Origin of the sequence: Actinomyces stomatis (assembly GCF_031292835.1) — a bacterium.
Classification (GTDB): domain Bacteria; phylum Actinomycetota; class Actinomycetes; order Actinomycetales; family Actinomycetaceae; genus Actinomyces; species Actinomyces stomatis.
Window position 1 is genome coordinate 57672 of record NZ_JASPEP010000006.1, and the last position, 57373, is coordinate 115044.

Here is a 57373-nt window from a genome sequence, read left to right on the forward strand (position 1 = left end):
ATTCAGGTCTTCGCCCGCCAGTGGCGGCCCCAGGGGGTCGTCCTGGTGCTGGCCAATCTTGTCTACGCTCTGACGGATCCGCCTCTGCGAGTGATCCGTCAGAGGGTTCCCATGGCGCGCCTGGGAGGGGTCGGTATCGACCTGAGCTTCCTGGTCCTGGTCTTCGGGATCTGGGTGCTTCAGTGGTTCCTCCGACTTCTCATCTGAACAGGTGTGAAGTTGTGAGCGAACCGCTAGAGTGCTGTTCTCACGTCAGCGTGAGATAGCGCGCTTGATGTGGCCTGAACCTCGAGTTCAGGTACTCTGTCCGCATGAGTGACCGGATGCCCGGTGCTCGTGACCTTATCCGTAACGACACCGAGGTGACGACCCATGACGCTGCTGACAGCAGACGACGTCCTCAACAAGAAGTTCCAGGCGACCAAGTTCCGTGAGGGCTACGAGCAGGACGAGGTCGACGAGTTCCTCGACGAGGTAGTCGAGGCTATGCGTCAGCTGGAGGCTGAGAACGCCGACCTCAAGGCCAAGCTCGAGGCCGCCAACCGCCGAGTGGCTCAGCTCGGCGAGGGGGCCGCCATCCCCTCTGCCCCCGCTTCCCCCGTATCTCCGGTTCAGGCAGAGCCTGCCATGTCCATGCCGGCCGTCTCTGCCGGCGAGTCCGGCGGTCAGGGCCCGGCCGCCGCATCCGGCATGCTCGAGCTGGCCCAGCGCCTCCACGATGAGCACGTCGCCAACGGTAAGGCCGAGGGTGAGCGCATCGTCACCGAGGCCCGCTCCACAGGTGAGCAGATCGTGCGTGAGGCAGAGGACCAGCGCAACCGCACCCTCGCCCAGCTGGAGAAGGAGCGTTCCGCCCTCGAGCAGAAGATCGACGAGCTGCGGCGCTTCGAGTCCGACTACCGCACCCGCCTCAAGAGCTACCTGCAGAACCTGCTGGCCAACGTCGAGGACGGCGGCGAGAGCACCATCTCCGGTCTGTGATCCTTCAGGCCGTGATCGCCTCCCGGCTCACCCCCGTGAACACCTCAGGGACTGGCCAACGGAGCCCCATCACAGTGGTCCCCATCCGCTCAGGATGGTCCAGCTCCTCCAGTCGTCAGTGACACGGCCTCCCACGAAGGGCGGCGACCCACGCGGGTCGCCGCCCTTCGCTGGGTACACAGCCCATTCGTCACCCGTTCTCCTCTGAGCACAATGCGAGAAAGCCCTATGCCTGACCACGTCGATCCTGCCTCCTCCGTGGAGGAAGCCTCCGGCAGCACCGGTAACACTGACAACGTTGTCTCACTGCCCACAGACAATCCCTTCAGCGCCATGGAGAGATCCATGAAGTCGCAGGAGGATGGGGAGACGGGCAGGAGATGGTCCCAACGCCTCCCGGTGATCGTGCTGTGGCTGGTGGCGGTTGTCATCATCGTCGTGGATCAGGCCACCAAGCAATGGGCGCTCTCGGCCTTGGCCGACGGCCAGCACACAGCGCTGCTCGGTCGCGTGCTGGGGCTGGTCCTGGTGCGCAACCCGGGTGCCGCCTTCTCCTTCGCTACGGGGCAGACGTGGATCTTCGCGCTTATCGCCTCCTTGGTCGTGGTCATCATCATCCGTGTCTCCCGGAACCTGGCGTCCCGCTCCTGGGCGGTAGCTCTCGGCCTGGTGCTCGGCGGGGCGGTCGGCAACCTCATCGATCGTCTCCTGCGGGAGCCCGGTTTCCTGCGTGGTCACGTCATCGACTTCATCGACTACGGCGGCTACTTCGTGGGCAACGTGGCAGACATCGCGATCGTACTGGCCGCCGCGGGCATCATCGTCCTGTCCCTGGGAGGCTGGGAGATCGACGGCACACGCGCCGGATCTCAAGACGAACGGGAGACCGGAGGGCGCGGCGCAACGGCTTCCTCAACCCGCCGAGGAGCCCGATCCCGCCGGAAGGACAATGGTGAGACCCCCTCGAACTCATCGGGGTCCTCCGGGGTGTCAGCGCAGTCGACCTCAGCGGAGCCGCAATGAGCATGCGTCTGCTGCCCGTGCCCGACGGCTTCGACGGCGAGCGGGTCGATGCCGCGCTGGCCCGGATGACGGGTCTGTCCCGCAGTCGGGTCGAGGACCTGTGCGAAGCCGGTGACGTGTGCAGGAACGGTGAGAGCCTGGGCAAGTCCGCCCGTCTGCGTGCGGGCGAGCTTCTTGAGGTCGACCTGCCCGAGCCTCGACCCGTCGAACCGGTCGCCACTCCCGTGGAGGGCATGGAGCTGCTCTATGAGGACGAGGACATCGTCGTCGTCGACAAGCCGGCAGGTGTGGCCGCACACCCCTCCATGGGCTGGGACGGCCCCGACGTCCTCGGCGCTCTCAAAGCCATGCACGTCCGAGTGGCCACCTCAGGCGCCGCCGAGCGCCAGGGCATTGTCTCGCGCCTGGACGTGGGCACCTCGGGCGTCATGATCGTGGCCAAGGGGGAGCGGGCCTACTCGGTGCTCAAACGCGCCTTCCGGGAGCACACGGTGGACAAGGTCTACCACGCCCTGGTTCAGGGCCACCTCGATCCCTCCAGCGGCACGATCGACGCACCCATCGGCCGCCACCCCAGCCGGGAGTGGAAGATGGCCATCATCGAGGGCGGGCGCGAGTCCATCACCCACTACGACGTCATCGAGGCGATGCCCGGGGCCTGCCTTGCCGAGATCCACCTCGAGACCGGACGCACTCACCAGATCCGCGTCCACATGGCCGCCGTCGGCCACCCCTGCGTCGGAGACGTCACCTACGGCGCCGATCCGGCCATGACAGCGCGCACCGGTCTCATCCGCCAGTGGCTCCACGCCCGTGAACTCGGCATCGCCCACCCCATCACCGGTGAGCACATGGTCTTCACCTCCGACTACTCCGACGACCTCGTCCACGCCCTCGATGTCCTGCGCCTGCCGTGAACGGGATCGCCGTGGAGGTGAGTGAGCACAGTGACTGATCACGTCCATCGCCCGGCCATGGGCCCGACGGCGAGGTCGAGCGCTGGCGAGGCGGTCTCAGGAGCCCCCGTCCTCGAGATCCGTCCCGCCATGTCGGTCCAGGAGCCCGTTGTCTTCGCCACCGCACGCGGTGACCAGACCGGGGTTGCGGCCGAGCGGTTGCGGAAGGCCCTGGCCGACGTTCGCCTGGAGGTCTTCGTGGGGGAGCAGTCGGTCCCCCTCGTCCAGGAGATGGATGCCCGCGACGACGAGCCCACCACGATCCACCTGCTTGCCAGCGGAGCCGATGGCACGCCCCTGGGTGCCGGGCGCATTCTGCTGGAGCCCGAGCACCCCGGGCGGGTCCATCTGGGACGCCTGGCCGTCCGTAGCATCGCTCGCGGTACGGGGCTCGGGGCCCGCGTCGTCGCGGCCCTCGAGCAGACCGCGCTGAGCCACTCCGGTCGCTCCAGCGTGGAGGTGGTCCTCTCCGCCCAGGAGCGAGCGATGGGATTCTACGAGCGTTGCGGGTACCGGGTCCTCAGCGGCCACCGCTACCTCGACGCCGGCATCTGGCACCAGGACATGGCCCGCACCGTCAGCACCGTTATCGCCACGGACAGTGACGGCGGCACCGTCTAGGGCCGGCTGCTGACACCCGCGCACGCGTGCACATGCGAAAGACACCAGGACCGAGAGGAGACACGTATGCGTATCGTCATCATCGGTGCCGGTGGCATCGGAGGATGGCTCGGCGCCCACCTGTCTGCCAGTGGCCAGCAGGTCGGGTTCCTCGTTCACGGCCGCACCCTGGCGGCCCTGCGCTCGGGCGGGCTGATGCTGCGCGACTGCTCCGGAGGAGAGCCCGGTACCGTGACCGGCCGCATCGAGACACCACTGGCCAGTGATGACCCGGTGGCTCTCACCGGCACCCTGGGCGGTGACCCGGACCTGGTCTTCGTGACCACGAAAGTCGATGCGCTGCCGCAGCTGGCTCCTGCTCTCAGGCGCCTGACCGGCTCCACCACCGGCGTCGTCTCCACCCAGAACGGGATCAGCGCGCCCGAGCTGCTCGCCGACGCCGTCGGGAAGGAGCACGTCCTGCCCGGAGTCGCCCGCGTGTACTCCGCCATCATCTCGCCCGGCACCGTGGGTACTGTCGGCAACACCGGCTCCCTGGCCCTGGGGGAGTGGGACGGCGGTGCCACTGCTCGCAGCAGCGCCGCCGTCGAGGCCCTGCAGGCGGCAGGCATCCGCGCCTGGATCCCCGACTCCATCTGGGCGGAGCTGTGGCGCAAGGTGTCCTTCGTCGTCGTTCAGGGAGCACTCGGTGCCGCCACGAACGCTCCTATCGGCGTCCTGCGCAGTGATCTGAGAGACACCTTCACCCAGGCTGTGCGCGAGGTCGTCGCCGTCGCCGCGGCACTGGGACACGACCTGGCCACCGACGACGCCCCCGACCCGGTCGCTGCGGCCCTGCGCATGGCCGACGCCCAGCCGGCCGGCGCCACCACATCGATGCAGCGGGACATCGCCTCAGGTCTGCCCAGCGAGTTCGACGCCCAGCTCGGTGCCGTGTGCCGCGCCGGCGACGAGGCGGGCGTGCCCACCCCCGTACTCGACCTTGCGCACTGCGTCCTGGCTCCGCGAGAGGCTGCCGCCCGGGCGCGCGGCTGACTCCGGAGCGCCTCTTCGGACCAGGAGGGGAGCAGGCCGCCCGCCGGCGGCGGATTTCTCACCCGGCTTACCCGCCACGCCGGCAGTGGCCCGTCATGGCCGGGAAACTCCGCCTTCCCACCGGACGGCGCGCTCTGCCCCTCCAGGAGACACGACACCGGGCGGGCCTAGGATGGGGGCATGGCGGAGATGAGCACTCAGGAAGATGCAGCCCCCAAGGACGACTTCGTCCACCTCCACGTCCACACCGACTACTCCATGCTGGACGGCGCCGGGAAGATCAAGGACTACGTGGCCGAGGCCAAGCGGCTGGGACAGCCCGCTCTGGCGATCACCGACCACGGCTACATGTTCGGAGCCTACGAGTTCTACGCGGCAGCCAAGGCCGCCGGCATCAAGCCCATCATCGGGGTGGAGGCCTACATGACGCCGGGCACCTCCCGCTTCGACAAGACCCGTGTCTTCTGGGGCGACGAGTCACAGAGGAGCGACGACGTCTCGGCCCGCGGCTCCTACACGCACATGACGCTGCTCTCTCGCAACAACGAGGGCCTGCACAACCTCATGCGCATGGACTCCTTCGCCTCCCTGGAGGGCCAGTGGGGCAAGGCACCGCGTATCGACCGCGAGCTGCTCTCGCGCTACGCGGACGGTCTCATCGGCTCTACGGGCTGCCCCTCGTCGGAAGTCCAGACCCGTCTGCGGCTGGGCCAGTGGGATGAGGCCCTGCGCACTGCCGGGGAACTTCAGGACATCTTCGGCAAGGAGTTCTTCTACGTCGAGCTCATGGACCACGGCCTGGAGATCGAGCAGCGTGTCACCAAGGATCTGCTGCGTATCGCCAAGGAGCTCGGAGCCCCGCTTCTGGCCACCAACGACTCCCACTATGTGCGCCCCGAGGACCGCACCATCCAGGACGCGATGCTGTGCATCAACTCCGGCTCCGTGCTCTCCGATCCCGACCGCTTCAAGTTCGACGGCGACACCTACTATCTGCGCCCCGGCTCCGAGATGCGCCGCCTCTTCTCCGAGATGCCTCAGGCCTGCGACAACACCCTGCTCGTGGCCGAGCAGTGCGAGGTGCACTTCCGCACTGTGGACGAGGGGGCCTCATACATGCCGGCCTTCCCCGTCCCCGAGGGGGAGACCGACGAGTCCTGGTTCATCAAGGAGTGCTGGCGTGGCATGGACCGCCGGTTCAACGGTGACATCCCCGAGGACTGCCGCAAGCAGGCCGAGTACGAGATCAGCGTCATCACCCAGATGGGATTCCCCGGCTACTTCCTCGTCGTGGCCGATTACATCAACTGGGCCAAGGCCCACGGCATCCGGGTCGGACCGGGACGCGGGTCGGGAGCCGGGTCCATGGTCGCCTACGCCATGGGCATCACCGAGCTCAACCCGCTGCGCCACGGACTCATCTTCGAGCGATTCCTCAATCCTGAGCGCATCTCCATGCCTGATATCGATGTCGACTTCGACGAGCGCCGGCGCGACGAGGTCATCGAGTACGTGCGCGAGAAGTACGGCGCCGACCGCATCAGCCAGGTGGTTACCTACGGTGTCATCAAGGCCAAGCAGTCCTTGAAGGACTCCAGCCGCGTCATGGGCTACCCCTACGCGGTCGGCGACAGGCTCACCAAGGCCATGCCCCCCTCGGTCCAGGGCAAGGACATCTCCATCAAGGGCATCTTCAACCCCGACGACGAGCGCTACGGCGAGGCCGAGGAGTTCCGCAGGCTCCACGCCGAGGACCCCGACGCCCAGAAGATCGTCGAGCTGGCCAAGGGGCTGGAGGGCATGACCCGTCAGTGGGGCGTCCACGCCTGCGCCGTCATCATGTCCTCGGCCACCCTGACCGACATCATCCCCATGATGCAGCGTCTGCAGGACGGCGCCGTCATCACCCAGTTCGACTACCCCACCTGCGAGCACCTGGGCCTGCTCAAGATGGACTTCCTGGGACTGCGCAACCTCACGGTCATCTCCGACGCCCTGGAGAACATCGTCGCCAACGGCAAACCCGCCCTGGACATCGACCACGTCGAGCTCGATGACCGCGCCACCTACGAGCTGCTCTCACGCGGTGAGACCCTGGGTGTCTTCCAGCTCGACGGCGGGGGGATGCGCACACTGCTGCGCCTGATGAAGCCCGACAACTTCGAGGACATCTCCGCCGTCGGTGCCCTCTACCGGCCCGGCCCCATGGGGGCGGAGTCTCACACCAACTACGCACTGCGCAAGAACGGCCTGCAGGAGGTCGTCCCGATCCACCCCGAGCTCAAGGATGCCCTCGACCCGATCCTGGGGACCACCCACGGTCTCATCGTGTACCAGGAGCAGGTCATGAAGATCGCCACCGACCTGGCGGGATTCTCCATGGGCAAGGCCGACGCGTTGCGCAAGGCGATGGGTAAGAAGAAGATGGACATCCTGGCCAAGATGTTCGTCGAGTTCGAGGCCGGCATGGTCCAGGCCGGTTTCTCCAAGGAGAGCGTCAAGACCCTGTGGGACGTCGTCGTCCCCTTCGCCAAGTACGCCTTCAACAAGGCCCACTCGGCCGCCTACGGCGTCGTGTCCTACTGGACGGCCTACCTCAAGGCGCACTATCCCACCGAGTACATGGCCGCCCTGCTCACCAGCCAGAAGGACAACAAGGACAAGCTGGCCGTCTACCTGGGGGAGTGCCGCCACATGGGCATCACCGTGCTGCCCCCGGACGTCAACGCCTCACGGGCACAGTTCTCCGCTGTCGACGAGGACGTGCGCTTCGGGCTGTCCGCGGTGCGCAACGTCGGCATCAACGTCGTCGACGCGATCGTCGCCGCCAGGGAGGAGAAGGGCGAGTTCACCTCCTTCGAGGACTTCCTCGACAAGGTTCCCGCAGTCGTGTGCAACAAGCGCACCATCGACTCACTCATCAAGGCCGGAGCCTTCGACTCCCTGGGACACACCCGGCGTTCCCTGCAGGCCTGTCACGAGGACTTCGTCGACGAGGTCATCGGTGTCAAGCGCAACGAGGCCGCCGGCCAGTTCGACCTGTTCGCCTCCCTCATGGGCGGTCCCGACGACGCCGACGACTCGCCCTTCGGCAACGGCCCGGTCTTCTCCTCCGACGTTCCCAACCTGCCCGAGTGGGATAAGAAGGACAAGCTCGCCTACGAGCGCGACATGCTGGGACTCTACGTCTCCGACCACCCCCTCATGGGGCTGGAGGGACTGCTCGGCAAGCTCGCGGACAAGGAGATCTCCGAGCTCCACGAGAACGATGAGCTGCCCGACGGCGCCATGGTCACCATCGCCGGACTCATCACCTCGCTGACCCGTAAGACCACCAAGCAGGGCAACCTGTGGGCCATCGCCCAGGTCGAGGACCTGGCCGGAAGCGTTGAGGTGCTCTTCTTCCCCCAGACCTACCAGACCGTCTCCACCATGCTGGCCCCGGACACGGTGGTGACGGTGCGCGGACGTCTCAACCGGCGTGACGGGCAGGTCGCCCTGTACGCCCAGGAGATGACGATCCCGGACATCTCCAGCGCCGCCCACGAGGCGGTCCTCATCACCCTGCCCACCAACCGGTGCACTGGGCCGCTGGTGGAGCAGTTCAAGGACGTGCTCACCAAGCACCCCGGCGGATCGACGGTGCGCCTGACGCTCACCAGCCCAGGGCGTGAGGTGCGCACCCAGCTGGACGCCTCGCTGCGGGTGGAGGCCTCTCCTGCCTTCTACTCCGACATTAAGGCCCTGCTCGGGCCGGGTTGCCTGCGCCACTAGCGGTCCTCTCCGGACGAGCGGTCATCGCCTGCCCAGGTGAAGCCGCCGAAGCGACACCGGCCTGCTCGGGCATCGTTGCGGAACGTCTGCTCGTGATCTCGCCGTATCCTGATCAATATGCGACGCTTAGCGGCTCGTTCCTGGTGCGGACCCGTGTCCAGGAAAGAGGATCCGGGTTCTGAAGCGGCATTCCAGGAATCGTGCAAACTCCGTGACGGCCCGCTCTCAGGTGTCGTCCCGTCTTCATCTTGATACTCTCGTGATGTCCACAAGCAGTCGGTGACTGTATTGTCTATGAGGTTATTTGATGAGTGACGAGGATCTGAACCCTCCAACGATGACACAGCAAGAGGAGCGGGACGCCGGCCCGCAGACAGAACAGGCAGGGGAGAACATCCAGGCCGCGGCGGCCGCCACGCCGGCCTTCCAGACCTCCCCGGCAACCGTGAAACGGCGGCAGCGCCACCTGCTCGAACGCCTGAGGAGATCGGTCTCCCGCCAGCCTCATGACATCGGTGAGGGAATGGACAAGGTGGTCTTCGGCGTCGCCGCGACCGCGACCATCGCGTTCGTGGTGTGGGGTTTCGTCGATCCGCACGGGCTGGGGCGAGTCTCCAAGTGGGCCCTGGGGGGAACGATCAGCAACTTCGGCTGGCTGTTCGTCCTGTCATCAACCCTGTTCGTCGTGTTCATCGTCTTCGTCGCGGCCTCCCGGTTCGGCAAGATTCCACTGGGTGGGGACGCCGAGGAGCCCGAGTACTCCACTGGCTCCTGGGTCTCCATGATGTTCGCCACCGGAATGGGGATCGGCCTGATTTTTTACGGAGTCGGTGAGCCGCTCTACTTCTACATGTCGCCCCCGCCGGACACCGTCGATCCTCAGACGGCCAAGGCCGCCAGCACGGCTATGGGCACCGCGCTGTTCCACTGGACCATCTACCCGTGGGCGATGTACGCCTTGGTGGGGCTCGGAATGGCCTATGGGACCTACCGCCTGGGACGCTCTCAGCTCTTCTCCGCGATGTTCACCTCCCTGTTCGGGCGGCAGGCCATTGACGGGGTCGGTGGGCGCATCATCAATATTTTGGCGATCGTCGCCACCCTGTTCGGATCCGCATGCTCCCTGGGGCTGGGGGCCCTGCAGATCGGGGGAGGCATGGTGTCGACCAATCTCGTCGACAAGGTGAGTTCGGGGATGCTCGTCGCCATTATCGCGGTCCTGACCGCCTGCTTCGTCGCCTCGGCCATCTCCGGTATCGAGAAGGGCATCCAGTGGCTGTCGAACATCAACATGGTACTGGCGGTGCTTCTGGCAATCATCGTCTTCGTCGGAGGGCCCACGCTGTTCATCCTCAACATCATCCCCTCGGCAATCGGCGACTTCATCGATGAGCTGCCTGCCATGGCCTCACGCACCACGGCAGTCGGGAATAAGGACATGTCCGAGTGGCTGTCCTCCTGGACGATCTTCTACTGGGCCTGGTGGATCTCCTGGACGCCCTTCGTGGGCATGTTCATCGCCCGCATCTCGCGCGGCCGCACCATCCGGCAATTCGTTACCGGGGTCATGTTCGTCCCCTCGGTCGTCTCTCTCATCTGGTTCGCCATCTTTGGCGGCGGTGCCATTGGCCTCCAGGAGCGGGCCGAGCGCGCCGGGAGGACGGCAGACGCCCTCGTCCATCTCAAGGCTGACGGCACACCTGACGTGAACTTCGACACCATCCTGTTCGACCTGCTCAACGCCATGCCGGTGCACAGGGCGGTCCTCATCGTGCTCATGGTGCTAGCGGTCGTCCTGGTGGCGATCTTCTTCGTCACCGGTGCGGACTCGGCCTCCATCGTCATGGGAGGGCTCTCGGAGAAGGGTGCGATCGAGCCGAGCCGTTTCACGGTCGTCTTCTGGGGCGTGGCCACCGGTGGTGTGGCCTCGGCCATGTTGCTCGCCGGAGGAGACGATCCTGCGGAGGTGCTCACTGGTCTGCGGGACATCACGATCGTCTCGGCTCTGCCCTTCGTCTTCGTCATGCTGCTGCTATGCGTCTCGCTCTACAGGGACCTCAACAATGACCCCATGCTGCTGCGGCACTCGCTGGCCAACCAGGTCCTGGTCGACTCGGTGACCACTGCGGTCACGGCCGCCGACGAGCCTCATGAGGTCGAGACCATCGAGCTGCATACCACCTTGTCCTCCACTGCTGCCAGCGAGGACAAGCAGGGCGGTTGTGGCGACGTCGGGCGGGAACCGGCTTCCGACGTCGACGCCAGTGCTGACGGTGGTACTGCCGACTTCGACGGGGAGCAGAGCAGGTAAGCCGTCGCCGTAGATGGGGTCCGGGGTCAGTCCTCGGGCCCCATCTGTTCGACAATGGCGCCGACCTGGCCGGCGGGGTGGTCGACGACGACCACATCGCCGCCGGAAAGATGGTGCCCACGACGCATCTCTGTGGCGCCATTGACCATGACGTCCCCGGACTGGATGGCGATACGTGCCTCGGCGCCGTCCTCCACCAGGCCGGCCAGCTTGAGGAACTGGCCGAGCTTGATGCTTCCAGACACTGAGACATTCGGATACCGCGATGTGTTCGGGGGTGTTGCGTGCGTCATAGGTTGATCCTTCCAGAAAGGGGGTGTGGAGCGCACGTCGGGCCAGGTGGCACCTGAGACAGGCCCGTGACTGTGACGTCGGTGAGAGAAGCCTCTCTCGGAAGTAAGCGGATATAACGGATGCTAAACAAAATTTATCACGGTAGGGTAACGGCGTTCTGATCACACTACGGAGACGGAGACACCATGAAGCGTCGAATCGTCGCCCAGATGGCGATACTCGCTCTATCGCTGTCGGCGCCTGTTCTGGCCGTCACGCACGCGCCAGAAGCCGCTGCTGCGGACGGCAGCACCATCCATGTCTCAGCCGAAGGAGGCTCGGACGCGGGAGACGGATCCGCTGCGAAGCCCTTCCAGACCATCAAGGCGGCCCTCAAGAAGGTCGGCAACGGTGACACCATTGAGCTGGCCAACGGCACCTACCGCGAGGGTGAGCTTGCCGTGGACAAGGGCGTGACCATCAAGGCGGCCGAGGGGGCCAAGCCGGTCCTCACCGGCGCCGAGGTCCCCACCAACTGGAGTGCGGGGGGTGACGGAAAGTGGTCCACAGGTAAGGACATGGTCCGTTTCTGCACGGTCTGCACCATCAACGCCGACCCTGCCAAGGAAGGTATCGCCGCTCACCCCGAGCAGGTGTTCGTCGACGGCAAGCCCCTGACCCAGGTGCTCAGCCGTGATGAGGTCACCGCGTCCACCTTCTTCGTCGATGACCCCGATCCGGTCACCTTGAACAACCCGAACAACAACCAGGCCGGCTACAAGGTCAAGCCGCACCGGGGCACCTCCTACGTCATCGGCGTCGACCCCAACCAGCACCAGGTCGAGGTGGTTCAGCACTCTCGCGCGCTGTCCTTCAACGCCGACAACATCGCCCTGTCCGGGCTGACGGTGGAGAAGTACTCCGCGGTGCAGCGTTGGGACTACAACGACCCTGAGATCGGCACCATCTCCGGTGGAGGAATGATCGTGGCTGCGCACGGTGCTCCTCGTATCGAGAACTCCACCTTCCGCTACTCCTCGACCGCGGGAGCGCTGCAGGTCATCGACTCGACCAACGCGGTTGTCTCGAAAAACCTGTTCGAGAACAACGGCTCCAACGCCTTCGGCATCAATGACTCCAGCGGAGCCAAGGTGGAGAACAACCTGTGGAGGAACAACAACACCTCCGGCTTCATCACGAAGGACTGCGGTGCCTACTGCACCCTGGCCGACACCAAGATCACCCACTCCAAGAACATCCGCTTCGCCAACAACACCGTGGACTACTCGGCCACCGGCGTGGACATCTCCGACCCCACGGCCTATGACCAGAACCGGGCTGCGGGTGTCTGGTTCGACGAGGGCGTGATGGACTCTGAGATCGTTGGCAACTACTTCGTCAACGTCCCGGTGGCGATCTTCAACGAGGTCTCCTCCAACAACCTCATCGCCTCCAACATCGTGGCCGGGGCGGGTGTCGGCATCCACATCTCCGGGTCCAATGACACCCGCGTGTGGAACAACACCGTCTCCCACGCTCTCACCAGCCTGTGGGTCCAGGAGGACACCCGCTCCGACGGTTGCAACGCCCGCAACGCCCAGGGTGTGTGCACTCAGGTGCAGAAGTGGAGCGCCGAGCACGGACTGAGCTGGGACACCACCAACACCACGGTGATGAACAACATCTTCTCCTCCGAGCAGACCACCCCCATGCCCGGGGACCCGTGGCGCTACTCGGCCATGGTCCAGGTCCTCGGCGGGGCCAACCAGGACGGCTCCGGCGCGGTCTACGCCAACGAGATGGTTTCCACCATCGACTACGACGCCTACTACCGCCACGAGAACCCCCAGACCCTGTCCACCACGGTCCTGTGGAACTACGGCGCCGACCGCAAGACTCAGTCGGTCAACGCCGAGAAGCTCTCCGACTTCACGGCCAGCTCGAACGTCAAGGCCGCCGGTAAGGAGTCCAACGGTCTGGACCTGCACGGCTCCCCGGAGAACAACCCGTTCTTCGTCAAGGAGTCGGCCAACCCGATGGACAAGACCTCGGACTTCCACCTCAAGGAGGGCAGCCCCGCTTCCGGCAACGGCCACGCTCTGCCTGAGGACGTCGCCAAGACCCTCGGCGTCAACGCCAACGTCGCCGTGAACCGCGGTGCGCTGGTCAACGTAGCCTGGGGCGGCGGCGCCGTCCCCGGTGCCGGGGACGCCCCCGCTGATAACGCCAACAACGGTGGCAAGGCTGACAACGCTGGTAACGGTGGCAAGGCTGACAACGCTGGTAACGGTGGCAAGGCTGACAACGCTGGTAACGGTGGCAAGGCTGACAACGCTGGTAACGGTGGCAAGGCTGACAACGCTGGTAACGGTGGCAAGGCTGACAACGCTGGTAACAACGGCGGTAAGGCTGACAACGGCGGTAACCAGCCCTCCGCCGCTGCCTCCCCGAACAACAACGGCTCCACCGCTGCTGATGGTGCCACCGGCACCGCCGGCCAGGACGCACAGGGGGCCAACACCCCCGACTCCAAGGCGGGTGCTGGACAGAAGAACTCCAGCATCGCCAAACCCGGCGGCAACGCTCAGGCCGGTCAGGGCCAGGCCGCTGCTGCTGCAGCAGCTACCGGTGGCGGCCGTCTTCCGCTCACCGGCGCCAGCATGACCGCCATCGTCCTGGCGGTGGCCGCCATCGCCCTGGGAGGTGGATTCATCCTGGTGCGTCGTCGCATGGCCAGCTGATCATGCGGGCCTCGGGGTGAGGGCCCAGCGGGAACGAGCTTGTGAAGAGCTCGGACAAGCCGGATCATCGCACTGTGTCTCAACTGCTCGCCATCACCGTCGGTGACTACTTCCCAGTGGGGGAGAGGATGCGCCGGCTCACCCCGAGGCTGGCCCAGGCCACCAACGCAGCACGCTCCGTTCTGATAGAAATCGCTCAGCACCGTGAGGTCATCACCTACGGCGAGCTCAGTGATTCGATCGGACGGAGCGTGCTGCCGCGTCATATGGGACCGTTACTCTCCATGGTCAGTCACGACTGCGCCGCTCGAGGAGAGCCGAACCTGGCCTCCCTAGTGGTCTCGTCCGCCACCGGAGAGGTCGGCACCAGGGACTCGAGCTGGGCTCCGCCGGAACGGCTCGCCTGCTGGGTGACATGGGGCGAGGACCGGACCGGCGACTGAGCGGAGTCATTCTCGCTATGTGGGACGCCGGCGAGGGTGGGAAACAGCCGTGGTTTGATACGCTCAACCATCCAGAGCGGCCGAGAGACCTGGTTCCATGACGCCGCAGCAACCCGGTACGCGGGTGCTTCAGCCAGGATCGATGGAGACGATGTGCGAGACAATGAGCCCACCGAGCCCACAGCCACGGCCGGGAGCCGCGGCGACGGCTTGAGTAACGCTGAGACCGGAGCCGTCCGGCCATTGCCCACCGTCAGCCTGGAGCTCTTCCCCCCGCGTCCGGGTAAGGCCGCCTCCGCCACCTGGGGCCGCATCGACCGGCTCCTCGCCACCGGGCCCGACTTCGTCTCGGTGACCTACCGGCCCACCTTCGTGACCGACCCCGCAGGAGGGATCAGCGGTGCGGGGCATGAGGAGAGTCCTTCCGAGCCTGCGGCGGGTCAGCGTGAGGCCGTGCCCCGCGTGCGCGTGGTCCAGGAGCAGACCAATCCGTCCGAGAGTGTGCTCGCTCACGTGCTGGAGTGCAGCACCATTCCCCTCATGGCGCATCTGACCTGTATCGGTTACCGCAAGCAGGAGGCCGTCGACATCGTCACCCGCTTCCTTCGCATGGGAGTGCGGCGCTTCCTCGCCCTGCGCGGTGACCCCCCAGCCGGTACCCGGGCCGACGACGTCGCCGGGGAACTGCGCCACGCCGACGACCTCGTCCGGGTCATCCGGGAGGTCGAGGCCGACTTCTTCGGTGACGGCAGGCGTCACGTCACTATCGCCGTGGCCGCCTACCCGGCCACCAGTGACCATATCGAGGCCATTGAGGTCCTGGCCGCCAAGCAGGCCGCCGGAGCGGACATGGCGATCACCCAGGTGTTCTACGACGCGGCCGACTACGTGGCGCTGACCAACGCGGCCTCCTACGCGGGGGTGAGCATCCCGATCCTTCCCGGGGTGATCCCTCTGACCGACCTGCGTCGGCTCACCCGCCTTGAGGCGCTCACCGGGGTGCGTGTGCCCGAGAGCCTGCGATCCTCACTGGGATCAGCCAGTGGCGCAACCCTCGTGGAACGCGGTATTGGTGCGACGCTCGACCTGGCCACCGCGCTGCTGCGTGCCGGGGCCCCCGGACTGCACCTGTACACCTTCAACCGCACTCGGCCGGCCCTCGATGTCATCAGCCACCTGCGTCTGGGCGGCATCCTGGCCGGAGCCGCGCCCGATCGGGAGGTGCGCGACGCCGTCGATCGCGGATACCTCCAGGCCACGCCCGGCCGAGGCCCCTCCTTCCTGCGCTGCGGCTCTCCCGGTGCAGCACTCTCTTCCCGCCACCCCGTCCAGCCCCACACCACCATCACCAAGGAGAACGCATGAGCGCCACCCCTGAGTCGGTCGCCCCCGCCTCACCGGCTGAGATCGCCGTGACCGAGTCACAGGTCCCCTCCGCCCCCCTGCCGGGGGCCACCATTCTGGGATACCCCCGCATCGGCAGGGACCGCGAGCTCAAACGCGCCGTGGAGTCCTTCTGGAAGGGGAACCTGAGCGTCGATGAGCTCAGGCACGCCGCTGCCGAGCTGCGCGGGGCGACTCGCTCGCGCCTGACGGACCTGGGGCTGACTCAGCCCGCCTCGGTCCCGGCGGACTTCACCCTCTACGACCAGGTTCTTCAGGTGACGGCCACCCTGGGGGCCGCACCCGCCCGTTTCCGTGACCTGCTGGACGCCGACGGCGCCCTCGACATCGAGGGCTACTTCACGCTGGCTCGCGGTGAGGGCTCCCGCCCGGCCATGGAGATGACCAAGTGGCTGGACTCCAACTACCACTACCTGGTCCCCGAGATCGACGCCTCCACACCCATCGGCTACGTCGACACCGCCATCGCCGATCAGGTCCGCGAGGCCCAGACCGCTGGGATCGAGGTGCGCCCCGTCGTCGTGGGGCCGGTGAGCTACCTGCTCATGGCCAAGCCCTCCGATGAGGCCGCCGAGGGCTTCCACCCCCTGGACCGGCTCAGCGACGTCCTGCACGCCTACGGTCATCTCCTCATGGACCTGCACGAGGCCGGTGCCACCTGGGTCCAGCTCGACGAGCCCGCCCTGGTCTCCGACTCCTGGAACGTCGAGCGTCAGCGCGTCCTCGACGCCGTGCGTGACGCCTACACCTGGCTGGGCGCCATCGTGGAGCGCCCCCAGATCCTGGTGGCCGGGACCTACGGCTCCCTGGGTGACGCCCTGCCCGTGCTCGGGCAGGCCCCGATCGAGGCCGTGGGTCTCGACCTCGTGGCCGGTTCCCTGCCGGAGGCCGGAGACCTGGCCGCCCTGGAGGGCAAGGCCGTCGTTGCCGGCGTCGTCTCAGGACGCAACATCTGGCGCACCGACCTGAACCGGGCCATGGAGACGCTCGAGCAGCTGCGCGAGCGCCTTCCCGAGGGCACTCCCATCACGGTGGCGACCTCCACCTCTTTGCAGCACGTGCCGCACGATGTCGAGCGCGAGACCGCCATCGACCCGGAGATCCGCTCCTGGCTCGCCTTCGCCGATCAGAAGGTCGGCGAGGTGATCACCCTGGCCAAGGGCCTGGGGACGGGCCGTGACGCCATCGCCGCAGAGCTCGCCCAGGACGCCGACCTGCGCAAGCAGCGCGCCGCCCACCCGGGCGTGCACCGCGACGAGGTCCGCGCCGCCGTCGACGCCGTCACGGACGCCGACCGCACTCGCGCCCCCTACGCCGAGCGCAAGGCGGCCCAGGACGAGCGCCTCGGTCTTCCCGAGCTTCCCACCACCACCATCGGATCCTTCCCTCAGACCGCTGAGATCCGTAAGGCCCGCGCCGCTTGGCGCAAGGGTGAGCTCGACGATGCCGCCTACGACACAGCCATGCGCGCAGAGATCGCCAGCGTCGTCGCCCTTCAGGAACGCCTGGGCCTGGATGTCCTGGTCCATGGCGAGGCCGAGCGCAACGACATGGTCCAGTACTTCGCCGAGCTGCTCGACGGCTTCGTGACCACGGAGCACGGATGGGTCCAGTCCTACGGGTCGCGCTGCACCCGCCCCTCCATCCTGTGGGGCGACGTCGCCCGCCCCGAGCCCATGACGGTTGCCTGGTCGGCCTACGCCCAGTCCCTGACCGACAAGCCCCTCAAGGGTATGCTCACCGGCCCGGTGACGATCATGGCCTGGTCCTTCGTCCGCGACGACATCCCGCGCGCTCAGGTCGCCGACCAGCTGGGGCTGGCCCTGCGTGCGGAGGTGGCGGACCTTGAGGCCGCCGGCATCGGCGTCATCCAGGTCGATGAGCCCGCCATCCGTGAGACTCTGCCGCTGCGGCGCGCCGACCGCCCCGCCTACCTGGAGTGGTCCGTCGGCTCCTTCCGCCTGGCCACCGGAGGGGCGGCTCCCGCCACCCAGATCCACACCCACCTGTGCTACTCGGAGTTCGACGTCGTCATCGACGCGGTCGACCACCTCGACGCGGACGTGACCTCCATCGAGGCCTCCCGCTCGCGCATGGACATCCTGCCCGCGGTGGCTGAGCACGGCTTCGAGCGCCAGCTCGGCCCGGGCGTGTGGGACATCCACTCTCCGCGCGTGCCCAGCCAGGCCGAGTGCACCGACCTGCTCCAGCGGGCCGTCGACGCTCTGGGGGCCGAGAAGGTCTGGGTCAACCCCGACTGCGGCCTCAAGACCCGCGCCTACGCCGAGACCGAGGCGAGCCTGACCAGCCTGGTAGGCGCCGCCCGCGCCGTGCGCGGGGCCTGATGAGCCTCTGACTCAACCGCAGATGTTGTGAGACGGCCCGGGAGACAACGTGCTCTCCCGGGCCGCCTTGTGCGTGACCGGTAGGCTTACGGGCATGCTCACCCGCACTGATCTGCGCAGCACCCGACTCTCTGCACGCCAGCTGGCACAGGCCCTGCCCAGGGCCACCCTTGACGTCACCGCGGCCCAGGCCGCAGTGGCTCCACTGATCGAGGACGTCCGGTCCCGTGGAGCGGCCGCACTGCGTGATGCCGCCGAGCGCTTCGACGGCGTGCGCCCCGTTCACCTGCGTGTGCCTGCTGCGGCCATCGCCCAGGCGCTCAACGACCTGGACCCGGCGGTGCGCGAGGCCCTCGAGCTGTCCATCGCCCACAACCGGGCCGGGCACACCGCTCAGGTGCCCGTCGAGCGAACCACGGAGGTGGTCCCCGGAGGCACCGTCACCCAGCGCTGGATCCCCGTCGAGCGCGTCGGGCTCTACGTTCCCGGAGGACTGGCCGTCTATCCCTCCAGCGTGGTGATGAACGCGGTGGCCGCCCAGGTCGCCGGCGTCGAGCAGATCGCCCTGGCCAGCCCGCCCCAGGCCGAGTTCGCAGGTCTGCCTCACCCCACGATCCTGGCGGCGTGCGCGCTGCTCGGGATCACTGAGGTCTACGCTGTCGGTGGCGCCCAGGCCATCGCGATGCTTGCTTACGGCGCTGACGCCCAGGACGACACCGACCGCGCAGACGCCGGGGGAGAGGTCCTTTGCCGGGGCGTCGACGTCATCACCGGTCCCGGCAACGTCTACGTGGCGGCCGCCAAGCGAGCCGTTATGGGAGTGGTCGGCATCGACGCCGAGGCGGGCCCTACCGAGATCGCCGTCCTGGCCGACGCCGGGGCTAACCCAGAGTACGTGGCCGCCGACCTGCTCTCCCAGGCGGAGCATGATCCCAACGCCGGTAGCGTCCTCATCACAGAATCCCCGGAACTGGCCGACGCCGTTGACGCGGCGCTCGAGCGCCGGCTCAGTGCGACCCGGCACCGGGAGCGGGCATCGACCGCCCTGAAGGGGCCGCAATCGGGAACCGTCCTGGTGCGTGACCTTGCGCAGGCCGTTGAGGTCGCCGACGCCTACGCGGCCGAGCACCTGGAGATCCACACGTCCGACGCCCCCGAGGTCGCACGTCGTATCCGCAACGCCGGCGCCATCTTCATCGGCCCCTACAGTCCTGTGCCCCTGGGGGACTACCTGGCCGGCTCCAACCACGTCCTGCCCACCGGTGGTACCGCCCGCTTCGCGGCCGGGCTGAGCGTGATGGCCTTCCTCAAGCCGGTCCAGCTCATCGAGTACAGCGCGAGTGCTCTGGAGGTCATGACACCTGCACTGGAGGTCCTGGCGAGCTGTGAGGATCTGCCGGCCCACGGTGAGGCGGCCCGCGCCCGGAGACTGTGAAAAAGGCTGCCGAACAGGCCTTTCGAGATCGTTCTGTGACCTACTCGTGACCATCCACTGCCGCATTTGGGAGTGGGGGTGATGGCGGCGCCTGCTGTCCTTGATGCTTCAATCGTTGAGATGCCGCCATCTCCTGCTCTTGTGAGCCACCTCCAAGAGGCCGCTTATCGCATGGTCGAATAGCACAGTGTTGCAAAGCGTTACTCTATTGTTATATTTGGTTACGACGCACGGTGCGCCGTGCCCGACGGGCTGAGTTCCCACATCCCGTCACCCCCGGGCGCGCCGCACCGAGGCGTCGGTGCCGACTGAATCTGCTTGCCGCATGCGGTGGTGCCGGTCGGCGCCGGCCCTACCCCTTGGATCCAGATGGATGGCCTCATGCACTACTCCCCATTCGCCGCCGGAACCGGACTGTTCGTCGTGTGGTATGTCGCTCCGGCAGGTTCCCCTCCCGCTCTCGTCGCCCGTTTCCTCATCGACTGTGCCGGCCTGGTGTTCGTCGCCATCCTGGCCTTCTTCCTGATGACCAACCTCTATGGCGCGGCCCGCGCGCTGCTCCCGCACCCCGGGCGCACCGCCGGGCGTCACGTCCAGCAGCGCAGCGGCCTGATGAGTCTGCGAGCGTGATGAGGACGCAGACCCCGTTCATGTCCATGAGCTTCGATTCCTCGAGCCTCCTGGGAATCCTCGACCGCATCGGTTGGTGGGGCGCCCTGGGGATGATCGCAGTCGCTCTCGCCTACACCTTCTTCATGCTCATTGCCTCCCGTGGGGCCCCGAGGCACAGCGGGCCCTCGCATCCGGATGCGCGGCTGCTCATCGTCATCCTCATGCCCTGCCTCAACGAGGCGGAGGTCATCGGTGCCAGCGTCAGGCGGCTCACCTCGATTCCGGACCCCGGCCTGCGCATCATGGTCATCGACGACGGCTCCGACGACGACACCGCTCAGGTGGCCGCCCAGGCCGGCGACGAGCGTGTCGAGGTGGTCCGCCGTCGTCCTCCCCACGCCCGTCTGGGCAAGGGGGAGGCCCTCAATGACGCGCTGTCGATCGTGCGCTCCCGATGCACCGCGGTGTCCTCCTCGCGAGTCGTCGTGGGAGTCATGGACGCCGACGGCAGGCTTGATCCCCACGCCATCGGGGAGGTCCGCAAGGCCTTCGCCCCGCAGGATGTCGGTGCCGTCCAGATGGGGGTGCGCATCAACAACCGTTTCGGTTCTCTGCTCGCCCGCATGCAGGACATGGAGTTCGTGATCTTCACCGAGGTCTTCCAGCGAGGACGGCGCCGAGTCCACAGCGTCGGCATGGGTGGTAACGCCCAGTTCGTCCGCCTCAGCGCACTCGACGCCCTGGGACCCCGGCCCTGGACCCGCTCGCTGACCGAGGACTTCGACCTGGGGATCCGGCTCAACGCCACCAGCTGGACCAACGAGTTCTGGCCCGCGGCCTCCGTTCACCAGCAGGGCGTGACGAACATGCGCCGCCTCATGCGCCAACGTACCCGCTGGTTCCAGGGAAACCTCCAGGCGCTGCACCTGCTGCGTTCCGTCGCCCGCGAGCAGCGTGGCCTGGGGCGCGCCGACACGCTCTGGCAGATCCTCACGCCCTACCTGCTCCTGACCGGGTCCCTGCTGACCCTGTCCTTCCTCATTACCATGGTGACCGCCGCTGTGGCCGCGGTCCTCAGATGGGAGCAGTCATGGATATGGCTCGTCGGGGCCTACGTCATCGCCTTCGGGCCCGCACTCATATACGCCTGGATCTACTGGCGCATCGAGCGCAGTGAGGGGCTGAACCCGCTCAAGGCCGTGGGCTACGCACATCTGTTCGTCCTGTACGGGCTCCTTCCCAGCCTCTACGGGTGGCGAGCAGTCGCCCGGGAGCTGACCGGGCGCACCGGGTGGGCCAAGACCGCTCGGGAGGCGGAGCCTGCTCAAGGAGCGCAGGCCGCGCCCAGCAGGCCGGCTGCCGGTCCCAACGAATCGGCACCCGTGGGCTCACCGGTACCGAGCAAGCAGCGGCCGCCCAGCGGGCCTGCGAGGGTGGAGTCCCTTGCGGCTCCCCAGGGCGCAGGCCCGGGCAGTGCCGTCCCGGTCCGCCCCCTGCTGAACCCCACCGCCGTGATCGTGCGCCGACCCCGCCGTCCAGCCAGCAGTCTGACCAACGAGGAGATGAGATGACAGCCGCCAACGCGCCTCAGCACGCAGGAGCCATCGATGGCTCTCGTCGCGGCAGGATCCTGCGTCGCGTACTTCTGACGGCCTGCGTCCTGGCACTGGTCCTAGGAGTCACCGTGTACTGCCATGCTCGAGAGACGGAGTCCTCGAACTGCTCCCAGTGGGAGATCATCTTCGATGGCTATGGCGAGGCCTCGTGCTCCGATGGCCTGCTGCGCCTCAAGCCGACGTCGGCCAACTCTCATGACACGACCCACGCCGGGTTGGCCACCTCCACCACGGTCGAGATCGAGGCGGGCAACGTCCAGACCATCCACACCACGATGACCACCGTCAGACAGCTGCGTGAGGACGGCGAGCCCAATGCCTGGGAGGTCGCCTGGCTCCTGTGGAACTACACCGACAACAACCACTTCTACGCCCTGGCCCTCAAGCCCAACGGCTGGGAGGTCTCCAAGCAGGACACCGCCTACCCGGGGTACCAGAGATTCCTGTCGTCCGGCTCCACGCCCGTCTACCCACCCGGGAAGAGCCACGACGTCACCGTCACCATTGACACAACCAAATCGACAGAGGTCGCCTTCACCATCACTGTGGACGGGAAGGAGCTCGGAACCGTCGCCGACAAGCAGTCCCCCTACCGGTCCGGAAGCGTGGCGGCCTACTGCGAGGACTCCGATGTCACCTTCACCCCGATCATCGAGGACAAGTAGGCCCTCCCCTCCACGGCGACATCGGACTCGACCACCACAGAGGCCCACTTCGTCCCACTCCCGATACACGACCAGGAGAACCCCATGACAACCGACTCCACGCAAACGGGCAGCCCCCTGAGGGTCATGCTCGTCTACGGCACCCGCCCAGAGGCGATCAAGCTCGCGCCTCTGGTGGCCGCCATGCGCGACGACCAGCGCTTCGCCCCCATCGTCGTCGTCACCGGACAGCATCGCGAGATGCTCGACCAGGTGCATGAGTTCTTCGGCATCGTGCCCGACGACGACCTTGACATCCACTCACCGGGACAGACCCTCACCCAGATCACCAACCGCTGCCTGCAAGGGGTGGGTCGGGCGATCGAGGCCCATCGGCCGGACGCCGTCGTCGTCCAGGGGGACACCACCTCCGCCTTCGCCGCTGCGCTTGCGGCCTTCTATCACGAGGTCCCGGTCCTCCACGTCGAGGCCGGTCTGCGCACCGGAGACATCTCCTCACCCTTCCCCGAGGAGGCCAACCGGCGGCTCATCAGCCAGGTGACCACCCTGCACCTGTGCCCCACCACCACCAGCCGGGACAACCTGCTGCGCGAGAGCACCGACCCGCAGACCGTCAGTGTCACAGGCAACACGGTCATCGATGCGCTCCTGGTCGCCGTCGACCGCCGGGTCCCGCCACCGGACGAGAATCTGGCAGCAGCACTGAAGGACGCCTCTCGGCGTGTCGTGCTCGTCACCGCCCACCGCCGTGAGTCCTGGGGTGAGCCGATGCGGGCCATCGGTCGTGCCGTCGCGCGCCTGGCCGAGAAGCACCCCGAGGTGCTCTTCGTGCTGCCGGTCCACCGCAATCCCAAGGTTCGCGAGGACCTCCTGCCGCAGATCGAGGGCCACGCCAACATCATCTGGTGCGACCCGCTGGAGTACGGAGCCTTCTGCGCGCTCATCGACCGCTGCGACGTCGTCCTCACCGACTCCGGGGGTGTCCAGGAGGAGGCCCCAGCGCTGTCCAAGCCCGTCCTGGTCATGCGGGACAACACCGAGCGTCCGGAGGCCGTCGCCTTCGGGGTCGCCGAGCTGGTCGGAACCGACGAGGACCGCATCGTCGAGCGGGTCTCCACCCTGCTGACCGACGAGGCGGCCTACACGGCCATGGCCCAGGCCGCCAACCCCTACGGCGACGGGCACGCCTGTAAGCGCATCCTGGCCGCCACCGCCGCCCTGTTCGGCCGCGGTGTTCCCCTTCCCGAGTTCGAACCTGTTCCCACCTCATCCAAGGAGTGTTCATGAGCCTTCCGACCCTGCTGTCTGCACGACGCCGCCGCTGCGCACTGGCCGCCATCGCGGTGTGCCTGGGCAGTTCCATCGCCTCAGTGGGCCCCGCCCAGGCCGCACCCGCCGCCGGCACGCAGGTCCCGGTCGCGGCCCAGGCCGCAGCGGCCAAGCCCGCCGGTGGGGCCCAGGCCAATGACGCCGACCCGGCCAAGAACCCGCTCCCTGCTCCGCCAGAGCCCGCCGCCGCGGCCAAGAAGGAGCTCCCCCTCAAGGCCGATAAGCAGGCCGGCGTGGATCTCAACAAGCCTGCGCCCGCCGCAGGACAGGTCCAGATCCGCGACCTGAAAAAGAATGCGCCTGACGTTCCTGCCGGCGCAGTGACCTTCTCCAACCAGGAGGCGGGACCCGCATCGACCCTGGTCCTGTTCGACACCACCGGTGACTACGCCAAGCTGGGGGAGTACTACGCCCTGAGCATGGGCACCCTGGCCAGCCACTCCGGGACCGTGACGACCCTTCCGGTCAAGGACTACGTCGCCGGCCTGGCCGGTCGCTTCACCAACGTGGTCTACATCGGCTCCACCTACGACGAGCCCCTGCCGCGAGCCTTCATCGACGACGCCCTGACCGGCAACATCCCGGTCATGTGGTCCGGATTCAACATCTGGCAGCTGGCCAAGACCGACGCAGACCGCGCCGCCTTCACCCAGCGCTACGGCTGGGACGCCGCCAGCTCCTACATCGACTCCACCGACAGGGTCACCAAGATCAGCTACAACGGTGCCTCCCTGAAGCGCAACGAGCTCAACTCCGGTGGCATCATCGCTCCGCACATCACCCGCGACAAGGACGTCAAGGTCCTCGGGCGCGCCGAGTGCTCCAAGCCCGATGGTGCGGCCACCGCCTGCGCCTCCGTCGCCCAGTCCGGCACCAGCTCCTTCCCCTGGGCGGTCAGCTCCTCCGGAATGACCTTCATCGGTGAGATCCCCCTGACCTACCTGGGTGAGCAGGACCGGTACATCGCTGCTGCCGACATCCTCCTGGACTTCCTCCAGCCCGGTGCCCAGCAGTTCCGCCAGGCCGCTGTGCGTCTGGAGGACGTGACCCCGGACAGCGACCCCGAGGAGCTGCAGGCCATCGTCGACTACCTCCACAGTGAGAACGTGCCCTTCCAGATGGCGGTGGTGCCCAAGTACGTCGACCCCAAGGGCACCGAGAACAACGGGACGCCCAAGGAGCTCACTCTTGAGGACTCCCCGGAGCTGGTGGCCGTCCTCCAGGACGCCGTGAAGAAGGGCGGAACGATCGTCCAGCACGGCACCACCCACCAGTTCGGGACCCTGGACAACCCTTACAACGCCGTCTCCGCTGACGACTTCGAGTTCATCCGCTCGTGGTGCTCGGCCACCAACGACACCAAGGCCCCCGCCGTCGACTGCGAGGACAAGTCCTTCGTCCAGATCGGAGGTACCCTGCCGGGCACCTCCCAGGCGTGGGCCGCCGAGCGCGTGGACCAGGGACGCCAGGTCTTCGGCGAGGTGGGCCTGCCGACTCCGGAGATCTTCGAGACCCCGCACTACTCGGCCACCCGTGAGGCCTACTACGGCATCGGCGAGCACTACCCGGTGCGCTACGAGCGCGAGCTCCTCTACGCCGGCACCCTGACCAATACCCAGGCCGGTCCTCACGACTACTACGGTCAGTTCTTCCCCTACGCGGTCAACGACCCCTACGGGACCCACGTCCTTCCCGAGAACCTGGGTAACTTCGAGCCCAACGAGATCAACCAGCACCCGCCGCGCCTGGCTCAGGAGGTCATCGACGCTGCCAAGCTCAACCTGGTCAACACTCACGCCACCGCCAGCTTCTTCTTCCACCCCTACTACCCGCTGGCCGAGCTGAAGAAGATCGTCACCGGTATCAAGGCCGAGGGGTACACCTTCGTGCCGGCCTCGGAACTGAAATGACCACGGCGCAGACTGTGATATTCAGCGGTTCCGGATTCACGGAAATGGGACCGTTCGGTCGAAATATCTCTCAAGAGACTGGAATAATGTTTTCATGACTTTTGAGACTAATCGCAGAAGGGCACTGGCGCTCCTGGGCGCCGGGATTCTGGGGGCCTCAGTGTCCTCCTGCGGGCACGCGAATGTCACTCCGCCGGCCAGGGGAGACGGGGCGACCACCCATCTGAGGCTTCACATCAGTGACGCTCAGGGCAACGCCCTCAGTCTCGAGGCGCTGCGACGCATTCAGTCCAATGGCAAGGGCGAGGTCGGCTATGACGACGCGCTGCTGGATGCCAAGACCCTGGAGGTCATCGCAGTTGGCCCCCTCTACCAGGATGAGGGTGGTGTCATCGGCATCGATGTGCCCACCGGACGTGCCTGCACACTGACCATGTCCTGGCCCACCAGTCATGGGTACTCGGCTCTCATGGCGGATCTGCCGGCCTCCGGCGAGCACGATCTCCTGGAATTGGCGGCCAGAACCCTCCATGACCGGCAGGCCGAGCGCTATCAGCGGGCCACCGCGAATGGTCTCAAGGGCGCTGACGAGGCGGTAACGCTGCGGACCTCCGCCCAGCAGTCTCTGGATGCCTGCGCCACGTCCCAGTCCTGGGCGGACCGAGGCCGCCTGGCGAACTCCGCCCTGGAGTCAGCCGCAGGGGCCCAGCTCGCCCTGGACCGGGCGCTGGCCGCCCAGGCACCACAGGACGCCGTCATCGGGGTGACCTTCACCCGAGTGCCCACGGCCGCAGAGGTGGCCGCCGCCCTGGCTCCCGGTGGACCCGGAGGTGGCAAGCGGAAGGTGTCGGCCCGTCTGGTGATCGGTGACCCCAATGACGCCCAGGAGATGGCCGGCTGGCGCAGCACGGTGGAGGCCCTGCACGCGCAGGGCGGGCAGGCCCTGGTTCAGATCTGCGACTCCCACGACATGGTCGCCCTGACCGACGCAGCCTGGGACGCACGGGTCAACGCCCTCATCAAGGCGCTTCCCAACGTCGATGCCTGGGAGGTCGGCAATGAGATCGGTGGGGACTGGCTGGGCGGTGGGCCGGTAGCCAAGGCCCAGCGAGCGGCCAAGGTCGTGCGTGAGCGTACCAGTGCCACAACGGTGCTGACCCTGTACTACCAGCTCGGGCAGGCGGACCCGGCGTACTCCCTGTTCAGCTATGCCGCCAGGGAGATCCCCGCGTCGATCAGGGAGCAGATCGACGTCGTGGGGCTGTCCGTCTACCCACAGCTCCATCCGCTGGGAACAGCCGCTGATCGGGTCCTGAACACTTTGGAGGACGCCTTCTCCTCCTCCCGGATCGCTGTGACCGAGCTCGGGTACGGAGGCCAGGACCTCAACGCCGGCCCCTGGTGGTTCGGTTCGGCCTCCGACCCCGTGGCGGCCCGCACCGCCGTCGCCGAGCATGTCACCGGAGCGGCGCTGGGGCGCGCCGACGCCTGGGGCGCTCCCTTCTGGTGGTACTACCTCGAGGATCAGGTCGGGACTCCCGGGGGCCAGGTGGCTCCGGCGCTGGCCGCCGTCTCCACTGGTTTCTAGCGCGCTGGGGTCGGTGGGCGATGCCTGTAGAGGAGGCCCCACCGGCCCCTATCTCTGTGCCAGGACGAAGGGGTGGACCGCCGCCGCCCCCGCCTCCCGTAGGAGGAAGGCCGCCAGCGTGAGCGTCCAGCCGGAGTCGCTCCAGTCGTCCACGAGGACCACCACGCAGTCCTGCAGCTCTTCCAGGGCCTGGGAGGACCACCCCTGGAGCGTCAGGCTGCGAGCCACCTGTGCCAGGCGAAACGCAGAGCCCACATCGTGCTGCGGCGGGTCCTGGCCGGTCAGACCCACGACGCCCAGCGCCCTGGCGCCCAGTCGCGTGGCCACGGCGTGCCCCAGCCGGCGGACCATGCGGGGGCGGGTGCGGGAGTCCACGACGACGACGGCGAGCGGCCTGCTCAGCCTGTCGGTACCGGCGGTGTCCTGCTCATCCCGGATGATCTCGCCGAGCCGATCCACCGCCTCAAGGATCTGCTGCCTCACGGCCACCGGGACCTCGCCGTCCGAGGCGGAGGCCACCAGCTCACGCAGCACCGCCGGGGTCCCCAACCCATCCAGTCTCCCCACGGCCAGCCCGGTCGCCGCCTGACGATCGGCTCCGATGCGCCCCTTGAGGCGGCCCAGGCCCAGCCGATCCATCCCGGTGGGCCACTGGCGGCGTGCCCGCAGCTCGAACCCTGCGCGCCCGAGCGCCTGACGAGCGGCACCGACCTGCTCCTGGTCGGGGGCGTCAGGAAGCTCCAGGCCCCCGCACAGGTCGCAGGCTCCGCAGCGCCATCCCGGCTCAAGGAGGGGGTCATCGAGCACCGACCTCAGAAAGGCCATCCGGCAGGGGGCCACGTCTCCCTGCTCAGGGCCGGGAACAGCCCCGAGCCCCTCGTAGATGACCATCGCCTCCTGCTCGGCCCGGCGGGCGGCACGGACTCTCGCGTAACGCTGGGCGTCATAGGACCAGGGCTGGCCGGTGGACTCCCAACCACCGCGAACCCGACGTACGGCGCCGTCAACGTCAAGGACCTTGAGCATGGACTCCAGCCGGCTGCGCCGCAACGAGGTCACTGTCTCCAGCGCCGCCGTCGACGTCGCCCCGCCGGCTGCGGCCCTGCGCTCCTCCAGAGTGTCCAGGACGACGCGAACCTGGTCCTCGGGCGGGAAGCCCTGCGAGCCGAACCACTCCCAGATGGCCCGGTCCTCCGAGCCGGGCAGCAGGATCACCTCGGCCCGCTCCACACCACGACCGGCGCGCCCCACCTGCTGGTAGTAGCTCACCGGTGAGGACGGAGCCCCCATATGCACCACGAAGGCCAGATCCGGCTTGTCGAAGCCCATTCCCAGAGCGGAGGTGGCCACCAGCGCCCTGACCCGGTCGGCCTTGAGGTCCTCCTCCAGGCGTTCTCGCTCGGCGGCGTCGGTCTGTCCCGTGTAGGCGGCCACCTCCACACCCGCCGTGCGCAGGTACTCGGCGATCTCCAGCGCCGCCGAGACCGTCAGGCAGTAGACGATGCCGCTGCCGGGAGTACGGCCGATGTAGGCTGCCAACCAGGCCAAGCGGGAGGCGGCATCCGGCAGGACCTTGACCCCCAGGTGGAGAGAGCCTCGCTCCAGGGTCCCCCGCAGCACCAGGACCTGCTCGCCGCCCGCCCTGCGTTCCTCCAGGGATGCTCCCAGCTGCTCAGCGACGTCGGCGCTGACCCGGGAGTTCGCAGTCGCCGTCGTCGCCAGGACAGGGGTGCACGGCGGCAGACTCGCCAGCAGGGCGCCGATGCGCCGGTAGTCAGGGCGAAAGTCATGGCCCCAGTCCGAAATGCAGTGGGCCTCGTCAATGACGATCATTGCGGCGCTCGCAGCCAGATGGGGGAGTACCTCATCCCGGAAGACCGGGTTGTTAAGACGCTCCGGGGACACCAGCAGGACATCGACCTCACCTGCGCGCACCTGGGCCTGGATCTGCTCCCACTGGGTGACGTTGGCCGAGTTCATGGTCACGGCCCGGATCCCGGCACGCTCGGCAGCGGCGACCTGGTCGCGTATGAGGGCCAGCAACGGCGAGATGATGATGCTCGCCCCGGCGCCACCGGGTGTACCGGGGGAGGGCGGTGGCGCGCCCGGACGCCAGCCTGCCCAGCCCTCCCGCAGCAGTGCCGTTGCCACGAAGTACACCGCCGACTTCCCCCAGCCGGTGCGCTGCACCACCAACGCGCGGCGGCGCGCGACGACAAGCGCCTCGATCGCCCGCCACTGGTCCTCGCGCAGGTGCGCGTCGCTGCGACCCACGAGCGCGCGCAGGACGGCCTCGGCTCGCTCACGCACGGGCGAGTCGACCAGATCGTGGTACGCGGAGCGCTCAGCGCCTTCAGGGTCCTCGGGGCCTGTGATCGTCACAGAACCACGGTAGCGCGGACGATCAAGGCGGTACTGCTTTGGATACCCTTGGCCCATGGACCTCCTCATCATCGCCGTGCTGGGCACCTTGGCCATCGCTGCGGCCTCTCAGCTCAGTGACCGCATCGGCGTCGCCCCGGCGCTGATCCTTCTGGCGGGTGGTACGGCGGTCGGCTTCCTGCCCTTCATCCCGGCGATTGAGCTCGACCCCCAGTTGGTCCTGGAAGGAGTCCTTCCTCCGCTGCTGTTCTCCACGGCGGTGAGCATCTCGACGATCAACTTCCGACGCGAGCTCGCGCCGGTGGCGGTGCTGGCCATCCTGCTGGTGGCCCTGTCCGCCGCAGTGATCGGCGCAGTCCTCACCGTCCTGATTCCGGGACTCTCCCTGGCCTGGGCGATCGCCATGGGGGCGATCCTCAGTCCCACCGACGCCGTGGCCATCTCCATCGCCCGCCGGCTGGGAGTCTCCCAGCGCATCATCACCGTCCTGGAAGGTGAGGGGCTGCTCAACGACGCCACCGCCCTGGTGGTCCTGTCCTCAGCCGTCTCCGCGGCCACATCCGGCGGTGTCAGCATCGGCGGCGTCCTGGGCGGCTTCGCCCTGGCGGTCCTCGTGGCCCTGGGCGTGGGCTGGCTCGTCGGTGAGGTGAGCCTGCGGGTGCGCTCCCACATCACCGACCCCACCGTGGACACGGTCGTGTCCTTCACCGTCCCCTTCCTCGCGGCGATCCCAGCCGAGCACATGCACGGCTCCGGCCTCGTGGCAGCCGTCGTCGCCGGACTCATCACCGGCCACCGCGGCCCCCGGATGCTGCCGCCGGCCCACCGCGTGGCCTCACGCACCAACTGGCACACCGTCGAACTCACCATGGAAGGACTCATCTTCCTGGTCATGGGGCTGGAGTTCTTCGGCATCGTGGAGAAGGTGGACGCCTCGGATCTCGGCGTTCGCCGGGCCATCGGGGTCGCTGTGCTCGCCGGAGGCCTGACCGTCGTCATCCGGGCCCTCGTGGTGGCACCAATGCTCAAGGTCCTCAGCCACCGGACCGCGCGATGGGCGATCCACTGGCAGGAGAACGAGGATGCCATCCACCAGTTCCAGAACCGCTGCTCGGCCATCGTACGCGGAGAGTCCGAGATGCCCCCGGTTCCCTGGGACCGGAGCCCCTTGGCGCAGGTTCAGCGCAGGCTCCGCCGAGAGACCAACCACGAGAGCATCGCCAGGCGCGCACTCCGCCTCTCCAGCCGGGTCAGACGCCGGGGCGCCGACCTGGACTACTTCGCGGCTGAGCCCCTGGGCACACGCGAGGGCGCCGTCATCGTCTGGGCGGGGATGCGCGGCGCCATCACCCTGGCAGCCGCCCAGACCCTGCCGACCACAGCGCCTCACCACGCCTTCCTCCTCCTGGTGGCCATGCTCGTGGCCGCCGGATCACTGACGATCCAAGGCCTCACACTGCCCGCACTGGTCCGCCTCGTCAGACCCGCCATGGCCGGACCCGCCGACGAGGAGGAGAAGGCCGCCGTCATCTCGCTGCTGGTCAACGCCGCCCGCGACGTCGCCTCCGTCGGTGCCCACGGCGCCTCCCAGCACGCCGTCCCCACCGTGTCCACCGGTGCCGCAGACCCCGACACCCCAGGCGTTCAGGCGACGACGAGCATGCCTGAGCTGGACAAGGTCTCACAGGCCGCCCCCGACCCCGAGAACAACGAGAGCCTCAGCCCCGCCACTGAACAGCACGGCCTCGTGCGCAGAGAGGGCAACGACATCGTCGTCTCGCCGGCAGCCGTTGCCAAGGCCTGGGCCGACCCCACCTGGCGCCACGACGAGCTCTCACCCGTGCGAGAACGCGCCCTGGACATGATCCGAGCCCAGCGCGAGGCCCTTCTCGACGCCGGCGACGAGGGCCTCTACTCAGCCGACTCCCTGGAGCACGCCCTGGACCGCCTCGACTTCCAGGAGATCATGTTGACCAGCGAGCCGCACTGACAACGCCCCCAGCAGGACACTGTCGCCACACTGCCGCCGGCGCCATCTGCTGCGGGACCCTCGTCCGCGGCAGCGGACCGAGCCGTAGACTCTTGGCGTGAGCGCGAACCTGCCCCTGAGACCGGACCTGGAGGGTGAGGCCCCCTACGGGGCCCCGGAGATCGACGTCCCCGTGCGGCTGAACGTCAACGAGAACCCCTACCCGCCCTCTGCCGCTGTCATCGAGTCCATCGCCACCGCCGTGGCTCAGGCCGCCCGGGGCCTCAACCGCTACCCGGAGCGGGACTTTCCTCGGCTGCGGGCCGCACTCGCGGACTATCTCAAGGCCGAGTCCGGTGCGCACCTGGTCCCTGAGCAGATCTGGGCGGCCAATGGCTCCAATGAGGTCATGCTCCACGTGCTCCAGGCCCTCGGCGGTCCCGGGCGCATCTGCCTGACCTTCACCCCCACCTACTCGATGTACCCCGAGTACGCCCGTGACACACTGACCGACTACGCCACGCGACCGCGCCGGGAGGACTTCACTCTCGATGTGGACGCCGCGGTGGCCGCGATCAACGAGCTGCGGCCGGCCGTCGTCATTCTGGCCAGCCCCAACAACCCGACCGGAACAGCCCTGCCGCTGGAGGGCATCAGGAGGATCCTTGAGGCGGCCCGCGGTCACGACCCCCTGCTCGGAGCCGAGATCGGCTCGCCTGCCCGGGCCAGTGACTGCGTCGTCGTCATCGATGAGGCCTACGCCGAGTTCCGTCGTCCGGGCGTGCCCAGCGCCCTGGAGCTGGTGGGGCCGGTCAACCCGCACCTGGCCGTCACCCGCACCATGTCCAAGGCTTTCGGGGCAGCCGGTCTGCGCCTGGGGTACCTGGTCGCGGATAGCGCCCTGGTTGACGCCCTGCGCGTCGTGCGTCTGCCCTATCACCTGTCCGCCGTCACCCAGGCCGCGGCCCTGGCCGCCCTGTCCCACCGTGACGAGCTCATGGCTCAGGTGGCCTCCCTGCGTGATGAGCGCGATGCCTTCGTGGCCTGGCTGCGCGGCCAGGGGCTGACCGCGCACGACTCGGACGCCAACTTCGTCCTGTTCGGCCCGTTCCCGGACCGCGATGCCGTCTGGAGACGCCTGCTCGACGCCGGGGTCCTCATCCGCGTCGTCGGCCCCGATGGTTTCCTGCGGGCCAGCATCGGCACGCCCACTGAGATGGAGCTCCTCCGCCGTGCCCTGCTCGCAGCCATTGGTGGATGAAGAGGGACGCCGGCAGCGATCAGAGGCGAGGACCGGTAGGGTTGCTATCGATTGAGATACCTATGAACCACTCCGCTGAAAAGCACGACACACGATGCTGAGGAAGCACCCATGAGCCGTACCGCCCGCATTGAACGAGCCACGAGCGAGTCAAGCGTCGTCGTCGAGATCAATCTCGATGGCACGGGCAAGACCGACATCTCCACCACCGTCCCCTTCTACGACCACATGCTCACTGCGCTGGGGCGCCACTCGCTCATCGATCTGACAGTGCGCGCAACCGGTGACACCGAGATCGATGTGCACCACACCGTTGAGGACACCGCCATCTGCATCGGTGAGGCCCTGCGCATGGCCCTGGGGGACAAGCGCGGTATCCGCCGCTTCGGTGAGGCCAGCGTTCCGCTGGACGAGGCCCTGGCTCATGCCGTCGTTGATATCTCCGGACGTCCCTACCTGGTGCACGAGGGTGAGTCCGAGGCCTTCATCCACCACCTCATCGGCGGTCACTTCACCGGTTCCATGGTGCGTCACGTGCTGGAGGCCATCGCCTACCACGCCGGCATCTGCCTGCATGTGCGTGTCCTGGCCGGGCGCGATCCCCACCACATCGCCGAGGCCGAGTTCAAGGCCCTGGCCCGTGCCCTGCGCGCTGCCGTGGAGGACGACCCCCGCGTCGAGACCATCCCATCCACGAAGGGAAGCCTGTGATGGATCAGACCCCCCAGCCCGACGAGAGCCGCGACGACCGCCAGGATCACGGGCGCGATCTGGACGCCGAGTTCGCCGCCCTCATGGGCGACGTGGAGATCCCCGACGACCTCTCGGTCGAAGGCATGGAGGCTCCGCAGGACACCCGACGTGAGCTGGGCCAGGAGACCCCTGCGGAGGACGGCTCCGTTCCGGTCGGCGCTGAGGGGGAGAGCGGACCCGCGCACGTGAGTCCCGACGACGTCCCCCACAACACCTACCATCCTCTGAGCGGGGAACAGGCGCGAGCGGAGGACATCGACGAGCCTTCCCGGCTCACCGACGCTCAGGAGGCGCAGATCGCCGCCGCGACCGACTCCCTGAGCTCCTCCGTGCCCGGACAGTCCGACGACCAGGCTCCCCGGGCGGTCAAGGTCGCTGTCGTCATGACACCGCTGAACCGGGCTGATGGCTTGGCGGGAATGTGCTCCCTCCTGGACCTCGACTGCACCGTGGTGCCCTCCTCCAACGGAGCCTTCGCGGTCAAGCAGTTCGTCTCGGCCCACTCCGACTGGGACGTGGCCGAGCTGCTCGGCGGCTCCGACTCCGAACCAGCTGAGGCCGCCGAGCTGGCCGCGCAGCTCTCTCGCCTGTCACGAGCCGGCGCGGTCCTCATGACCGCCGACCTGGCCACCGACGTCGGTATTGAATCCGGCCTGTCCGGGACGATCACCGCCCGTCACTTCACCAACGGCCAGCCCGGCGAGGAGGCCTCGGCGGGGCTCCTCCTGGCCTCCATGGACCAGGTCGTGGAGGACGTGCTCCTGGGGGTCATCGACGCCGACGACGTCCCCGGCGCGGTGAAGTCCTCCGAGATCAAAGCGCCCCGGGCGATGCGCTGGTTCGGACGCGGCCTGCGCCGTCCCCCGCAGTGATGTCACAGGTGCGAGCCGTCCGCTGCCGGCCAGGGGGCATTGGCTCCTAGCCGGCGTAGGAGCTCGTCCGCTGCCCGCCCTTGTCGGAGGCGATGCAGGAGAAGCCCCGCTTTCCGGCGTTCCAGCCGGCCTCTCCCGGACCCAGCACCGATGTACTCGGATCGCTCGCCCCGTACTGCTGGGCCGCCTCTGAGGTACAGGTGGCCTGCACGTTGGGATCGGCCGCCAGGTCGTCGTCACTGGAACCCGAGGTGCTCTCCGCCAGGGTCCCCACCTGGTAGACCTCCCAGGAGTGGGGCTCGTTGCAGTCGACCTTCCTGGCCGTGGTCTGCCCTGAGATCGAGGTAGTGCCCGCCAGGCAGGTACCCACCGGGTGCGGCGGGGTCGAGGCGGCGTCCTGACTCGACGATGAGGACTGGGAAGCGGAACCCGGTGCCGTCGCGGCCGACGACGATCTGGTGGCACTGACCGCGGGAGCCAGGTGGGCGCCCGCCACCCATCCTGCGCTCAGACCGACGACCAGGCCGACAACTGCGCCGATCGCTCCGGAGCGCAGACCGATCTGGCGGCGCTCCGATCTGGACAGTCTCATCGACTGACCCGCCTGAACTGAGGCGGGAGCGTTCGTCAATACCTTCCCGGAGCTCTCCAACCCGCCTGAGACGACTGAGGGGGCTGAGGCGGCGGAGCCTGAGGGGCCGGCTGCACGGACAGGGAAGACGGAGTCGGATGATGACCACTGCGACGCACCGGACAGAGCGTGGGAGTCGGGCGATCCTTCCCGCTGGTCGGGCGGAGGCGGCGCCAGTCCGGCCTCAACCAGCCGCAAGGAGGTCACCGGCCCGCCGACGGCCAGATTTCCTACCCCGAGATGCTCACGGATCTGTCCCAGGGCCCCGGTGAGCTCGGTGCCGTTGCGGTAGCGGTGCTTGGGGTCCGGCGCCATCGCCTTGCTGAGGACCGGAAGCAGGATCTCGGGGACATTCGGGTCGCTGATGTCCAGGGGGTCGTCGAGGGAACGGACGATCTCCGGCAGGCTGCGCTGCACGCCGTCGGGACCACGCCGGGGGCCTCGCCCCGTCAGCAGGGCGAAGAGCACCGCGCCCATGGACCACACATCCCCCTCGGGGCCGGGGCTGGCCAGCATGAAGGCCTCCGGCGCGGCGAAGTCGGGGGTGAGGCACTCCAGAGTCACGGTGGGATCCTGACCTTCGCGCTGGACCGCGGCGATGCCGAAGTCCGACAGGCGTGGAGAGCCGTAGGAGTCCAGAAGGATGTTGGCGGGCTTGATGTCCCGGTGCATGACACCGGCCGCGTGGGCCGCCCCCAGAGCCGAGGCCGCTGCCTCCACCAGGGCCACGGCGTCGGAGGCGGGGGTCGGGCCGCGTGAGACGAGGTCGTAGAGGCTGCCGCCCGCGCACAGCTCCATGACCAGGTAGGGGCGCAGATCGGGCAGCTTGCCCGTGTCGACCAGTGAGACCACGTGAGGATGCCCCGAGATCCTCGAGGCCGCCTGCACCTCGCGCATGAACCGCCGCTCATTGCGAGGATCATCCAAGGGGCGGGAGTCCACCTTGACGGCGACCGGACGCTCCAAGGAGTCCTGCACGCCGGCGTAGACCGTCGCGAAGCCGCCGCGTCCCAGCACCGAGGTAATCCGCACGCCGGGGATGGAGAACGGTGCTCCGCTGCGCGACCTGCTGGATCCACCCGAGCCTGTGCCGGCCCCTGCGGGTGAGTGGCTCGAGAAGGACTGCGAAGGCGGCGGAGGCGGGGGTGCCGACCAAGGCGGCTGAGGGGCCTGGCCGGAGGGGGACTGCATGCTCACGGATGAATACTCGCCCATCTTGGGGATTCGTGAAAGGAAGCCGACTACCCAGATCCGAATCGCACAATCCGTGCCGTGTCCCCGCGCTGTCCCTGCTCACGCCCACGATGAGCTCGACGCTCCACCCGATCCGCTGCGCCGACGCTGACGGCTTCGATTCTGCGCATGTCAGAAGGCGTTTCAGAGTGTGGAGGATTCTCAGAACGATCTACCGGGACGATAGGATATGTCACATGCAAGCGCCACGCGTCACCGTCCTGTCATACGGATCCGGCAACGTCCGTTCGGCGGTGCGTGCTCTGGAACGCGTCGGCGCGCAGGTGACCCTCACCAGCGACCCGCACGAGGTCGCTGAGGCCGATGGGCTCGTGGTCCCCGGGGTGGGAGCCTTCGGCGCGGTCATGGAACAGCTGCGGGCGGTTGGCGCCCCCCGTCTCATCGAACGGCGCCTGGCCGGTGGACGGCCGGTCCTGGGAATCTGCGTGGGCATGCAGGTCATGTTCGAGCGCTCCGAGGAGCACGGGACCGCTGAAGACGGACTGGGACAGTGGCCCGGCACCGTGTCCCGCTTGAGTGCCGACGTCGTTCCTCACATGGGGTGGAGCCGGGTCCGCCCTCCTTCGGACTCCGTTCTGTTCGACGGCGTTGCCGACGAGCACTTCTACTTCGTCCACTCCTACGCGGCCACTGCGGACCCTGCCGAGCTGCTCGGTCCCGGTCCCACCCGTCTGCCCCAGGTCACCTGGGCGACTCACGGGAACGACTTCATCGCCGCCGTCGAGAACGGAGCCCTGTGCGCTACGCAGTTCCACCCCGAGAAGTCCGGTGACGCAGGGGCTCGGCTGCTGCGCAACTGGTTGACGACCCTCTGAACCTCACCCGAGTCATCCCACGACCACTGCAGGAGAAAGCATGCTCACTCTACTTCCCGCCGTCGACGTCGCCGATGGCAAGGCCGTCCGGCTCCTTCAGGGAGAGGCCGGCTCAGAGACGGACTACGGCAGCCCCGTCGACGCCGCCCGGGACTGGGTGCGCGCCGGAGCCGAATGGATCCACTTGGTGGACCTCGACGCCGCCTTCGGTCGCGGCTCCAACCATGAGCTGCTCTCTCGCATCGTCGGCGAGGTCGGCATCAAGGTGGAGCTCTCCGGGGGCATTCGTGATGACGCCTCACTGGCCCGGGCCCTGGCCGCCGGTGCCGCTCGGGTCAACCTGGGCACGGCGGCGCTGGAGGACCCCGAGTGGACCGAACGGGTCATTGCCGAGCACGGGGAGAGGATCGCCGTTGGCCTCGACGTGCGCGGCTCCACCCTGGCGGCCCGCGGCTGGACCAAGGAGGGCGGAGACCTGTGGGAGACCCTTGAGCGGCTCAACGCTGCGGGGTGCGCGCGCTACGTCGTCACTGACGTCACTCGGGACGGAACGCTGAGCGGCCCCAACACGGAGCTCCTCACCGAGGTCTGCCAGCTCAGCCCTGCCCCGGTGGTCGCCTCCGGCGGTATCGCCCACCTCGACGACCTGGTCGCGCTGCGTCGCCTGGTGCCGTTGGGACTGGAGGGCGCGATCGTCGGCAAGGCGCTGTACAACGGCAACTTCACCCTCCAGGAGGCCCTGGCCGTGGCCGGTGACGAGGAGAAGAGGCAGCCCTCGAAGGCTCGTGTCTGACCTCTCCGAGCGCCCCGGTTCCCGCATCGCCTGCGTGCTCACCGACGTCAGGGACAGGGGGGACGTCAAAGGCGCTACCGTGAGGGCCGTGAGCCAGTCAGCGCAGAATCAGCAGGCAGATCCCGCAGCAGTGTCCGCGCCGCTCGGAGCCTCGGCGGCCGAGCCCCCGCAGGACGCCCAGGTGGCGGCGGCCGTGGCCGCACGGGCCAAGCTGGAGCGGCTTCTGGCTGCACCGGCCCCCTTCGCCGACGACGATGGCTCGATTAGGCCGGAGGTGCGCGACGCCCTGGAGGCCGTGGACCTGCCGCGTCATCAGTACCTCGATGAGCTGTGGGCGGCACTCGTCGGTGGCCGGCTCATCGTCCCTGTGGCCGCCCATGCCCTTCCCGGCCGCCTGAAGGGGAGCCGGGAGCAGTCCGTGAGCCTGGCGCAGGGTCTGGCGGACGGTGGCGCACCGCAGGTTCCGGCTCACGAGGTGCACACCACCGACGCCTGCCAGGACGCGGCGACCCTGGCGGTGAGCCTGCCCGACGGGCACATCGCCCTGCCGGTGTTCACCAGCGCCGAGGCCATGACCGCATGGCGCAGTGACGTCCGCCCCGTGCCGGTGACGCCCCGGCGAGCGGCGCAGGTGGCCTGCCTGTCCACCGACCAGCTGTGGGTGCTCGACCCCGGTAGCCGGGACCTGCGCCTGCCGCGCCCCGCCGTCGTGGCCCTGGCTGGGGGAGAGGCGTGGGTGCCATCATGGCGCAACGAGCCGGTTCAGGCCGAGGTACGCGCCCAGCTCCAGGAGGTCGACGGAGTCACCGGCGTGGCCTTCGGGCCCGGTGAGGGCGCCGAGCTGCGGGTCTTCATCCGCATCGACGCCGCAGACGGTCGCGCCGGCGTGGCCCGGAGCCTGGAGGGCTGCCAGCACGTCATGGTCAACCCGGCCTGGGGAGACCTCGTCGACACCGTGGAGCTGTGCCCGCTTCCCGCCTGATCCGTGCAGCTGGAGCACAATCTCAAGGGCGCCCCAGGATCAGGGCCTCCCACTGCTCGACCTGTCCGTAGTGGTCCTCCAGCGGCCCGGCCACCTGGTCGAAGCGGGTAACGACCTCGCGCAGGACCTGGGCGTCCTGGGATCGTCCGTCATTCTGGGAGATCCGGGCACAGGCCTCGGCGATCGCACGGACCTGGGCGAGATCCCGGGTCGAGACCATCACCCGGCCGGGGCCCGGGTCCCTCGTGGTGCTCCAGTCGGTTCCGCCCTCACGGGAGAGGGCGGAACCGCCGTCTGACGCGCCATTCGGGTCCGGTGTCCTCACGCTGTTCCAATCCATGATTGCGGAGCGTAAGGCATCCGATTCGACCAGGCCACCGAAAAAAACGTGTGTTGGAATAGTACCGATGATCGCGATGTCGACCACCTCAGGCCCATCTCAACCCGACCCCGAGCTGCCGCCCGGTAACCGGCATGATTTCAACAGCGGCACCCAGCCTCCGGCTCCAAGCCGTGAGCCACTGGTGAGCGCCCGCGACCTCAGTGTCGGATACAGCGACCAACCGGTCTGCGCCCCGGCGACCTTCGACCTGCTTCCCGGCCAGGTGCTGGCACTGGTCGGAGTCAACGGGGCCGGCAAGTCGACGATCCTGCGCACCTGCTGCGGGCTACTGCGCCCGCTGGCGGGGCGGGTTCGCGTACTCGGACACGTCCCGGACCCCCGTTCAGGTGTCCAGCGCGCAGCTGTCGCCACGGATCTGGGGCAGGAGTCCTTCTTCCCCACACTGACCGTCATCGAGCACCTGCGGCTGGTCTGCTTCGGGCACGGCGTCGTCGAGGCCGACGAGGTGGTCAGTGACCTGCTGGAGGACCTGGAGCTGCGGCGGCTCGCGGGGCACCTTCCCGAGGAGCTCTCCTCAGGGCAACGGCGCCGTCTGGCGCTGGCGTCGGTCCTGGCCCGACCCCGCAGGCTGCTGATCCTCGATGAGCCCGAGCAGCGTTTGGACCGGGTGACCCGCCTGCTTCTGGCGGACCGACTCGTTGAGGAGCGTGAGGCCGGCGGGGGAGTGCTCATGGTCTCCCACGACCCGGAGATCGTCGAGGAGGCGGCCACTGACGTGCTCCTCGTCGGACGCGACACCCGGATGCTCAGCGTGGATGATGGCGTGCGCGCCATTGAGGAGGGGCTGCGGTGACGCCGCTGGGCGAACAGAAGACGCAGCCCCTCTCCACGGCTCCGGAGAAGGCGGTGCTTCCCAACGGGGCCGCACTGCGCAGCTGGGTAAGGCTCCGTACCCGGCGGCATCGCCGCGGTGTCTGGGCGCTCGTAGGAGACATCTACTCCGCGCTTCTGACGATCATCATCGTCGGAACGATCCTCGCCCCCTATCTGCGCCGGCTGATCGTGGATAGGCCCGCCTCGGCGACCGGGACCGGTGCGCTCCACGGCTTTGCAGTAGCGGGCCTCGAGCCCGGGTGGCTGGTCCTGGCGCCGCTCATGCTGCTCGCAGCGGTCGGTGTCGGTTCACTCGGCCTGCTCGGCCCGCTCTTCCTGCGCCCTCATGAGGCTGCCTGGTGGCTGCCCATGCCCGGGGATCGGGGCAGCCTCCTGGTGCCGGTGGCCCGTGTCGAGTACCTCATCGCGGCCACCGTGGGAGCTGCGGTGGGCGTGCTCCCAGCGCTGGCGGCCGGAGGTGGCTGGGTCGCCGCTGTGGCGTGGCCGGCCCTACTTGCGACCGGGAACTGCCTGGTGCTCACCGAGCTCATCAAGGCGCAGATCCTTGGCCACGGTGTCGAGCGGCTGCGGCGCCGTCTCATCCTGACGGGAGTCGCAGCCTGCCTGGCCGGTGTGGGGCTTCCCTTCCCGCGCTCCGTACTGGGGAACGCGGTGGTCGCCCTCCTGGCCGGTGCGCTGGTCGTCCTCACTGTCACAGAATGGCAGCGGGCCAGACGCAGCCTGGGGCAGGTGCATGATGCTGCGCTCCTCGCCGTCGTCGCGCGTTCCTTCGGTGCGCACGTCTCATTGCTGTCGTTGGACACCAGGGCCCTGGGGCGGCTGATCTCCCCGGATCCTGCCAGGCCCGTGACCCCTTCGCCGTTGTGGACGGCCGGGATCGGGAGCCGGATGCCCCGACCCCTCGGGGTGCTGATGACGGTGGCTCAAGCGGACTGGATCCTGCTGCGTCGCCAGCGCCGGCGCCTGCTTCAGATGGGGGTCGGGCTGGCCATCGCGGTGCTGCCGCTCCTGTCCAGCGCGGTCGGTGCCCCCCTGCGCGCCGTCGGCTATCTCATCGGAGGATGGGTTGCGACTCTGGCCGTTGCCGAGCCGGCGCGTCAGGCCTGGTTCGACGGCGGTCCTGACGCCTCCTGGCCGGTGGCGCCCTGGGTGGTGCGCGCGGGGCACCTGCTCGTGCCGGCCGTCCTCATGAGCACGTGGTCCCTCCTGAGCCTGGCCCCAGTCATGGCGACCCACGGGGCCGCGGCCGACTGGAAGGGGCTGGGAATCATGGTCGCCCTGGCTCTTGTAAGCGGCTGGGCCTGGGGCGGGGCGGCGCTGCGTTCCGGGTATCGGGAGATGCCCGACTTCGCCGCCGGACTCGTCACCTCGCCCGTGGGATCCCTGCCGCCGGGAGTGGTGCAGATGCTGACTCAAGGGCCCGATGCCGCCGTCGTAGGAGCACTGGCTGCGGCGCTTGCCGCCAGTGGTATCGCGGCGCCGACGACGACGCTGCTCGGGATCCAGGCCGCCGTCGGCATCATCGCCGTCGTGTGGGGAGCCCGCACGAACCGCTGGGCCTCTTGACGCTCTGACGCGCCTCATATCCGCCTCATACGTGGGAGGACTCACGCCAAGTGGGGCGAGAACGCAGTGGGAGAGCCGGCCTGTGTCCTGGTAGTATTCCTCATTGACCACCCGGGGTTCGCCCCGGTGCGCAAGCGGAGTGATCCCACCTGGGTTCCTTTCGGGAATCGGGTTCATGCAAGGGTGATAAGCCCTTCGCGGTCCCTGCTCGGCCACGGCCGTGCGTTGACCGCGCTCATCACGAGGCCTCCGACCTGCGCGGCAGGGACGGGGGCCTTTCCTCGTCCCGCAAGCATCCGTGACTCAGAGTGAGGAACCGACATCAGCGAGCCCCGTATCAACGAACGGATCCGCGTTCCCGAAGTGCGTCTCGTCGGCCCCAGCGGAGAGCAGGTCGGCGTTGTCCGCGTGGAGGACGCCCTGCGTCTGGCTGAGGAGGCCGATCTCGACCTGGTCGAGGTGGCACCCGACGCCCGACCTCCGGTGTGCAAGCTCATGGACTACGGCAAGTTCAAGTACGAGTCGGCCATGAAGGCGCGCGACGCGCGACGCAACCAGGCAAACACCCAGCTCAAGGAGATCCAGTTCCGCCCCAAGATCGATGAGCACGACTACGCCACCAAGCGCGGCCACGTCGAGCGATTCCTCAAGGGCGGGGACAAGGTCAAGTGCATCGTCCGCTTCCGCGGCCGTGAGCAGTCCCGGCCCGAGCTCGGGATCAGGCTCCTGCAGGGCCTGGCCGAGGAGATGGCCGAGCTGGGCACCATCGAGTCCCACCCCCGTCAGGACGGCCGCAACATGGTCATGGTCCTGGCTCCGGTCCGTAAGAAGGCCGAGGTCAAGTCCGACCAGCGCCGCCGTCGCGAGGAGGCCCGTGCCGCTCGCCGTGCCGAGAAGCACGCGGGCCGGGCGCCCAAGGGCGCCAAGGCCTTGGACGGGGAGCCTGCCGGCGAGAACGCCTGAGAGCGCCCGATGGCGCTCTCGACACTCACCTGACACCACCGACCCACCCCCTCGCCACCGTGAGCGGGGTCCGCAGTCCCGGCGACCACTGGTCTCCCAGGGACCGAGAAGAGGAAATTACCCATGCCGAAGAACAAGACGCACTCCGGTGCCAAGAAGCGCTTCCGGGTCACCGGCAGCGGCAAGCTCATGCGCGAGCAGGCCAACAAGCGCCACCTGCTGGAGGTCAAGTCCTCCCGCCGCAAGCGCAAGCTGTCCCAGGACCAGCCGGTCGCCCCGGCCGACGTCCGCCAGGTCAAGAAGCTGCTCGGTCGCTGACCGCCCAACCCACCAAGGAGTCTCACCATGGCACGTGTGAAGCGGGCTGTTAACGCCCAGAAGAAGCGTCGTTCCGTTCTCGAGAAGGCCTCGGGCTACCGCGGCCAGCGCTCGCGCCTCTACCGCAAGGCCAAGGAGCAGGTCACCCACTCCGGCGTCTACGCGTTCCGCGACCGTCGCGCCCGCAAGGGTGACTTCCGTCGTCTGTGGATCCAGCGCATCAACGCTGCCGCCCGCGCCGAGGGCCTGACCTACAACCGCTTCATCCAGGGTCTTGGCCTGGCCGGTGTGGAGATCGACCGCCGCATGCTCGCCGAGCTGGCCGTCAACGAGCCCGAGGGCTTCAAGGCCCTTGTGGAGGTGGCCCGCAAGGCCCTCCCCGAGGACGTCAACGCCCCCAAGGCCTGAATCACCAGTGCAGCCGGGGGCCAGCCCCACTGACACATGATCGCCGAGTCCTCGTCACAGACCCTGAGTCGGTTTGTGGCGGGGATTCGGTGTTCTGGTCGGCCGCTCGCGTAGGCTGACGGCATGAGCCCTACCGCCTCTGCCGTCCCTGATGAGTTCTTCGATGACTCTGCCGACCGTCCTCAGGCTCGCGGGCCGCGGCGGCGCACCGTTACCGAGGGGCCGGCCGCCGGCCGAGAGGTGCTGAGCAATCCGGCCTCGGCCCGCATCTCCCGGGTGGCGGGCCTGTCGCGCCGCAACGCGAGGGCCAAGCACCGTCGCTTCCTGGTTGAAGGCCCCCAGGGCGTGCGGGAGGCCGTCCGGCACGCCCCAGGCCGCCTGCTCGACGTCTACTTCACCGAGGCGGCCGTCGAGCGCCACAGCGAGATCTGGGATGAGGCCGTGGCGGCCGAGCTCTACGTGCACGTCACCACGGAGCAGGTCATGGACGCCATGAGTGCTGACGCTCAGGGCCTCCTGGCCGTGGTGGCCACCGAGGAGGCCACCGGCTCCGAGGCGCTGACCACCGCCCTGGAGGGGGCCAGGCTCGTCGCCGTCCTCACCCAGGCCCAGGACCCGGGAAACGCTGGAACCATCATCCGGGCCGCCGACGCCGCCGGAGCCGACGCCGTCGTCCTCGTACGCGGCAGCGTGGACCCCACCGCGCCGAAGGTCGTGCGCTCCACCGCCGGAAGCCTCTTCCACCTGCCTGTGGTCACCGGTGTGGCCCTCGACGACGCCGTCACCGCGCTCCACAACGCCGGACTCACCGTCCTCGCGGCCGACGGACGCGGCGACTTCGACCTCTTCGAGGCCGAGTCTCTCCTGGAGGCGCCGAGTGCCTGGCTGCTCGGCAATGAGGCGCACGGACTGCCCTCAGAGGCGCTGAGCCGAGCCGACGCCGTCGTCTCCATCCCCGTCTACGGCAAGGCGGAGTCCCTCAACGTCGCCGCAGCCGCGGTCGTCTGCCTCTACGCCAGCGCCCGGGCGCAGGCCTAGGACACAGTCCGGCGGAAGTCTCGGAGGCAAACCGCCGCAGACTCACAGCAGCTCGCAGATCGCCTCGGCCGCACGGCCCGGTCCGTCCAGCCCCTCCATGAGCCTCGCCATCCGTCGAGCGCGGGAACGCATGCCGTCGTTGGCCAGGGCCTGCCGCACCAGCGCCGCCCAGTCGGCCCTGCGAGCCTCCTTCTGCGAAACGAGTCTGGCCGAGCCGAAGGCCACACAGCGCTGAATGTTGAATCGCTGCTCGAACTGCAACGGGATCCCGATGAAGGGCCACCCCTGGACGCAGCTGGTCTGCACCGTTCCCTCCCCGCCGTGGGTGATGGCCAGGTCGACGGCGTCGCCCAGCTGGTGCGCCGGGATCCAGTCAGTGACGTGCACGTTGGGCGGAAGAGTCTCCAGGTCCTCCTCGTGAAGGTGGGTGCGCACCGGTGCCAGTACCTGGCAATCCGCCCGGCCCAGGCCTGCGAGCACGTCAAGGACGAGGTCACGGTTCCCCGATGAGCCCATGGCGAAGTACACCAGGGGCTGGGGGCCGGCAGCCAGGTCGGCCAGGAGCTCGGGAGTCTCCCCGGGCAGACGGGCGTAGACCGGTCCCACCACTCGGTGTCCCTCGGGCATCCTCAGCCACCGAGGCAGCAGGTGTGGAGCGCTGGCGATGAGATTGAGGTCGGCAGTGAGCCCGGCGAGCACTCCCTGGGGCAGCGAGACGCCATTGGCCTTGGCCACCTGATGGAAGGATCGAGGCAGGGGGACCCGAGTTCCCAGTGCATGGAGCGCGTGGGCGGCCACGTTATCGAGCAGGCACTCCTCGGGGGAGGTGCGGGGCAGGAAGCCGGTGGCCCCTGTGGCGCGCGCCGCCTCCAGGTGCGCCAGGGAATAGGCGAAGGGCCGTACGAAAACCAGTGGCACGCACTCCGCCCTCGCAGAAATAAACTGGCTGGGAGTTACTCCGATGACAACGGCGTCCGGACGCAGGCCGCGCAACAGTACGCGCTCGCTGCTCACCCGCTGGGCGAGCATCTGCGCCGTGAACGGGTGACGCAGGCTGCGGCCCTGGTCGAAGGCCAGCGCCAGCCGTCCCTCCTCCTCGCCGAGGTAGGGGGTCAGCAGGCGGAACTCGAAGCCCGCGGCCCTGATGTACTCGGAGTTGCGTCGCGAGAAGCCGGCAAAGACGCACTCAACGTGCGACGGCATCCGGCGGGCCACCTCGATCGCGCGGGTCACCTCGGCGAAGTTGAATGTCTCCGGAGCGAAGAGGACACGCGATGTCCTGCGGCTTACAGCCACCACATCTCCAGTGGTGCCTTGAGGCATGATCGGCTCTCCTTCTGAGAGCGAGGGGCGCCGCAGTACGGGGAACCCTCATCGTCGTTCTATTGCACGTCTTGTACAACTGGGGGAGAGAGTAGCACGTCCGTGCCGACGTGAACGCCTATTTTTACGACAGGTTTGGAATGCTGGAAAAAAGTGTGTGATGCGGACTCGGCTGAGGCCTGATTCTCGGCGTGGCTCGGAGGCCGACCTCAGTGGTCACCCACCAGGTCATGGGCAGTGGTCGGCGCTGAGGCCTGTTCGGCGGTGTGCTCGGCGCCTTGCCGAGCCTGGGACACCAGACTCCGTAGCGTCTGGGCGGACATGTTCGTGATGGTCTCCTGGCTGATCTCGGGGTGATCCAGCCAGGCCAGGCACAGGGTGATCATGGTGCTGATCCACACCTCGGCGGCGAACATGGCGTGCTCGTCGGGCTCTGCGATGCCCAGGAGCATGAGCACGAGGCGTTCGTAGCGCTCGAAGCTGGTGGCCAGCGCTGCCGCGATCTCAGGGTCCTGGTCAAGACCTCCGGTGTGAAGCGCTCGAAGGCTGTCGGGCCTGGCCTTCACATAGCCCGCGAAGGTGGAGATCGCCCCTTCCAGGGTCAGCGCCGTCTGCTGCTCGACCAGACCATGAAGGTGAAGGATCTCGTACTCCACAATGGCTCGGGCGAAGGCGATCTTGGAGGGGAAGTAGTGATAGAAGAGTGTGCGTGAGACGCCGGCCCGCTTGATGATCTCGTTGACGTGAGTGCGGTCGAGCGTTCCTTCCGCGAACAGCTCAACGCCTACTCTCACCAGCTCCTCCCGGCGCTGCTCGGGCTGGAGGCGGCGGCGCGGATCGGTGGCATTCGCGGGACTCATGCAGATGAGACTACGACCGCATGGTCGGCTCGTGCGGTTAGGCACTCTGTATGGCGTGTGAGCATCATCCCAAGGGCTGGGGCGCTCAGAGTCGGTTGACGCCCCGGTTGCCGACGGTGCTACTCTTCCTGACGAGAGGTCGAAACCTCCTCGAATGTGCAGGCCGACACGAGTCAAGGAGGAATGCAGTGCGCATGTGGATGTGTTGCTGTTGCTGTCGATGAGACAGATGACGCTCCCATACCCATGTTGAGACGAGGTACTCGTGACCGCATCCGCACCCTCTCCTGATCAGGCAGCCGCAGACCGGAACGATGACGTCCTGGTGCGGATCAGCCACGTCACCAAGTACTACGGCCGTTTCAAGGCTCTCGACGACGTCTCACTCGACATCCACCGTGGCGAGGTCGTGGCCGTCATCGGCGCCTCCGGATCGGGTAAGTCCACCCTGTGCCGCACCGTCAATCGCCTGGAGCCGATCCAGAAGGGGCGGATCGAGATCGACGGAACCCCCCTGCCTCAGGAGGGCCGGGCCCTGGCCCAGCTGCGCGCCGAGGTGGGAATGGTCTTCCAGTCCTTCAACCTCTTCCCGCACCGCACGGTGCTGGACAACATCACCTTGGCACCCATGAAGGTGCGTGGCGTCCCCCGGAACCGGGCTGAGGAACGGGCCCGTGAGCTGCTGGCCAGAGTCGGTCTGGAGGACCAGGCCGGAAAACGTCCCTCCCAGCTCTCCGGAGGGCAGCAGCAGCGCGTCGCCATCGCCCGCGCGCTGGCCATGGACCCCAAGCTCATGCTCTTCGATGAGCCCACCAGCGCCTTGGACCCGGAGATGATCAACGAGGTCCTCGACGTCATCAAGGACCTGGCGGCCTCGGGCATGACCATGCTCGTCGTCACCCACGAGATGGGCTTCGCCCGCTCGGTCGCCGACCGGGTCGTCTTCATGGACGGCGGCCAGATCGTTGAGTCCGGCCGACCCGCTGAGTTCTTCTCCTCCCCGCGCACCGAGCGCGCCCGCGACTTCCTCTCCAAGGTGCTCAGCCACTGAGCCCCGAACCGCACCGTCTCCCGAGTGCGGCGACCACCGCAGGCCCAGCGCCTGGGACGGCCCCTCCCCGTCCGAACGAAAGGAACACCATGACCACCCTCTCCCGCCGCGGACTCCTGGCCACGACCGGTGCCGTCTCCCTGGCCGGCGTGCTGGCCGCCTGCGCCGACACAGGCGCCGACGGTAAGGCCGTCGCCTCGTCGTCGGCCTCCGACGCCGACTACGACAAGGCCATCAACTCCGGTCCGGTGGCCGCCGCCGACGTCGTGGCCGCCTCCCCCTGGGCCGCCGCCGTGAAGCAGGCGGGCAAGCTCGTCACCGGCGGGACCAAGACCTCGGAGGTCTTCTCCTGGGAGGACTCCAAGACGAAGAAGATCTCCGGTTTCGATGCGGCCATCGCCCAGGCGCTGGCCCGCTACATCATCGGCGGCGACGACGCCCGCTCCCTCCTCGAGGTCCAGCAGGTCACCTCCGACACGCGCGAGACCGTCCTGACGAACGGCACGGTCAAGGCCGTCATCGCCACCTACACGATCACCCCGGAGCGGGCCAAGAAGATCGACTTTGCCGGCCCGTACTACGCCTCCAGCCAGGCCATCCTGGTCAAGGCCGACAACCAGGACATCACCGGCGTCGACACCCTCACCGGGGATGTCGCGGTCCAGTCCAACTCCTCGTCGGCCGCTGCGCTGAAGAAGCACGCCCCCAAGGCAAACGCCAAGCCCTTCGACACCCAGGCCAAGTGCGTCGCCGCCGTTGAGAGCGGTCAGGTCAAGGCCTACGTCGTGGACCAGTCCCTGCTCAAGAGCGAGGTCCTGTCCAATGACAAGGTCAAGATCGTCGGTGAGACCTTCGCCGAGGACCCCTACGGTATCGGACTCCCCAAGGACTCCGGTGCGCAGGCCTTCGTCAACACCTTCCTGAAGACGATTGAGGCCGACGGCACCTGGAAGAGGATCTGGGACGCGACGATCGGAAAGTCCCTCGGTGGCACCGCCCCACAGCCGCCGGCCATCGGCTCGGTCCCCGGCTCCTCGGCCACCGGGGACGCGACCCCGCAGAGCTCCTGAACGACGTCAGCGCCTGTCAGGCTTGCCGTGTCCTCGGTCCGAGCGGATCCGCTACAGGGTCTCGGTGGCACGGCAGCCGGCAGCATTCCCGTCATGGTGACGACCCGCATCTTGCAAGGAGGCGACTGTGAGTGCCATTACCGATAATCTTGCCGATATCGGCTGGGGGCTGCTGGTTACCCTAGTGATCTCCGTCCTGTCCTACCTGGGTGGGCTGTTCCTGGGATCGCTCATGGCCATCTTCCGGGTCGGTCCCATCCCTCCGCTGCGCGCGCTGGGCGCGGCGTGGGTGACAGTCGCCTGCAACATTCCCAACTTGTGCCTCATGGTGCTCATCGGGTTGGCGCTACCCCATGTCGGCATCACGATCCCTCTTTTCTGGTCGGTGATCGTCGCACTGATCTTCTCCTCATCCGGATTCGTGTGCGAGACGGTCCGCAGCGGAATCAACTCGGTGCCGAAGGGCCAGATCGAGGCCGCTCGCGCTCTGGGAATGCCCTTCGGCCTCATCATCCGCGGCATTGTCCTGCCCCAGGCGCTGGTGCGCACGATCCAGCCGTTGGTCAACATCTTCATCGCCTGCCTCATCGGCTCCTCGCTCGCCGCGGCCATCGGCGTCGTCGAGCTGACGGCCGTCACGCAGAGAATCAACCAGGATCGGGCTGCGGGAGTCATCACCTTCCTCACCTCCGGTCTCACCTACTTGGCCATCGCCTTTGCCGCGACGAGGCTCGGCGGGCTTCTTGAAAGACGCCTCGAGTTCATGGGGAGGGGACGAGCATGAGCTCAGACATCATGCCGATGGCAGATGCCCGTCCACGTCGGCAGCGGGGCCAGGGCTCCGGGGCAACGGATGCGGCGCTGCTCTTCGATGAGCCGGGGCCGCGGGGGCGCATCCTGATCGCCATCGGATCGGTCTTCGCCGTCATTGGAATCGCGGCGCTGGTGGGTGCGGTTCTCTACCGACTGGACCTCGCGGGGCAGCTCGACTACCCCGAGTGGCGCTACTTCCTGGGACGCTCGGTCGTCAGTCAGCTCCTGGAGGCAGCCGGTACTACGTTGAGCCTGGGGGCCGTCTCCGCCGTCCTCACCTTCCCTCTGGGAATCGCCCTGGGATGGCTCCGTCTGCTGGACAACCGCCCCGTGAGGTGGCTGGTCGGCCTGTGGATCGATGCCATGAGGGCGGTGCCGATGCTGCTGCTCGTCTACTTCTTCCTCCTGGTGGTTCCCCGCTTCGCGACGGTCTCGGACTTCTGGAAGCTGGCTCTGCCGATCGTCATGTGCACCTCGGCGACGACGGCGGAGGTCTTCCGCTCCGGTGTCCGGGCACTGGATAGGGGACAGACAGAGGCCGCCGTGGCACTGGGGATGAGTCAATCTCTCACAATGCGTCTCATTCTGGCGCCACAGGCCCTGCGCCTCATGCTCCCGACTCTGGTGACGCAGCTGGTGACCATCATCAAGGGGACGACACTGGCGTACGTGCTCGCCTACCCCGAGCTCATGTATCGCGGTTCCACCATGATCGGTCAGGCGAAGATCGACGCCCGTTTGTCGGTCTTCTTCCAGACCTATGTCATCATCGCGGTGCTCTACATCATCGTGAACTGGTCCCTGGGTGCTCTGGCCAGGTACATCGAGTCGCGTACCCGCTGAGGGTGGGGCGACAACATCGCCCCACCCTCACAAGCGGAGTCAGCTGTAGGAGACCGGTCTACTGGTACCGCTCGAGTACGACTCCGACGTAGCGGCCGAAGTGCTTCGTGATGTTCTCATGGTTGTTGTTGGGCCATTCGCTCCACGTGTGACTGAAGGCGACGTCCGGGGCTGAGCTGTAGAAGGCCAGTCCCTTCTTCGCGTTCCCGAGGGCGTCATAATCTTTGGACGAATCCAATTTCCCGGTCACCCAGTTCAGTGAGAACGTACTTCGCGCTTGAGGGGAGAATGAGACTCCAGTCTGGTCCTTCGGGGCGTTGCCTCCGCCAAAGACAAGGAATCCTCCGGCTTTCATGCTTTCGGCATACTCGGGGAAGAAGCTCTGGGTGATGAACTCGGATCCTCCGGAGTAGCCGATAAGCCACAATTGGTCCAGTGTGCTTGCGTGCTTGGTGCTTTCCCTCTGGATTGTGTCCGTCAGATAGTTGACATTGTCTCCGCTCCACCATTTTCTATCCCTGCTCGGGGTGCGAACGGACAAGACGTCATAGCCTCGGCTTGTTGCGGCGCCAACGATTCCGTCCGCTCCGGCAAGGCCGCCGGGAATCGGGGACGTATCGTCGCCGTCACTGTCATGCAGCTCCTGGCCGTCACCGTCAAGGTAGACGACCAGTCCTCTTCTTCCGTTCCGGCCCGGGTAGAATCTCGTCGCAGGAATGGCCGCCTCATTGGTGGTTGTTGAGGTGGCCGCTGCTGCTCCTGTGCTATGACCGATGTACGCGGTCGCTGCGAGAGCAAGCGGCAGACCAAGGGTATGACGCCGGGAAATGAGCTTTGCCATCAGTGATTCTCCTCGTGTGATGGTATTGCTGTCTGCGTCGGGGTAATGGGACGCTAACACGAGCAATCTTGACAGTAAAGCAGGGCGGGAAACGTCCAGTCTTTATGGTGCCGTCTACAAGGTGTCGCTGGATGGAGGGGTGGAGATGAGCTGTAGTGATGGTGTTCAGGCGGGCAGGTCGCGGCGGGTGTAGGTGACCAGGCCGATCGTGATGCCGATGAGGCCAACCACGGTCTGGACGGCCAAGGGCTTCCAGTCGGGGGTTCCGACGACGTCGAGATGGTGCCCGAGCACGCTGAGGTCCTTGGCCAGCGCCCGAATCCGAGTCGACTGGGTGTGGTGGGTGCTCGCCGCGACATTGGGAGCATATCCGCTGCCGGAAAGTACGTTGTCCGTGTGTCGGAAGCCGGTGAGCTGACCTGGGCTACGCCTCGTCTTGGCCTGTTGTCACAGCGGAGTGAAGAAGTGAAGGCAGGAGCCTGTCCAAGGCCTGTTGATCGTCGGGGGAGAGGGACGTGCGCAGGTCGGCGTCGAGTCTGCTGGCGACATCGGTGGCAGTCTTCAGCAGCTTGCGCCCTTCGTCGGTGATCTCGATGGTCTGCACTCGACGGTCGCTCCGACTGCGCGTCCTGCGCACGGCACCGGTGCTGGCGAGCTGGTCGACCAGTGTCACCACCAGGCTTGGGGCGACATGAAGTCGTGTGGCGATCTCGCGTTGTGAGGTCGCCACTCCGGCGTCGACGACGGCGAGCAGTCCCACTTGTTTGTGGGACAGGCCGATGTGTTCGATGCGTCTTGAGAAGGATTGGGTGATCTGGCTGCCTGCGACACCGAGCTGGAAGCATGCCGAGGACAGGATTGCGTGGCCATCTTCTCCGGTCATGAGAATAACGGTACAGTAAGGAATGATTCAGATGTGAACGATAGGGAGAGTGGTCCTCATGCCGTGGTGGCTTGCGTCGCTGAACTCGTCGCTGGGAATCGTCTCTGCGGGGTTCGGTGTCGTTACGGTGCTCCGTCCGCAGGCACTTGCGCCGCCTGGCTCTGACGGGCGAGAGAGCCGTTTCTATCCGGCGATGTACGCGGCTCGAAGCATCCCACTCGGACTACTTGTCGCCGTTGCTGTCTGGCTGGATCCTGCCCGACCGCTGACGTTGCTCGTCTTGGCTGCGTCGGCGGCCGCTCAGCTTGGAGACACTGCGATCGGAGTGATGTACCGCCTGCCGGGGATGGCGGTGTTCCCTCTTGCCGTTGCCCTCGTCCACCTGATCGGCGCGGTATATCTGTTCTGAGAGCAACACAAGATGACGAGGTGAGAGAGAACAGTCTCGTCGTCAGGCGGGCAGGTCGCGGCGGGTGTAGGCGACCAGTCCGATCATGATGCCGGTGAGTCCTACCGCCGTCTGGACGGCCAAGGGTTTCCAGTCAGGTGAGCCGACGACGTCGAGATGATGCCCGAGCACGCTGAGGTCCTTGGCCCAGTCCTTGAGCTCGACGAGTCCACCGAAGAACTGGGCGAAAGCGCTCCAGGTGACGACCGCCCAGGACAGGCCGGTCAGTCTCGGCGCCAGACCCACCAGGGCGGCCGCGATCCCGATGGCCGCCACCATACCGGGCAGCTGGCTCACCGTGAACATGAAGGACCGCGCCACGGCGTGGTCGTCCGTGAGCTGAGTCGCCGTCGTCGCCGCAAGGACCGCTGCCGAGACGAGCAGCAGGACCATCGACTCGATCAGGGCGCACAGAACCTGGAGCAGGAACACGCGTCCTCGACTGACTCCGGCGGCCAGCTCGACCTCCACCAGGCCCGCGTGCTCCAGACCCGCCAACCGGTTCACCCGCCGCACCGCCGCCACAGCCACAAGCAGTACCGTCACCACTGTCATGAGGGACATGAACTGCTCCACCGGGGACCCCACGGCCATCTTGCCGACATAGGACGCCGTCGGAGAACCGGGGGCCAGCAGGTCCTTGATGCTGCCAGAGACGGATCCGTACAGGAGCGCAAGACCCGTCGAGGCCAGTGCCCAACCGACGAGACCGCGCCACGACAGGCGCCCGAGCAGATCCATATGTCCCCGCACTCGCCACCGCCCCCGAGACGAGCTGCGGTCGGGGAGGTAGCCGTCCAGATACTCACGGCGCGCGGCGAGCACCGCGGCGCCGAGTGTCAGAGCGATGGCAACGGCGCCGCACACCGCGAGCACCGCGAAACGGTCATCGGTGTACGGGCGTACGAGGTCACGCCAACCCAGGGGAGTCAACCACCTGAGCCAGTCCGAGCCAGTGCCGTCTGAGATCTGGTCGGCGCTCACCCGCATCACGAAGGCGAGTGCGAGCATCACCATGGACAGGCCCCTGGCCTGGCCCACCTGACGTCCCAACTGGGAGGCCACCGCCGCGACGGCCGAGAACACCCAGCCGGTTACGCAGATCGTCCCGGCCAGCGCCCAGGCCCCAGTGACCGTCAGCTCCTCGATCCTCCTGGTCTGCCAGGTCAGAATGCCACCGACCCCCGCAGACAGGGTGCCGACCACTGCCCACATCAGACCCACCGGCACGAGAAAGGGAACCGACCTGCCCACACCCGTGGCGCGCAGGATCTCGACGAGACCCTCGTCCTCATCCGCCCGCAGCACCCGGCACGTCAGCAGAATCGCCATGAGTGAGGTGCACACGAGCAGGAAGGTCCCAGTCTCCCACTGCAGGAGCTGCCCGAGCCGGCCAGGAGTCGGGACGTATCCGTAGAGCAGGCGCGTCCCCGGAGACTTGCGCATCTGCTCGATGAGCACCGTCCGGGTCTCCAACGAGGGGTAGACGCTCTCGTAGCTCGGCGCGGTGACACCGACTAACAGCCACAGGGGCATCAGCCAAGCCACGATCTGAAACCGGAATCGTCTCAGCAGAATCCGCAGGTAGGCGTCCCAGCCGGCCAGGGCACCGTTCGCGCCGGAGCTGACGGTCGGCACCATCGCGTTCGCTGCTGTGCTCGATGCGGCGTTCATCAGGCCTCCTCGTAGTGACGCAGGAAGAGATCCTCCAGACTGGCCGGCTCACACGTGACGTCCTGGATCCGGTGCTCGCCCGCGAGGCTCAGCACCGCCGGCACCTGCTCCGCCGACACCTCGAGGCTGAGACGGCCACTGTCCTCGACGACGTCGAGATCCATGGTCTCCAGTTCCTGCGAGACGGTGGCGAGCTCGTCGGTCGGAACGCCCAGCTCGATGCGGGTGCGTGACAGACGCCGCAGGGTCCCCAGGTCACCGTGCTGGACGACGCGGCCGTTCTTGATGATCGTGACCGCACTGCACAGGCGTTGGACCTCGGCCAGGATGTGGCTGGAGAGCAGAACCGTGCGGCCCTCACCGGCGGCCCTGGCGACCTCCTCGGTGAAGACCCGCTCCATGAGGGGATCCAGGCCGCTGGTGGGCTCGTCGAGCACGAGCAGCCGCGTCGGTGCTGCCAGGGCGGCCACGAGCGCCACCTTCTGCCGGTTCCCCTTGGAGTAGGTCCGTACCCGCTTGGTCGGATCGAGATCGAACCGTTCGATGAGCTCGGCCTCCCGATCGGTGTCGCGCGATCCTCGCAGTCCGGACAGGGCATCGAGCACCTGTCCGCCGGTCAGGGCCGGCCACAGCGCCACATCACCGGGAACATAGGAGACCTCCCGGTTGATGAGCGCGGCATCCCTCCACGGCTCGCGGCCCAGCACGCTCACACTTCCCTCATCTGGCCGGTAGAGCCCCAGCAGGACACGGATCGTTGTGGACTTACCCGCACCGTTGGGGCCGAGGAAGCCGTGGACGCTGCCCGCCTCCACCTCCAGGTCGAGGTGGTCCAGAGCCCTGAAGCGCCCGAAGCGCTTGACCACACCGCGCACGTGCACCGGCGACTCAGTCCCGCGTCCCAGGTCACGGACCGCGGCGGGAGGGGAATCCGTGGCGTGCTCGGCTGAGCCCGTGTGGGACATCGCTGCTGATGCGACTACTGCCTTCTTTGCCTCGGTTTTCACAGCACTGGCTCCTCTCCCGCCGAGCGGCGGATAGTTGCGGCGAAGTCCGGATCGGCGAGCAAGAGCTCCATGAGCTCAGCCACGAAGGCCTGCTGAGCCGGATGCGGATAGCTGGAAGTAGTCAGCACATGGGTGAGTCGCCACATGGCACGGCCCAGAGCGCCCGAGGGCAGGTCGTCCAGGACGGCCAGGGCGTGCTCCTTGTGGCGGCACGCCAGCCCCCAGCTGTTCTGCGCAATCCGGTGGGCCTCGGCCCGGCCCTCCTTCTCCGGCAATGTGGACAGCCGGGTGAAGTCCGCGATCTGCTGGGCGGCCAACTCCCGATCGGCCTCATCCAGTCCCTCGATGAAGGGGATCGCACTGTCGGGCACCATGCCCAGCGAGGCGAGTACCACCATCATCTGGCGTTCGGCCCGCAGCCCTCGCATGCTGCCGCCCAGGTGGGCGATCCTGGCCTCCATGTCGTCGTAGAAACGCGTCAGGGCGCTGGGGGCGGGGGACAGGCCCTCACCGCGCTCCACCCGGGCGATGAGCTCATCGACACGGGAGGCCTGCTCGGCCAGGCTGCGTTGCTGTGCCTCGATCGTGCCCCGAGTGGCCCGCAGGTCACGCAGCACCGCCTCACGGCGGGAGTCCTGATCGGTGCCGATCGTGTCCGAGGCGAGCATCTCAGCCACCTGAGTCAGCGACAGCCCGCCGTCGGCCAGCCACCGGATACGCAGCAGACGGGCCACGTGCTCGACGCCGTACTCGCGCTTCCCCCGTACCGTGGGCGGAATCTCCAACAGGCCCAGGTGGTGGTAGTGACGCACCGCCCTCGGCGTGGTGCCGGCGATCCGGGCAAGCTCCTTGATGCGCATGAATCCATGACAGCAGGTGACGTAACGTCACCGTCAAGTCCCAGGTGGCAGCAGCCCGACTGGAGCACGTGACCACATGACAAGGTGCGGGGAGCGGCTACCGCGCCACCCCGGTGACGAGACGATTCACGCCCTCGCGACGGCGCAGACTACCCTTAAGGGCGGACAACCCCGGAGACACCTGGTGGAAGGCACCGCATATGACTGACGCTCCCGGCGCGCTCTCGCCCCTGGACGAGGCCGGCATCAACGCCGCCGTCGAGGAGGCCCTGGCCGCCTTCGCCGCAGCCGGCACCCTCGCCGAGCTCAAGGAGGCCCGCCTGGCCCATACCGGCGACGCCTCACCACTGACCCTGGCCAACCGGCTCATCGGCACCCTGGACAAGGCGGATAAGCCCACGGCCGGCAAGCTCCTGGGCGGCGCTCGCGGGCGTATCGCCAAGGCCCTGGCCGCCAGACAGGAGACCCTCGAGGCCGCCGCCGAGGAGGAGATGCTGCGCACCGAGGCGGTCGACGTCACCATCCCCACCTCGCGGACGCAGAGGGGCGCCCGGCACCCCCTTGACATCCTCGTCGACGAGGTCACTGACCTGTTCGTCGCCATGGGCTGGTCCATCGCCGAGGGGCCGGAGGTGGAGCACGAGTGGTTCGACTTCGACGCCCTCAACTTCGACGCCGATCACCCCGCCCGCCAGATGCAGGACACCTTCTACATCGACGGCTCCAGCGTCGGGGCGGACGAGGGGCAGGCGGCCAACCTTGTGCTGCGCACCCACACATCCCCGGTCCAGGCCCGGGTCATGCTCGATCAGCAGCCCCCGATCTACGTGGCCTGCCCCGGCAAGGTCTTCCGCTCCGACGAGCTCGATCAGACCCACACCCCCGTCTTCCACCAGGTCGAGGGCCTGGCCGTGGACAAGGGCCTGACGATGGCGCACCTCAAGGGCGTCCTCGACCACTTCGCCAAGGCCATGTTCGGTCCCGAGGCGCGCACCCGCCTGCGTCCCTCCTTCTTCCCCTTCACTGAGCCCAGCGCCGAGATGGACCTGTGGTTCCCTCAGAAGAAGGGCGGCGCCGGCTGGATCGAGTGGGGAGGCTGCGGCATGGTCAACCCCAACGTGCTCACGGCCTGCGGCATCGACCCCGAGGTCTACACCGGCTTCGCCTTCGGCATGGGCCTGGAGCGCACCCTCATGCTGCGCCACGGCATCGCCGACATGCACGACATCGTCGAGGGCGACATCCGCTTCTCCCAGCAGTTCGGCACCACCGGAAAGGGAAACTGACATGCCCTACGTCCCTATTGAATGGCTGCGCGAGCACGTCGATGTTCCCGCCGACCTGAGTGCCGAGCAGCTCGCCGCCGACCTCGTCCGGGTGGGCCTGGAGGAGGAGC

General features: G+C 67.6%; 51 protein-coding genes and 1 riboswitch (2 of these 52 only partly in view). Of the genes, 39 read left to right on the forward strand and 12 right to left on the reverse strand.

Features of this window, described 5'->3' with window-relative positions:
* The 8 genes from RIV12_RS05540 to RIV12_RS05575 form a co-directional block, all read left to right on the forward strand.
* On the forward strand, positions 1-207 hold the 3' portion of the coding sequence (locus tag RIV12_RS05540; RefSeq protein WP_075418890.1) for a YggT family protein. The gene continues 90 nt to the left of window position 1, outside the view; 207 of the gene's 297 nt are visible here — the last part of the coding sequence; its start codon lies off the left edge, out of view; it ends in the stop codon at positions 205-207.
* 165 nt (positions 208-372) lie between these two features.
* Positions 373-981, forward strand: coding sequence for a DivIVA domain-containing protein (locus RIV12_RS05545; protein ID WP_075418889.1), 609 nt, complete (start codon positions 373-375; stop codon positions 979-981).
* 228 nt (positions 982-1209) lie between these two features.
* Positions 1210-2004: a signal peptidase II gene (gene lspA / locus RIV12_RS05550; protein WP_309322743.1), complete on the forward strand. Its 795-nt coding sequence runs from the start codon at positions 1210-1212 to the stop codon at positions 2002-2004.
* Positions 2001-2921 carry an RluA family pseudouridine synthase gene (locus tag RIV12_RS05555; RefSeq protein ID WP_309322744.1) on the forward strand — a complete coding sequence of 307 codons (921 nt, stop codon included), beginning with the start codon at positions 2001-2003 and terminating at the stop codon, positions 2919-2921. Before lspA ends, RIV12_RS05555 begins: the two co-directional genes overlap by 4 nt.
* A gap of 57 nt (positions 2922-2978) precedes the next feature.
* On the forward strand, positions 2979-3581 hold the full coding sequence (locus tag RIV12_RS05560) for a GNAT family N-acetyltransferase (RefSeq protein WP_309322792.1): 603 nt from the start codon (positions 2979-2981) through the stop codon (positions 3579-3581).
* A gap of 66 nt (positions 3582-3647) precedes the next feature.
* Entirely contained in the window at positions 3648-4616 is a 969-nt protein-coding gene (locus tag RIV12_RS05565; RefSeq protein ID WP_309322745.1) for a ketopantoate reductase family protein, read from the forward strand.
* 180 nt (positions 4617-4796) lie between these two features.
* A complete protein-coding gene (dnaE, locus tag RIV12_RS05570; RefSeq protein ID WP_309322746.1) occupies positions 4797-8390 on the forward strand; it encodes a DNA polymerase III subunit alpha in 3594 nt (1197 codons plus the stop codon).
* A gap of 307 nt (positions 8391-8697) precedes the next feature.
* The gene (locus RIV12_RS05575; protein ID WP_309322747.1) at positions 8698-10701 is read left to right on the forward strand and encodes a BCCT family transporter; all 2004 of its coding nucleotides are present in this window, start codon (positions 8698-8700) and stop codon (positions 10699-10701) included.
* 26 nt (positions 10702-10727) lie between these two features.
* On the opposite strand, the gene RIV12_RS05580 is transcribed toward RIV12_RS05575, so the two are convergent.
* Positions 10728-10994, reverse strand: a complete 267-nt coding sequence (locus RIV12_RS05580) for an RNA-binding S4 domain-containing protein (protein ID WP_309322748.1) — start codon at positions 10992-10994, stop codon at positions 10728-10730.
* Positions 10995-11180: 186 nt separating this feature from the next.
* Between RIV12_RS05580 and RIV12_RS05585 the strand changes: the two genes are divergently transcribed.
* From RIV12_RS05585 to RIV12_RS05635, 11 genes are all read left to right on the forward strand, one after another.
* The gene (locus RIV12_RS05585; RefSeq protein ID WP_309322749.1) at positions 11181-13715 is read left to right on the forward strand and encodes a right-handed parallel beta-helix repeat-containing protein; all 2535 of its coding nucleotides are present in this window, start codon (positions 11181-11183) and stop codon (positions 13713-13715) included.
* Positions 13716-13789: 74 nt separating this feature from the next.
* Positions 13790-14158 carry a hypothetical protein gene (locus tag RIV12_RS05590; RefSeq protein ID WP_309322750.1) on the forward strand — a complete coding sequence of 123 codons (369 nt, stop codon included), beginning with the start codon at positions 13790-13792 and terminating at the stop codon, positions 14156-14158.
* Between the two features lie 64 nt (positions 14159-14222).
* Positions 14223-14307: riboswitch (SAM riboswitch) on the forward strand.
* Positions 14308-14311: 4 nt separating this feature from the next.
* Positions 14312-15523 (forward strand): methylenetetrahydrofolate reductase, encoded by a 1212-nt coding sequence (locus RIV12_RS05595; RefSeq protein WP_075418975.1) that lies wholly within the window; start codon positions 14312-14314, stop codon positions 15521-15523.
* A complete protein-coding gene (metE, locus tag RIV12_RS05600) occupies positions 15520-17907 on the forward strand; it encodes a 5-methyltetrahydropteroyltriglutamate--homocysteine S-methyltransferase (RefSeq protein ID WP_309322751.1) in 2388 nt (795 codons plus the stop codon). Before RIV12_RS05595 ends, metE begins: the two co-directional genes overlap by 4 nt.
* Before the next feature lie 94 nt (positions 17908-18001).
* On the forward strand, positions 18002-19342 hold the full coding sequence (gene hisD, locus RIV12_RS05605) for a histidinol dehydrogenase (protein WP_309322752.1): 1341 nt from the start codon (positions 18002-18004) through the stop codon (positions 19340-19342).
* Positions 19343-19723: 381 nt separating this feature from the next.
* The gene (locus RIV12_RS05610; protein WP_256695917.1) at positions 19724-19972 is read left to right on the forward strand and encodes a hypothetical protein; all 249 of its coding nucleotides are present in this window, start codon (positions 19724-19726) and stop codon (positions 19970-19972) included.
* Positions 19972-21525, forward strand: a complete 1554-nt coding sequence (locus RIV12_RS05615) for a glycosyltransferase family 2 protein (RefSeq protein WP_309322753.1) — start codon at positions 19972-19974, stop codon at positions 21523-21525. Before RIV12_RS05610 ends, RIV12_RS05615 begins: the two co-directional genes overlap by 1 nt.
* Positions 21522-22235 (forward strand): hypothetical protein, encoded by a 714-nt coding sequence (locus RIV12_RS05620; RefSeq protein ID WP_309322754.1) that lies wholly within the window; start codon positions 21522-21524, stop codon positions 22233-22235. Before RIV12_RS05615 ends, RIV12_RS05620 begins: the two co-directional genes overlap by 4 nt.
* A gap of 84 nt (positions 22236-22319) precedes the next feature.
* Entirely contained in the window at positions 22320-23522 is a 1203-nt protein-coding gene (gene wecB, locus RIV12_RS05625) for a non-hydrolyzing UDP-N-acetylglucosamine 2-epimerase (protein WP_335342696.1), read from the forward strand.
* The gene (locus tag RIV12_RS05630; RefSeq protein ID WP_309322755.1) at positions 23519-25474 is read left to right on the forward strand and encodes a DUF2334 domain-containing protein; all 1956 of its coding nucleotides are present in this window, start codon (positions 23519-23521) and stop codon (positions 25472-25474) included. The genes wecB and RIV12_RS05630 overlap by 4 nt, the downstream gene beginning before the upstream one ends.
* Positions 25475-25568: 94 nt before the next feature.
* On the forward strand, positions 25569-27062 hold the full coding sequence (locus RIV12_RS05635; RefSeq protein WP_309322756.1) for a Tat pathway signal sequence: 1494 nt from the start codon (positions 25569-25571) through the stop codon (positions 27060-27062).
* Positions 27063-27110: 48 nt separating this feature from the next.
* On the opposite strand, the gene RIV12_RS05640 is transcribed toward RIV12_RS05635, so the two are convergent.
* On the reverse strand, positions 27111-29444 hold the full coding sequence (locus RIV12_RS05640) for a RecQ family ATP-dependent DNA helicase (RefSeq protein ID WP_309322757.1): 2334 nt from the start codon (positions 29442-29444) through the stop codon (positions 27111-27113).
* Between the two features lie 55 nt (positions 29445-29499).
* Between RIV12_RS05640 and RIV12_RS05645 the strand changes: the two genes are divergently transcribed.
* The 4 genes from RIV12_RS05645 (at position 29500) to RIV12_RS05660 (ending at position 34299) form a co-directional block, all read left to right on the forward strand.
* Positions 29500-31434: a cation:proton antiporter gene (locus tag RIV12_RS05645; RefSeq protein ID WP_309322758.1), complete on the forward strand. Its 1935-nt coding sequence runs from the start codon at positions 29500-29502 to the stop codon at positions 31432-31434.
* A 97-nt stretch (positions 31435-31531) separates the two neighbouring features.
* Positions 31532-32674 (forward strand): histidinol-phosphate transaminase, encoded by a 1143-nt coding sequence (locus RIV12_RS05650; RefSeq protein ID WP_309322759.1) that lies wholly within the window; start codon positions 31532-31534, stop codon positions 32672-32674.
* Between the two features lie 111 nt (positions 32675-32785).
* The gene (gene hisB, locus RIV12_RS05655; RefSeq protein WP_309322760.1) at positions 32786-33385 is read left to right on the forward strand and encodes an imidazoleglycerol-phosphate dehydratase HisB; all 600 of its coding nucleotides are present in this window, start codon (positions 32786-32788) and stop codon (positions 33383-33385) included.
* Positions 33385-34299, forward strand: a complete 915-nt coding sequence (locus tag RIV12_RS05660; protein WP_309322761.1) for a hypothetical protein — start codon at positions 33385-33387, stop codon at positions 34297-34299. Before hisB ends, RIV12_RS05660 begins: the two co-directional genes overlap by 1 nt.
* A 46-nt stretch (positions 34300-34345) precedes the next feature.
* Here RIV12_RS05660 and RIV12_RS05665 read toward each other — a convergent pair whose 3' ends face one another.
* Positions 34346-35947 (reverse strand): serine/threonine-protein kinase, encoded by a 1602-nt coding sequence (locus tag RIV12_RS05665; RefSeq protein ID WP_309322794.1) that lies wholly within the window; start codon positions 35945-35947, stop codon positions 34346-34348.
* Between the two features lie 413 nt (positions 35948-36360).
* Between RIV12_RS05665 and hisH the strand changes: the two genes are divergently transcribed.
* From hisH to RIV12_RS05680, 3 genes are all read left to right on the forward strand, one after another.
* On the forward strand, positions 36361-36999 hold the full coding sequence (gene hisH / locus RIV12_RS05670) for an imidazole glycerol phosphate synthase subunit HisH (RefSeq protein ID WP_075418962.1): 639 nt from the start codon (positions 36361-36363) through the stop codon (positions 36997-36999).
* Between the two features lie 40 nt (positions 37000-37039).
* On the forward strand, positions 37040-37792 hold the full coding sequence (priA, locus tag RIV12_RS05675; RefSeq protein ID WP_309322762.1) for a bifunctional 1-(5-phosphoribosyl)-5-((5-phosphoribosylamino)methylideneamino)imidazole-4-carboxamide isomerase/phosphoribosylanthranilate isomerase PriA: 753 nt from the start codon (positions 37040-37042) through the stop codon (positions 37790-37792).
* Positions 37793-37871: 79 nt separating this feature from the next.
* Positions 37872-38774, forward strand: a complete 903-nt coding sequence (locus RIV12_RS05680) for an SseB family protein (RefSeq protein WP_428978916.1) — start codon at positions 37872-37874, stop codon at positions 38772-38774.
* Between the two features lie 22 nt (positions 38775-38796).
* On the opposite strand, the gene RIV12_RS05685 is transcribed toward RIV12_RS05680, so the two are convergent.
* Positions 38797-39114 (reverse strand): hypothetical protein, encoded by a 318-nt coding sequence (locus RIV12_RS05685; protein WP_309322763.1) that lies wholly within the window; start codon positions 39112-39114, stop codon positions 38797-38799.
* 67 nt (positions 39115-39181) lie between these two features.
* Between RIV12_RS05685 and RIV12_RS05690 the strand changes: the two genes are divergently transcribed.
* The 6 genes from RIV12_RS05690 to RIV12_RS05715 all read left to right on the forward strand — a co-directional run bounded on the left by RIV12_RS05690 (position 39182) and on the right by RIV12_RS05715 (position 44304).
* The gene (locus RIV12_RS05690) at positions 39182-39970 is read left to right on the forward strand and encodes an ABC transporter ATP-binding protein (protein ID WP_309322764.1); all 789 of its coding nucleotides are present in this window, start codon (positions 39182-39184) and stop codon (positions 39968-39970) included.
* A complete protein-coding gene (locus RIV12_RS05695; RefSeq protein ID WP_309322765.1) occupies positions 39967-41577 on the forward strand; it encodes a DUF6297 family protein in 1611 nt (536 codons plus the stop codon). Before RIV12_RS05690 ends, RIV12_RS05695 begins: the two co-directional genes overlap by 4 nt.
* Before the next feature lie 363 nt (positions 41578-41940).
* The gene (gene infC, locus RIV12_RS05700; RefSeq protein WP_428978915.1) at positions 41941-42540 is read left to right on the forward strand and encodes a translation initiation factor IF-3; all 600 of its coding nucleotides are present in this window, start codon (positions 41941-41943) and stop codon (positions 42538-42540) included.
* Between the two features lie 123 nt (positions 42541-42663).
* The gene (gene rpmI, locus RIV12_RS05705; protein WP_003780493.1) at positions 42664-42858 is read left to right on the forward strand and encodes a 50S ribosomal protein L35; all 195 of its coding nucleotides are present in this window, start codon (positions 42664-42666) and stop codon (positions 42856-42858) included.
* Between the two features lie 27 nt (positions 42859-42885).
* A complete protein-coding gene (gene rplT, locus RIV12_RS05710) occupies positions 42886-43266 on the forward strand; it encodes a 50S ribosomal protein L20 (RefSeq protein WP_003780489.1) in 381 nt (126 codons plus the stop codon).
* 123 nt (positions 43267-43389) lie between these two features.
* Complete coding sequence (locus tag RIV12_RS05715) at positions 43390-44304, forward strand: TrmH family RNA methyltransferase (protein WP_309322766.1); 915 nt, start codon at positions 43390-43392, stop codon at positions 44302-44304.
* A gap of 42 nt (positions 44305-44346) precedes the next feature.
* Here the strand turns inward: RIV12_RS05715 and RIV12_RS05720 are convergent, their stop codons facing one another.
* Positions 44347-45627 (reverse strand): glycosyltransferase, encoded by a 1281-nt coding sequence (locus RIV12_RS05720; protein ID WP_309322767.1) that lies wholly within the window; start codon positions 45625-45627, stop codon positions 44347-44349.
* 209 nt (positions 45628-45836) lie between these two features.
* Entirely contained in the window at positions 45837-46487 is a 651-nt protein-coding gene (locus RIV12_RS05725; RefSeq protein WP_309322768.1) for a TetR/AcrR family transcriptional regulator, read from the reverse strand.
* 265 nt (positions 46488-46752) lie between these two features.
* Between RIV12_RS05725 and RIV12_RS05730 the strand changes: the two genes are divergently transcribed.
* The 4 genes from RIV12_RS05730 to RIV12_RS05745 all read left to right on the forward strand — a co-directional run bounded on the left by RIV12_RS05730 (position 46753) and on the right by RIV12_RS05745 (position 50264).
* Positions 46753-47538, forward strand: coding sequence for an amino acid ABC transporter ATP-binding protein (locus RIV12_RS05730; RefSeq protein WP_309322769.1), 786 nt, complete (start codon positions 46753-46755; stop codon positions 47536-47538).
* An 89-nt stretch (positions 47539-47627) separates the two neighbouring features.
* Positions 47628-48608, forward strand: a complete 981-nt coding sequence (locus tag RIV12_RS05735) for a glutamate ABC transporter substrate-binding protein (protein WP_309322770.1) — start codon at positions 47628-47630, stop codon at positions 48606-48608.
* A gap of 127 nt (positions 48609-48735) precedes the next feature.
* Entirely contained in the window at positions 48736-49392 is a 657-nt protein-coding gene (locus RIV12_RS05740; protein ID WP_309322771.1) for an amino acid ABC transporter permease, read from the forward strand.
* Complete coding sequence (locus RIV12_RS05745) at positions 49389-50264, forward strand: amino acid ABC transporter permease (RefSeq protein ID WP_309322772.1); 876 nt, start codon at positions 49389-49391, stop codon at positions 50262-50264. The genes RIV12_RS05740 and RIV12_RS05745 overlap by 4 nt, the downstream gene beginning before the upstream one ends.
* Positions 50265-50322: 58 nt before the next feature.
* On the opposite strand, the gene RIV12_RS05750 is transcribed toward RIV12_RS05745, so the two are convergent.
* The 3 genes from RIV12_RS05750 to RIV12_RS05760 all read right to left on the reverse strand — a co-directional run bounded on the left by RIV12_RS05750 (position 50323) and on the right by RIV12_RS05760 (position 51988).
* Entirely contained in the window at positions 50323-51105 is a 783-nt protein-coding gene (locus RIV12_RS05750; RefSeq protein WP_309322773.1) for a hypothetical protein, read from the reverse strand.
* Positions 51106-51270: 165 nt separating this feature from the next.
* Positions 51271-51399 carry a hypothetical protein gene (locus RIV12_RS05755; protein WP_309322774.1) on the reverse strand — a complete coding sequence of 43 codons (129 nt, stop codon included), beginning with the start codon at positions 51397-51399 and terminating at the stop codon, positions 51271-51273.
* 130 nt (positions 51400-51529) lie between these two features.
* Entirely contained in the window at positions 51530-51988 is a 459-nt protein-coding gene (locus RIV12_RS05760) for a MarR family winged helix-turn-helix transcriptional regulator (RefSeq protein WP_309322775.1), read from the reverse strand.
* A gap of 49 nt (positions 51989-52037) precedes the next feature.
* Here RIV12_RS05760 and RIV12_RS05765 point away from each other — a divergent pair, with 49 nt between their 5' ends.
* Complete coding sequence (locus RIV12_RS05765; RefSeq protein ID WP_309322776.1) at positions 52038-52397, forward strand: hypothetical protein; 360 nt, start codon at positions 52038-52040, stop codon at positions 52395-52397.
* 42 nt (positions 52398-52439) lie between these two features.
* Here the strand turns inward: RIV12_RS05765 and RIV12_RS05770 are convergent, their stop codons facing one another.
* From RIV12_RS05770 to RIV12_RS05780, 3 genes are read right to left on the reverse strand one after another with little or no spacing between them, the layout of a single operon-like run.
* Positions 52440-54110: an ABC transporter permease gene (locus tag RIV12_RS05770; protein ID WP_309322777.1), complete on the reverse strand. Its 1671-nt coding sequence runs from the start codon at positions 54108-54110 to the stop codon at positions 52440-52442.
* The gene (locus RIV12_RS05775) at positions 54110-55075 is read right to left on the reverse strand and encodes an ABC transporter ATP-binding protein (RefSeq protein WP_309322797.1); all 966 of its coding nucleotides are present in this window, start codon (positions 55073-55075) and stop codon (positions 54110-54112) included. The genes RIV12_RS05770 and RIV12_RS05775 overlap by 1 nt, the downstream gene beginning before the upstream one ends.
* A 38-nt stretch (positions 55076-55113) precedes the next feature.
* Positions 55114-55977, reverse strand: a complete 864-nt coding sequence (locus tag RIV12_RS05780) for a MerR family transcriptional regulator (RefSeq protein ID WP_309322778.1) — start codon at positions 55975-55977, stop codon at positions 55114-55116.
* A 200-nt stretch (positions 55978-56177) separates the two neighbouring features.
* Between RIV12_RS05780 and pheS the strand changes: the two genes are divergently transcribed.
* Positions 56178-57263: a phenylalanine--tRNA ligase subunit alpha gene (gene pheS, locus RIV12_RS05785; RefSeq protein ID WP_075418946.1), complete on the forward strand. Its 1086-nt coding sequence runs from the start codon at positions 56178-56180 to the stop codon at positions 57261-57263.
* A gap of 1 nt (position 57264) precedes the next feature.
* Positions 57265-57373, forward strand: partial view of a phenylalanine--tRNA ligase subunit beta gene (pheT, locus tag RIV12_RS05790; RefSeq protein WP_309322779.1) — the beginning only. The gene runs 2549 nt beyond the window's last position; the window shows 109 of its 2658 coding nt (coding positions 1-109); it begins with the start codon at positions 57265-57267; the stop codon falls past the right edge of the window.

What these genes read in the sequence shown, in the direction of transcription:
- RIV12_RS05770 (WP_309322777.1), bottom strand. Translation starts at nt 54,110, where the DNA reads ATGAACGCCGCATCGAGCACAGCAGCGAACGCGATGGTGCCGACCGTC.
- hisH (WP_075418962.1), top strand. Translation starts at nt 36,361, where the DNA reads ATGCAAGCGCCACGCGTCACCGTCCTGTCATACGGATCCGGCAACGTC.
- RIV12_RS05750 (WP_309322773.1), bottom strand. Translation starts at nt 51,105, where the DNA reads ATGGCAAAGCTCATTTCCCGGCGTCATACCCTTGGTCTGCCGCTTGCT.
- RIV12_RS05645 (WP_309322758.1), top strand. Translation starts at nt 29,500, where the DNA reads ATGGACCTCCTCATCATCGCCGTGCTGGGCACCTTGGCCATCGCTGCG.
- RIV12_RS05635 (WP_309322756.1), top strand. Translation starts at nt 25,569, where the DNA reads ATGACTTTTGAGACTAATCGCAGAAGGGCACTGGCGCTCCTGGGCGCC.
- dnaE (WP_309322746.1), top strand. Translation starts at nt 4,797, where the DNA reads ATGGCGGAGATGAGCACTCAGGAAGATGCAGCCCCCAAGGACGACTTC.
- RIV12_RS05560 (WP_309322792.1), top strand. Translation starts at nt 2,979, where the DNA reads ATGGGCCCGACGGCGAGGTCGAGCGCTGGCGAGGCGGTCTCAGGAGCC.
- RIV12_RS05660 (WP_309322761.1), top strand. Translation starts at nt 33,385, where the DNA reads ATGGATCAGACCCCCCAGCCCGACGAGAGCCGCGACGACCGCCAGGAT.
- RIV12_RS05610 (WP_256695917.1), top strand. Translation starts at nt 19,724, where the DNA reads ATGCACTACTCCCCATTCGCCGCCGGAACCGGACTGTTCGTCGTGTGG.
- RIV12_RS05685 (WP_309322763.1), bottom strand. Translation starts at nt 39,114, where the DNA reads ATGGATTGGAACAGCGTGAGGACACCGGACCCGAATGGCGCGTCAGAC.
- RIV12_RS05760 (WP_309322775.1), bottom strand. Translation starts at nt 51,988, where the DNA reads ATGACCGGAGAAGATGGCCACGCAATCCTGTCCTCGGCATGCTTCCAG.
- hisD (WP_309322752.1), top strand. Translation starts at nt 18,002, where the DNA reads ATGCTCACCCGCACTGATCTGCGCAGCACCCGACTCTCTGCACGCCAG.
- RIV12_RS05725 (WP_309322768.1), bottom strand. Translation starts at nt 46,487, where the DNA reads ATGAGTCCCGCGAATGCCACCGATCCGCGCCGCCGCCTCCAGCCCGAG.
- RIV12_RS05715 (WP_309322766.1), top strand. Translation starts at nt 43,390, where the DNA reads ATGAGCCCTACCGCCTCTGCCGTCCCTGATGAGTTCTTCGATGACTCT.
- RIV12_RS05585 (WP_309322749.1), top strand. Translation starts at nt 11,181, where the DNA reads ATGAAGCGTCGAATCGTCGCCCAGATGGCGATACTCGCTCTATCGCTG.
- RIV12_RS05735 (WP_309322770.1), top strand. Translation starts at nt 47,628, where the DNA reads ATGACCACCCTCTCCCGCCGCGGACTCCTGGCCACGACCGGTGCCGTC.
- RIV12_RS05545 (WP_075418889.1), top strand. Translation starts at nt 373, where the DNA reads ATGACGCTGCTGACAGCAGACGACGTCCTCAACAAGAAGTTCCAGGCG.
- rplT (WP_003780489.1), top strand. Translation starts at nt 42,886, where the DNA reads ATGGCACGTGTGAAGCGGGCTGTTAACGCCCAGAAGAAGCGTCGTTCC.
- RIV12_RS05690 (WP_309322764.1), top strand. Translation starts at nt 39,182, where the DNA reads ATGATCGCGATGTCGACCACCTCAGGCCCATCTCAACCCGACCCCGAG.
- RIV12_RS05620 (WP_309322754.1), top strand. Translation starts at nt 21,522, where the DNA reads ATGACAGCCGCCAACGCGCCTCAGCACGCAGGAGCCATCGATGGCTCT.
- RIV12_RS05555 (WP_309322744.1), top strand. Translation starts at nt 2,001, where the DNA reads ATGAGCATGCGTCTGCTGCCCGTGCCCGACGGCTTCGACGGCGAGCGG.
- metE (WP_309322751.1), top strand. Translation starts at nt 15,520, where the DNA reads ATGAGCGCCACCCCTGAGTCGGTCGCCCCCGCCTCACCGGCTGAGATC.
- RIV12_RS05630 (WP_309322755.1), top strand. Translation starts at nt 23,519, where the DNA reads ATGAGCCTTCCGACCCTGCTGTCTGCACGACGCCGCCGCTGCGCACTG.
- wecB (WP_335342696.1), top strand. Translation starts at nt 22,320, where the DNA reads ATGACAACCGACTCCACGCAAACGGGCAGCCCCCTGAGGGTCATGCTC.
- RIV12_RS05775 (WP_309322797.1), bottom strand. Translation starts at nt 55,075, where the DNA reads ATGTCCCACACGGGCTCAGCCGAGCACGCCACGGATTCCCCTCCCGCC.
- rpmI (WP_003780493.1), top strand. Translation starts at nt 42,664, where the DNA reads ATGCCGAAGAACAAGACGCACTCCGGTGCCAAGAAGCGCTTCCGGGTC.
- RIV12_RS05615 (WP_309322753.1), top strand. Translation starts at nt 19,972, where the DNA reads ATGAGGACGCAGACCCCGTTCATGTCCATGAGCTTCGATTCCTCGAGC.
- RIV12_RS05575 (WP_309322747.1), top strand. Translation starts at nt 8,698, where the DNA reads ATGAGTGACGAGGATCTGAACCCTCCAACGATGACACAGCAAGAGGAG.
- RIV12_RS05565 (WP_309322745.1), top strand. Translation starts at nt 3,648, where the DNA reads ATGCGTATCGTCATCATCGGTGCCGGTGGCATCGGAGGATGGCTCGGC.
- hisB (WP_309322760.1), top strand. Translation starts at nt 32,786, where the DNA reads ATGAGCCGTACCGCCCGCATTGAACGAGCCACGAGCGAGTCAAGCGTC.
- RIV12_RS05745 (WP_309322772.1), top strand. Translation starts at nt 49,389, where the DNA reads ATGAGCTCAGACATCATGCCGATGGCAGATGCCCGTCCACGTCGGCAG.
- lspA (WP_309322743.1), top strand. Translation starts at nt 1,210, where the DNA reads ATGCCTGACCACGTCGATCCTGCCTCCTCCGTGGAGGAAGCCTCCGGC.
- RIV12_RS05780 (WP_309322778.1), bottom strand. Translation starts at nt 55,977, where the DNA reads ATGCGCATCAAGGAGCTTGCCCGGATCGCCGGCACCACGCCGAGGGCG.
- RIV12_RS05580 (WP_309322748.1), bottom strand. Translation starts at nt 10,994, where the DNA reads ATGACGCACGCAACACCCCCGAACACATCGCGGTATCCGAATGTCTCA.
- priA (WP_309322762.1), top strand. Translation starts at nt 37,040, where the DNA reads ATGCTCACTCTACTTCCCGCCGTCGACGTCGCCGATGGCAAGGCCGTC.
- pheS (WP_075418946.1), top strand. Translation starts at nt 56,178, where the DNA reads ATGACTGACGCTCCCGGCGCGCTCTCGCCCCTGGACGAGGCCGGCATC.
- RIV12_RS05720 (WP_309322767.1), bottom strand. Translation starts at nt 45,627, where the DNA reads ATGCCTCAAGGCACCACTGGAGATGTGGTGGCTGTAAGCCGCAGGACA.